Origin of the sequence: Spirosoma terrae (genome assembly GCF_010435915.1) — a bacterium.
GTDB classification, from domain to species: Bacteria; Bacteroidota; Bacteroidia; order Cytophagales; family Spirosomataceae; genus Spirosoma; species Spirosoma terrae.
Genome location: NZ_JAAFZH010000001.1, coordinates 922,745 through 979,802 on the forward strand (window position 1 = coordinate 922,745; position 57,058 = coordinate 979,802).

The 57,058-nt window shown below is 48.9% G+C and carries 58 protein-coding genes (2 of these 58 cut by a window edge); 35 read left to right on the forward strand and 23 right to left on the reverse strand.

What is annotated here, in order from left to right; all coding sequences use genetic code 11:
- The 7 genes from GK108_RS04055 to GK108_RS04085 all read left to right on the forward strand — a co-directional run.
- Window positions 1–97: the 3' portion of a glycoside hydrolase family 2 TIM barrel-domain containing protein gene (locus GK108_RS04055; RefSeq protein WP_163943122.1), read on the forward strand. 3,197 nt of this gene lie to the left of the window's left edge; 97 of the gene's 3,294 nt are visible here — the last part of the coding sequence; its start codon lies beyond the left edge, outside the window; its stop codon occupies window positions 95–97.
- A gap of 149 nt (window positions 98–246) precedes the next feature.
- Complete coding sequence (locus GK108_RS04060) at window positions 247–1,269, forward strand: SDR family NAD(P)-dependent oxidoreductase (RefSeq protein ID WP_163943125.1); 1,023 nt, start codon at window positions 247–249, stop codon at window positions 1,267–1,269.
- 51 nt (window positions 1,270–1,320) lie between these two features.
- Window positions 1,321–2,142, forward strand: coding sequence for a helix-turn-helix domain-containing protein (locus GK108_RS04065; RefSeq protein ID WP_163943130.1), 822 nt, complete (start codon window positions 1,321–1,323; stop codon window positions 2,140–2,142).
- Window positions 2,143–2,260: 118 nt separating this feature from the next.
- Window positions 2,261–2,884: a DUF2652 domain-containing protein gene (locus tag GK108_RS04070; protein WP_163943134.1), complete on the forward strand. Its 624-nt coding sequence runs from the start codon at window positions 2,261–2,263 to the stop codon at window positions 2,882–2,884.
- A gap of 91 nt (window positions 2,885–2,975) precedes the next feature.
- Window positions 2,976–3,713, forward strand: a complete 738-nt coding sequence (locus tag GK108_RS04075; protein WP_163943137.1) for an SDR family oxidoreductase — start codon at window positions 2,976–2,978, stop codon at window positions 3,711–3,713.
- Between the two features lie 251 nt (window positions 3,714–3,964).
- A complete protein-coding gene (locus tag GK108_RS04080) occupies window positions 3,965–4,783 on the forward strand; it encodes a helix-turn-helix domain-containing protein (RefSeq protein WP_163943140.1) in 819 nt (272 codons plus the stop codon).
- A 370-nt stretch (window positions 4,784–5,153) separates the two neighbouring features.
- Entirely contained in the window at window positions 5,154–6,311 is a 1,158-nt protein-coding gene (locus GK108_RS04085; RefSeq protein ID WP_163943143.1) for a sigma-54-dependent transcriptional regulator, read from the forward strand.
- Window positions 6,312–6,415: 104 nt separating this feature from the next.
- Here GK108_RS04085 and GK108_RS04090 read toward each other — a convergent pair whose 3' ends face one another.
- Complete coding sequence (locus GK108_RS04090) at window positions 6,416–7,486, reverse strand: acyl transferase (RefSeq protein WP_163943145.1); 1,071 nt, start codon at window positions 7,484–7,486, stop codon at window positions 6,416–6,418.
- Between the two features lie 51 nt (window positions 7,487–7,537).
- On the opposite strand from GK108_RS04090, the gene GK108_RS04095 reads away from it, so the two are divergent.
- Window positions 7,538–8,086: a hypothetical protein gene (locus GK108_RS04095; RefSeq protein WP_163943148.1), complete on the forward strand. Its 549-nt coding sequence runs from the start codon at window positions 7,538–7,540 to the stop codon at window positions 8,084–8,086.
- A 10-nt stretch (window positions 8,087–8,096) separates the two neighbouring features.
- Here GK108_RS04095 and GK108_RS04100 read toward each other — a convergent pair whose 3' ends face one another.
- Entirely contained in the window at window positions 8,097–9,341 is a 1,245-nt protein-coding gene (locus GK108_RS04100; RefSeq protein WP_163943151.1) for a sensor histidine kinase, read from the reverse strand.
- Between the two features lie 344 nt (window positions 9,342–9,685).
- On the opposite strand from GK108_RS04100, the gene hemA reads away from it, so the two are divergent.
- The 14 genes from hemA to GK108_RS04170 all read left to right on the forward strand — a co-directional run bounded on the left by hemA (window position 9,686) and on the right by GK108_RS04170 (window position 23,334).
- A complete protein-coding gene (gene hemA / locus GK108_RS04105; protein ID WP_163943154.1) occupies window positions 9,686–10,969 on the forward strand; it encodes a glutamyl-tRNA reductase in 1,284 nt (427 codons plus the stop codon).
- A 79-nt stretch (window positions 10,970–11,048) separates the two neighbouring features.
- Window positions 11,049–11,642 carry a DUF4230 domain-containing protein gene (locus GK108_RS04110; protein WP_163943157.1) on the forward strand — a complete coding sequence of 198 codons (594 nt, stop codon included), beginning with the start codon at window positions 11,049–11,051 and terminating at the stop codon, window positions 11,640–11,642.
- A 139-nt stretch (window positions 11,643–11,781) separates the two neighbouring features.
- Window positions 11,782–12,342 carry a YqgE/AlgH family protein gene (locus tag GK108_RS04115; protein WP_212592708.1) on the forward strand — a complete coding sequence of 187 codons (561 nt, stop codon included), beginning with the start codon at window positions 11,782–11,784 and terminating at the stop codon, window positions 12,340–12,342.
- A 101-nt stretch (window positions 12,343–12,443) separates the two neighbouring features.
- A complete protein-coding gene (locus GK108_RS04120) occupies window positions 12,444–13,058 on the forward strand; it encodes a porin family protein (RefSeq protein ID WP_163943165.1) in 615 nt (204 codons plus the stop codon).
- Window positions 13,059–13,078: 20 nt separating this feature from the next.
- On the forward strand, window positions 13,079–13,546 hold the full coding sequence (locus tag GK108_RS04125; protein WP_163943168.1) for an NADH-quinone oxidoreductase subunit A: 468 nt from the start codon (window positions 13,079–13,081) through the stop codon (window positions 13,544–13,546).
- A gap of 34 nt (window positions 13,547–13,580) precedes the next feature.
- Window positions 13,581–14,129 (forward strand): NADH-quinone oxidoreductase subunit B, encoded by a 549-nt coding sequence (locus tag GK108_RS04130; protein WP_163943171.1) that lies wholly within the window; start codon window positions 13,581–13,583, stop codon window positions 14,127–14,129.
- Window positions 14,129–15,070 carry a hypothetical protein gene (locus GK108_RS04135; protein WP_163943175.1) on the forward strand — a complete coding sequence of 314 codons (942 nt, stop codon included), beginning with the start codon at window positions 14,129–14,131 and terminating at the stop codon, window positions 15,068–15,070. Before GK108_RS04130 ends, GK108_RS04135 begins: the two co-directional genes overlap by 1 nt.
- Before the next feature lie 113 nt (window positions 15,071–15,183).
- Window positions 15,184–16,452, forward strand: a complete 1,269-nt coding sequence (locus tag GK108_RS04140; RefSeq protein ID WP_163943177.1) for an MFS transporter — start codon at window positions 15,184–15,186, stop codon at window positions 16,450–16,452.
- Between the two features lie 127 nt (window positions 16,453–16,579).
- A complete protein-coding gene (locus tag GK108_RS04145; protein WP_163943180.1) occupies window positions 16,580–17,821 on the forward strand; it encodes an MFS transporter in 1,242 nt (413 codons plus the stop codon).
- A gap of 225 nt (window positions 17,822–18,046) precedes the next feature.
- On the forward strand, window positions 18,047–18,460 hold the full coding sequence (locus tag GK108_RS04150; protein WP_163943182.1) for a T9SS type A sorting domain-containing protein: 414 nt from the start codon (window positions 18,047–18,049) through the stop codon (window positions 18,458–18,460).
- 168 nt (window positions 18,461–18,628) lie between these two features.
- Complete coding sequence (locus GK108_RS04155; protein WP_163943185.1) at window positions 18,629–19,876, forward strand: MFS transporter; 1,248 nt, start codon at window positions 18,629–18,631, stop codon at window positions 19,874–19,876.
- A gap of 60 nt (window positions 19,877–19,936) precedes the next feature.
- Window positions 19,937–21,592, forward strand: coding sequence for a glycerol-3-phosphate dehydrogenase/oxidase (locus GK108_RS04160; RefSeq protein WP_163943189.1), 1,656 nt, complete (start codon window positions 19,937–19,939; stop codon window positions 21,590–21,592).
- A gap of 105 nt (window positions 21,593–21,697) precedes the next feature.
- Window positions 21,698–22,519, forward strand: coding sequence for a universal stress protein (locus GK108_RS04165; RefSeq protein WP_163943193.1), 822 nt, complete (start codon window positions 21,698–21,700; stop codon window positions 22,517–22,519).
- A gap of 59 nt (window positions 22,520–22,578) precedes the next feature.
- Window positions 22,579–23,334, forward strand: coding sequence for an SDR family NAD(P)-dependent oxidoreductase (locus tag GK108_RS04170; RefSeq protein ID WP_163943196.1), 756 nt, complete (start codon window positions 22,579–22,581; stop codon window positions 23,332–23,334).
- A 182-nt stretch (window positions 23,335–23,516) separates the two neighbouring features.
- Here the strand turns inward: GK108_RS04170 and GK108_RS04175 are convergent, their stop codons facing one another.
- Window positions 23,517–24,260 (reverse strand): SDR family NAD(P)-dependent oxidoreductase, encoded by a 744-nt coding sequence (locus tag GK108_RS04175; RefSeq protein WP_163943199.1) that lies wholly within the window; start codon window positions 24,258–24,260, stop codon window positions 23,517–23,519.
- Between the two features lie 105 nt (window positions 24,261–24,365).
- On the opposite strand from GK108_RS04175, the gene GK108_RS04180 reads away from it, so the two are divergent.
- Entirely contained in the window at window positions 24,366–24,710 is a 345-nt protein-coding gene (locus GK108_RS04180) for a winged helix-turn-helix transcriptional regulator (RefSeq protein ID WP_163943201.1), read from the forward strand.
- Between the two features lie 129 nt (window positions 24,711–24,839).
- On the opposite strand, the gene GK108_RS04185 is transcribed toward GK108_RS04180, so the two are convergent.
- Entirely contained in the window at window positions 24,840–25,085 is a 246-nt protein-coding gene (locus tag GK108_RS04185) for a hypothetical protein (protein ID WP_163943204.1), read from the reverse strand.
- Window positions 25,086–25,279: 194 nt separating this feature from the next.
- Between GK108_RS04185 and GK108_RS04190 the strand changes: the two genes are divergently transcribed.
- The 4 genes from GK108_RS04190 to GK108_RS04205 all read left to right on the forward strand — a co-directional run bounded on the left by GK108_RS04190 (window position 25,280) and on the right by GK108_RS04205 (window position 31,595).
- The gene (locus tag GK108_RS04190; protein ID WP_163943208.1) at window positions 25,280–26,398 is read left to right on the forward strand and encodes a L,D-transpeptidase family protein; all 1,119 of its coding nucleotides are present in this window, start codon (window positions 25,280–25,282) and stop codon (window positions 26,396–26,398) included.
- 23 nt (window positions 26,399–26,421) lie between these two features.
- The gene (locus GK108_RS04195) at window positions 26,422–29,043 is read left to right on the forward strand and encodes a cation-translocating P-type ATPase (protein ID WP_163943209.1); all 2,622 of its coding nucleotides are present in this window, start codon (window positions 26,422–26,424) and stop codon (window positions 29,041–29,043) included.
- A gap of 118 nt (window positions 29,044–29,161) precedes the next feature.
- Entirely contained in the window at window positions 29,162–30,319 is a 1,158-nt protein-coding gene (locus GK108_RS04200; RefSeq protein ID WP_163943212.1) for a DmpA family aminopeptidase, read from the forward strand.
- 259 nt (window positions 30,320–30,578) lie between these two features.
- The gene (locus tag GK108_RS04205; RefSeq protein WP_163943215.1) at window positions 30,579–31,595 is read left to right on the forward strand and encodes an IS110 family RNA-guided transposase; all 1,017 of its coding nucleotides are present in this window, start codon (window positions 30,579–30,581) and stop codon (window positions 31,593–31,595) included.
- Window positions 31,596–31,791: 196 nt separating this feature from the next.
- On the opposite strand, the gene GK108_RS04210 is transcribed toward GK108_RS04205, so the two are convergent.
- The 4 genes from GK108_RS04210 to GK108_RS04225 all read right to left on the reverse strand — a co-directional run bounded on the left by GK108_RS04210 (window position 31,792) and on the right by GK108_RS04225 (window position 35,949).
- On the reverse strand, window positions 31,792–32,787 hold the full coding sequence (locus GK108_RS04210) for a 2-hydroxyacid dehydrogenase (protein WP_163943218.1): 996 nt from the start codon (window positions 32,785–32,787) through the stop codon (window positions 31,792–31,794).
- 5 nt (window positions 32,788–32,792) lie between these two features.
- Window positions 32,793–33,191 carry a hypothetical protein gene (locus GK108_RS04215; protein ID WP_163943221.1) on the reverse strand — a complete coding sequence of 133 codons (399 nt, stop codon included), beginning with the start codon at window positions 33,189–33,191 and terminating at the stop codon, window positions 32,793–32,795.
- Between the two features lie 93 nt (window positions 33,192–33,284).
- A complete protein-coding gene (locus tag GK108_RS04220; protein ID WP_163943225.1) occupies window positions 33,285–34,355 on the reverse strand; it encodes a response regulator in 1,071 nt (356 codons plus the stop codon).
- On the reverse strand, window positions 34,333–35,949 hold the full coding sequence (locus tag GK108_RS04225; RefSeq protein WP_163943228.1) for a sensor histidine kinase: 1,617 nt from the start codon (window positions 35,947–35,949) through the stop codon (window positions 34,333–34,335). Before GK108_RS04225 ends, GK108_RS04220 begins: the two co-directional genes overlap by 23 nt.
- 181 nt (window positions 35,950–36,130) lie before the next feature.
- Between GK108_RS04225 and GK108_RS04230 the strand changes: the two genes are divergently transcribed.
- Window positions 36,131–36,469 carry a thioredoxin family protein gene (locus GK108_RS04230; protein ID WP_163943231.1) on the forward strand — a complete coding sequence of 113 codons (339 nt, stop codon included), beginning with the start codon at window positions 36,131–36,133 and terminating at the stop codon, window positions 36,467–36,469.
- Window positions 36,470–36,472: 3 nt separating this feature from the next.
- Here the strand turns inward: GK108_RS04230 and GK108_RS04235 are convergent, their stop codons facing one another.
- The 7 genes from GK108_RS04235 to ccoS all read right to left on the reverse strand — a co-directional run bounded on the left by GK108_RS04235 (window position 36,473) and on the right by ccoS (window position 42,834).
- Complete coding sequence (locus GK108_RS04235) at window positions 36,473–37,186, reverse strand: sulfite exporter TauE/SafE family protein (protein WP_163943234.1); 714 nt, start codon at window positions 37,184–37,186, stop codon at window positions 36,473–36,475.
- A gap of 99 nt (window positions 37,187–37,285) precedes the next feature.
- Window positions 37,286–37,711, reverse strand: coding sequence for a FixH family protein (locus GK108_RS04240; protein WP_163943237.1), 426 nt, complete (start codon window positions 37,709–37,711; stop codon window positions 37,286–37,288).
- An 18-nt stretch (window positions 37,712–37,729) separates the two neighbouring features.
- Window positions 37,730–39,193: a cytochrome c oxidase accessory protein CcoG gene (gene ccoG / locus GK108_RS04245; RefSeq protein ID WP_163943240.1), complete on the reverse strand. Its 1,464-nt coding sequence runs from the start codon at window positions 39,191–39,193 to the stop codon at window positions 37,730–37,732.
- A 41-nt stretch (window positions 39,194–39,234) separates the two neighbouring features.
- On the reverse strand, window positions 39,235–40,071 hold the full coding sequence (locus GK108_RS04250; protein WP_163943242.1) for a cbb3-type cytochrome c oxidase N-terminal domain-containing protein: 837 nt from the start codon (window positions 40,069–40,071) through the stop codon (window positions 39,235–39,237).
- A 14-nt stretch (window positions 40,072–40,085) separates the two neighbouring features.
- Window positions 40,086–40,256 (reverse strand): hypothetical protein, encoded by a 171-nt coding sequence (locus GK108_RS31065; RefSeq protein ID WP_170305373.1) that lies wholly within the window; start codon window positions 40,254–40,256, stop codon window positions 40,086–40,088.
- A gap of 88 nt (window positions 40,257–40,344) precedes the next feature.
- Complete coding sequence (gene ccoN / locus GK108_RS04255; RefSeq protein ID WP_163943245.1) at window positions 40,345–42,534, reverse strand: cytochrome-c oxidase, cbb3-type subunit I; 2,190 nt, start codon at window positions 42,532–42,534, stop codon at window positions 40,345–40,347.
- A 15-nt stretch (window positions 42,535–42,549) separates the two neighbouring features.
- On the reverse strand, window positions 42,550–42,834 hold the full coding sequence (gene ccoS / locus GK108_RS31520; protein WP_394366268.1) for a cbb3-type cytochrome oxidase assembly protein CcoS: 285 nt from the start codon (window positions 42,832–42,834) through the stop codon (window positions 42,550–42,552).
- An 81-nt stretch (window positions 42,835–42,915) separates the two neighbouring features.
- Here ccoS and GK108_RS04265 point away from each other — a divergent pair, with 81 nt between their 5' ends.
- From GK108_RS04265 to GK108_RS04275, 3 genes are all read left to right on the forward strand, one after another.
- Window positions 42,916–43,335 (forward strand): hypothetical protein, encoded by a 420-nt coding sequence (locus GK108_RS04265; RefSeq protein ID WP_163943248.1) that lies wholly within the window; start codon window positions 42,916–42,918, stop codon window positions 43,333–43,335.
- Between the two features lie 40 nt (window positions 43,336–43,375).
- Window positions 43,376–44,125, forward strand: coding sequence for an acyl-CoA desaturase (locus GK108_RS04270; protein WP_163943250.1), 750 nt, complete (start codon window positions 43,376–43,378; stop codon window positions 44,123–44,125).
- 178 nt (window positions 44,126–44,303) lie between these two features.
- Entirely contained in the window at window positions 44,304–44,933 is a 630-nt protein-coding gene (locus GK108_RS04275) for an HAD-IA family hydrolase (RefSeq protein WP_163943253.1), read from the forward strand.
- A gap of 168 nt (window positions 44,934–45,101) precedes the next feature.
- Here GK108_RS04275 and GK108_RS04280 read toward each other — a convergent pair whose 3' ends face one another.
- Window positions 45,102–45,923, reverse strand: a complete 822-nt coding sequence (locus GK108_RS04280; RefSeq protein ID WP_163943257.1) for a hypothetical protein — start codon at window positions 45,921–45,923, stop codon at window positions 45,102–45,104.
- Between the two features lie 39 nt (window positions 45,924–45,962).
- Window positions 45,963–48,482: a heavy metal translocating P-type ATPase gene (locus GK108_RS04285; protein ID WP_163943260.1), complete on the reverse strand. Its 2,520-nt coding sequence runs from the start codon at window positions 48,480–48,482 to the stop codon at window positions 45,963–45,965.
- Window positions 48,483–48,531: 49 nt separating this feature from the next.
- Between GK108_RS04285 and GK108_RS04290 the strand changes: the two genes are divergently transcribed.
- The 3 genes from GK108_RS04290 to GK108_RS04300 are packed head-to-tail and all read left to right on the forward strand — an operon-like array spanning window position 48,532 to window position 50,521.
- Window positions 48,532–48,702 carry a hypothetical protein gene (locus tag GK108_RS04290; protein WP_163943263.1) on the forward strand — a complete coding sequence of 57 codons (171 nt, stop codon included), beginning with the start codon at window positions 48,532–48,534 and terminating at the stop codon, window positions 48,700–48,702.
- A 5-nt stretch (window positions 48,703–48,707) separates the two neighbouring features.
- A complete protein-coding gene (hemN, locus tag GK108_RS04295; protein WP_163943266.1) occupies window positions 48,708–50,072 on the forward strand; it encodes an oxygen-independent coproporphyrinogen III oxidase in 1,365 nt (454 codons plus the stop codon).
- A gap of 11 nt (window positions 50,073–50,083) precedes the next feature.
- Window positions 50,084–50,521, forward strand: coding sequence for a pyridoxamine 5'-phosphate oxidase family protein (locus GK108_RS04300; RefSeq protein ID WP_163943269.1), 438 nt, complete (start codon window positions 50,084–50,086; stop codon window positions 50,519–50,521).
- A gap of 23 nt (window positions 50,522–50,544) precedes the next feature.
- Here the strand turns inward: GK108_RS04300 and GK108_RS04305 are convergent, their stop codons facing one another.
- From GK108_RS04305 to GK108_RS04330, 6 genes are all read right to left on the reverse strand, one after another.
- Window positions 50,545–51,738 (reverse strand): MFS transporter, encoded by a 1,194-nt coding sequence (locus GK108_RS04305; protein WP_163943272.1) that lies wholly within the window; start codon window positions 51,736–51,738, stop codon window positions 50,545–50,547.
- A gap of 224 nt (window positions 51,739–51,962) precedes the next feature.
- Window positions 51,963–52,781: a universal stress protein gene (locus GK108_RS04310; protein ID WP_163943274.1), complete on the reverse strand. Its 819-nt coding sequence runs from the start codon at window positions 52,779–52,781 to the stop codon at window positions 51,963–51,965.
- 97 nt (window positions 52,782–52,878) lie between these two features.
- Window positions 52,879–53,214: a hypothetical protein gene (locus GK108_RS04315; protein ID WP_163943278.1), complete on the reverse strand. Its 336-nt coding sequence runs from the start codon at window positions 53,212–53,214 to the stop codon at window positions 52,879–52,881.
- A 328-nt stretch (window positions 53,215–53,542) separates the two neighbouring features.
- Complete coding sequence (locus tag GK108_RS04320; protein WP_163943281.1) at window positions 53,543–54,520, reverse strand: T9SS type A sorting domain-containing protein; 978 nt, start codon at window positions 54,518–54,520, stop codon at window positions 53,543–53,545.
- A 394-nt stretch (window positions 54,521–54,914) separates the two neighbouring features.
- Window positions 54,915–55,325 (reverse strand): thiol-disulfide oxidoreductase DCC family protein, encoded by a 411-nt coding sequence (locus GK108_RS04325; RefSeq protein ID WP_163943284.1) that lies wholly within the window; start codon window positions 55,323–55,325, stop codon window positions 54,915–54,917.
- 39 nt (window positions 55,326–55,364) lie between these two features.
- Entirely contained in the window at window positions 55,365–56,366 is a 1,002-nt protein-coding gene (locus GK108_RS04330) for a nucleoside hydrolase (protein ID WP_163943289.1), read from the reverse strand.
- 54 nt (window positions 56,367–56,420) lie between these two features.
- Here GK108_RS04330 and GK108_RS04335 point away from each other — a divergent pair, with 54 nt between their 5' ends.
- On the forward strand, window positions 56,421–57,058 hold the 5' portion of the coding sequence (locus GK108_RS04335) for a glutathionylspermidine synthase family protein (protein ID WP_163943292.1). The gene runs 535 nt beyond the window's last position; 638 of the gene's 1,173 nt are visible here — the first part of the coding sequence; the start codon lies at window positions 56,421–56,423; its stop codon lies beyond the right edge, outside the window.

Here is a 57,058-nt window from a genome sequence, read left to right on the forward strand (position 1 = left end):
CCCGGCCAATAAATCATACACCTATACATTTCGGTTACGTCCAATTGATACCCGCACTAACGTAGCGGACGTGGTTGGCCTTCTTTTGCCGCGTTAAGCCCGTGGTTGATAGGCAATAATTATGCTCAGCTGTATAAAATCAGACATTTTAGCTATGGTCCTATAAACAAAGCAAATTCGGTCTTTTGAACAAAGTCGCCCGGAAAACGGCACCCTAGTTTTGTATCAACAAAAACAAAAAAGAAAATGATACAGAACAACAACCAGGGCGCACTACAACGTCCACTCGGCACAGGTTTCAACGCTCAATCGACAACCAGCGATGTGATTGCAGGGATCGACCTCACCGGCAAGGTCGCTATTGTAACGGGGGGTAATGCGGGTATTGGCGTAGAAACGACCCGCACACTGGCAGCCGCTGGCGCAACCGTGATCGTGCCAGCAAGGGATGTAGAAAAAGCCCGGAAAAATCTGGAGGGAATTGCCAATGTTGAGATCGAAGCCATGGATATGATGAATCCAGCTTCCATAGATGCATTTGCCGAAAAATTTCTGGCATCAGGCAGGCCGCTACATATCCTGATCAATAACGCCGGGATCATGTGGGTGCCGCTGCAACGCGATGAACGTGGTATTGAATCGCAGCTGGCTACCAACTATATCGGTCAGTTTCACCTTACGGCAAAGTTGTGGCCTGCTCTGAAACGCGCCAATGGAGCCCGTGTTGTGAATGTTTCGTCATTGGGCCACCACATGGCTCCGTTCAACTTTGACGATCTTAATTTCAACCATCGCGACTATGAAACCCTACAGGCCTATGGTCAGTCAAAAACAGCCAGCAATCTATTCGCGCTGGAGCTTGACAATCGGGCGAAAGGTGTCAATGTGCGAGCCTTTTCGGTGCACCCAGGTTCAATTGCAGGAACGGAGTTGGGACGGAACGCATCGATGGATCTTTGGAAGCAAATGGGGTTCCTGGACGATGATGGTAATATGCGCGCCGACGTACTGGCAAACCTAAAAACAATTCCGCAGGGTGCCGCTACGTCGGTATGGGCCGCAACCAGTCCACTCCTGAATAATCTGGGCGGTGTATACTGCGAAGATGGTGACATCGCCGAATTACTACCGGCCGATCCTGCCATACCTACCAATGCCAAACTACATCAACGGGGTGTACAGCAGTATTCACTGGACGATGCCAGCGCCAAACGTCTGTGGACGCTGACCGAAGAAATGATCGGAATTAACTTCAATGTAAACGAATAGCTGGAAAATCACCGGCAGAGAGAGGTTGTAAAAGACGATTTAGAAAAGGGTATGGACTATCAGTCGACATACGTAACGCCGGAGATCAAACTATCCAGCTACGAAGACAAGCTATTTAAAACAGAGATTGTCTTCGACCATCATATGCTGATCTGGTTCATTGAGGGAGAAACGAAGATTATTCAGGCAGAAACAAGCTATACCTTCGCATCAGGCGATATTTTCCTGATCCCCCGGAACCAGTTAGCTACGATTATCAACTATCCGAAAGGCAATCAGCCCCATAAGACGGTTGTGATGCATTTGTCTACAAGTCGACTGAGGGATTTTTATCAGGGAGTAACCATCAAATCGTCAGCGGGCAGCTCTTTTAAGATCAGACGTTTTGGTGATCACCCCTTGTTGAAAAGCTGTTTTGCTTCGCTAGCTCCCTATTTCGACCTGACCGAACCGCTACCGGAGCATCTCGCAGCTATTAAAATCAAGGAAGCCATCAGCCTGCTTCGGCTAATCGACCCCAATATTGATACTTTGCTGACCAATTTTGACAGTCCCGCAAAGCTGGACCTGGTCGATTTTATGGAGCGAAACTATATGTTCAATATGCCGCTGGAACGATTTGGCTACCTGACAGGAAGAAGTCTCACTACGTTTAAACGCGACTTTAAAAAGCTGTTCGACACCACACCTCAGAAATGGCTGACCCAAAAACGACTGGAACTGGCCCATTACCAGTGTAGTCAAAAGAGTAGCAGGCCGGTTGATGTCTGTTATGAGGTTGGCTTCGAGAATTTCTCCCATTTCTCTTTCGCGTTCAAAAGACATTTTGGCTATCCGCCCACCAAATTAGTCGCTCTCGGGGCTATGCGTTAGTCCGCTATCAGGAATGTTGCCTAGTTGTATGAATCGTTGCTGTCAGGAACGATAGAGGAAACTATTGCCAATCCATCGGCGTGAGATGCATCCGTTCATCCACTAAAATCTAGCTATCATGACCATTTTCCCAGTCAATACCCAGAGATGTACCAACAAAAGGACGAAAAAAGGTCTGGTGTTCATTCCAGATATCAGTGGATTTACGCAGTTGGTACGTAGCACGGACCTGGTAACCGGACAGCTGATTACGTATGAATTGTTATCGACCATTATTCGGAAAAATGGACTGAATATGCAGATCGCAGAAATTGAAGGAGATGCGGTGTTCTTCTACAAATGGAAAGCGACGCCTTCCGTCAATGATTTGTATGCCCAGTTTGAACAACTCAAGATTGCCTTCGATCGTAAAATTGCGGAGCTGGAGAATAAGTACGCTATGAAGCTGGACCTGCACCTTAAAGCGATCGCACATTATGGAGAAATGGCGGAGTTCTCCGTGGGCGGTTTCCGCAAGCTATACGGCGAGGTAGTTGTCGAATCTCATCGATTGTTAAAGAATAACATTCCCGGAAAGTCGTACCTGCTTATCACCGATGAACTGATTGCGGCTGCTGAACAACAACTTGTCCATAACCTTTCTCCGGCCATACGTTCCAATAAACTCTGTGAAATCTATGGTGGCTTAAGAAACCTGTGTTTTACCTACATTCTGTTTGAATCTTGTCAATGTACTGCCTGAAAAGTACTAACGGACAGACATAAAATCGAGACTGTAGATAAGCTTACCACATGGTTGTATTCAGCGCATAATTCAAATCAAAAAAACGAACATGACAACTCTAACTGGTAAAATTGCCGTAGTAACTGGTGGCAATAGTGGACTCGGTTTTGCCACCGCAAAAGAACTAATCGCTAATGGTGCCACTGTGATCATCACTGGACGCCGAAAAGAAGCCATCGACAAAGCGGCTACGGAACTAGGTGCCGTTGGTATGCTTGCCAACCACGCCAACCTGACCGATATCGTTGCCCTAACAGAACAGGTTGGACGGGCATTCGGAAAGATAGATATTCTGATGGTGAATGCCGGTACTACAAAACTGACTACCATTGAGGAGGCCACCGAAGACCTGTTCGATGAGGTCATGAATCTGAACCTGAAAGGGGCCTATTTTACGTTGAGCCGGTTTATTCCGATACTGAACGATGGCGCATCGGTTATTATCACATCGTCTTCATCGGCCTCAACTACCAAACCGCATACCTCCATTTATACGGCCAGCAAAACCGCAATTAATGCCGTCGTAAAGATTGCAGCCATTGAACTGGCCCCTCGTCGTATACGGGTCAACGCGGTGAGCCCCGGCCCGTTTGCTACAGAAATTATGGAGAAAGGGGGGATCGGCGATCCAAAAATGCAGGAGTTTATTATTGCAGGGGTGCCACTAGGCAGACTGGGAATAGCTGCTGAAGTTGGCAAGCTGGTCAGTTTCCTGTCCAGTGATGATGCGGCCTTCATCACGGGGGCAGAGTACCTGATCGATGGTGGCCAGTCTCTGAACAAATAAGGACCTTATTGAGGAGTTACCAGGTTCTTCGGCCATCAACAGATGGTTGCTACGCTAACGTAGCGTCGTATTGCCTCAGGAATACGCCGGAGATTACGGTAATTGATCTGATTTAGCATTGAAACCTGGTAAATGGTCCGCTTAACAAAGCCCGCTTGATCCTCAAAACAAAATAAAAGGATGGGAGGTATGCTACCTTTGCGTTAACCACTTTCCGATTAAAGGCATATCGTAAAACCTATTTTTAGTCGATGGATTACGTAGCAAAGTACATCACGGAGGATATTAAGTTATCCTGTTACGAGGACAAATTCTTTAGGTCAGAAATTACGTTCGACCAACATATGCTGGTCTGGTTTATCTCAGGAGAAACGAAGATCGTACAGGCCGAAGGAACGTATCGGTTTCAGAAGGGCGATATCTTTTTGATTCCAAGGAATCAGCTGGCCACCATTATTAACTATCCCAAAGATGGTCTTCCGCACAAAACCGTTGTCATGCACTTAACAAAAGGGTGGTTACAGAACTACTACGCGAAACTCGATAGTAAGGTTAACCCCGAAAAAATACCAAGAATAAGGCATTACAACAATCATCCGCTGCTGGAAAGCTGTATGGCTTCTCTTATTCCTTATTTCGATATGCAGGATCTGCCGGAGAATATCGCTAACCTGAAAATCACAGAAGCCGTTACAATCCTACGATCGATCGATAAGAGTATTGACAATATGCTCGCCAACTTCGAAGATCCGGGTAAGATTGATCTGGCTGAGTATATGGAGCATAATTTTATGTTCAATATGCCAATTGAGAAGTTTGGGTATCTGACTGGCCGAAGTCTGACGACTTTCAAACGTGATTTTAAGAAGACCTTCAACGAAACCCCACAAAAATGGCTGACCCAAAAACGGCTGGAACTGGCTCATTACCAGTTTGTGGAAAAGAAAATGAAACCGATTGATGTATGCTATGAGGTTGGTTTTGAAAACCTTTCACACTTTTCGTTTGCCTTTAAAAAACACTTTGGTTACACACCGACGGAGTTGCTGGGGGCTCCTCATACGAGATAATTTCGCCCTGGAATGGTTTGCTACCGGGCGTTAGAGAGTCATGCTATGATCTAATATAGTATAGTGGTATAGGAGTAACAATGCGTAGCCCTTTGGTATAAGCTCTAATGACGCCAAGTCTGATCAAGGATACCTTCTTTGTCATATAAATAGGGTTTTAGTTGATTAAAGTAACTGAAGCGTTGCGTTGGTAGAGGCTACCATTAAGTAGGATTTAAAGCTGCTTTCTGGGTAAATAACAAGTTATATCTTGTTGCTGCCATTATGTCTATATCATGAATAGTCTTTATTACTTACGTTTGCACTTGTGGACGTAAAAGCACTATTTTCGTCCTTGTGCTGAGGCACACGAAAACCCATACCCACGCGCATGGCCAAATTAATTATCGTAGATGACGAAAAAAGCATTCGGGAAGCTTTACGGGATATTTTAGAGTATGAGGGCTACGAAGTAGACGAGGCTAAAGACGGAGAAGAAGGATTAGAAATGATTTCACGTACGACCTACGACGTAGCGTTGTGCGACATACGCATGCCTAAGATTGAAGGCCTGGAGTTGCTACAGAAGGCGCAGGAAGTTAGTAAGAGCACGCAGTTTATTATGATTTCGGCCTACGGGAATGTGGAAAACGCCGTTGAAGCCACAAAACGGGGCGCCTTCGATTTCATTACAAAACCACCCGATCTGAACCGATTACTCATTACTGTCCGTAACGCCATCGAACGGGCGAAACTGGTTCAGGAAACGAAGACGTTGAAAAAACGGATTTATAAAATCAACGAAATTGTTGGCGAGTCAGAACCAATTCGACGGGTAAAAGAAACCATAAACCGGGTGGCTGCCACGGAAGCGCGGGTGCTTATAACCGGAGCCAATGGTTCTGGTAAGGAAATGGTTGCCAAGCAAATACACGACAAAGGAAACCGTTCGAATCAGGTTCTGGTAGAGGTTAACTGTGCGGCTATTCCTGGCGAACTTATCGAAAGCGAGTTGTTTGGGCATGAAAAAGGCGCTTTCACTGGTGCTGCGGCCCGTCGTGTCGGTAAGTTTGAACAGGCCGATGGGGGAACGCTATTTCTCGACGAGATTGGTGATATGAGCTTGTCGGCACAGGCTAAAGTGCTGCGGGCATTGCAGGAAAGCAAAATTACCCGGGTTGGGGGCGATAAAGAAATCAAAGTCAACGTACGGGTGATTGCAGCTACCAACAAGGATCTGCGACAGGAAATTGCCAATGGTAACTTCCGGGAAGACTTATTTCACCGGCTAAGTGTAATTGTTATTCACGTTCCGCCATTAGCCGAACGCCGGTCCGATATTCCGTTGCTGGTCGATAAGTTCTTGCAGGACATTGCGGCCGATTATGGTGCTGTCGCCAAAGAAATAACGCCCGATGCGATGGCCTATCTACAATCGCTTCCGTGGACAGGCAATGTTCGGGAGCTACGTAACATTGTTGAGCGTCTGGTCATTATGGGCGGAGAGGAAATCTCGCTCGAAGATGTGAAAGCATACGCCTATTTCTAACGAACGTCTGAACCAGGATTTTTAAAGATTTCTAAGACTAGCGAACTATTTAGCATAGGTATCATGAAAATCCTATAAATCTTGTGAAAATCCCGGTTCAGACCTCAGAGCACCAGCAAATTACACCCCCTTACATCCGAGTTGTCAAAACGGCCGATAACGCGGAAATCGCCCTTATCGCCAACATACTGGCCTAGATCCTGCGTTTCTATGAACGAACAGGAATCCAGATTAGCCAGGTCAATCACATTGATACCGCCAGTACGTGTATAATCGGCGGGATATAGCGAAAAAGGATCGTTGATATCCCGTAGCACGATACGTAGCGTTGAACTTGGCCTGAAAATACCGTCGCCAGCGGAGTAGGCTTGCGATAGTAACTCCGTCATGCCATATTCGGAGTGAACCGACGATACACCCAAATGATTACGTAGTAGCTGGTGGACTTCTTCCCGTAGCAATTCCTGACGGCGCCCTTTCATGCCGCCTGTTTCCATCACAATCAGGTTTTCGTTTGTACTGAGAAACGACAAATCCGCTGTAGACTCGGCCCAATCGAGCAAACCGAACGTAACGCCAATCAGCAGAATTTTTTTCTCATCGGGTTGTTGCGTAAGTTTCCGAAGCTGTTCGGTTAATTCATGGTGATTATGTAAGTAAAAACCCGATTTGTCGGAGCCAGTTTGCGCTATAAATTGGCGAACCATATACACCAGCGATGAGTTATTTCGTTCAAGATAAGACGGCAGCAAAGCCAGAATGTGGAAGTTGCTGAGCGGTCCATACATCTGTTCGAAAATGTCGGTACAGATGGCGTCATAAAGTGCTGGATCAGATACGAAATGGCGACTGGTACGTTCGCCAGTTGTGCCACTACTGGCAAAGGTCAGCGTATCCGGGTCGGGTTGCCAATTAGGTTGCCGACCTGTCTGGATAACGTGGTTCCTGAAAAAGCCAATTGGCATAAACGGGATCTGACGTAACGTAGTGACCTGATTGGCCTGGACGCCGAGATAGTGCAGATAAGTGCGATATAACGGATTGAAGGTTGCCTGATACTGAAAAACAGCCAGCGCCAGCGATTCGAAAGACGGAAAAGTGGGTCGTTGAGCGCTTATCGTTAAAACCTGCTCACGTAGTGATTGACGAAGTGTGATTGCTTCGGGCAAACGCATTGTTAGAAAATAAAATAGTAAAAACTTTACCTGCAATACGAGTACAACAGTATGCAACGACAACTAATTCAACGATACCTGCTGGTCGTAGTAGTGGCCCTGACATTATCGTCTTGTTTTACTGAACCCGATTACCCCGACACACCATCCATTGAGTTTAGAGGTATCTTCAAATATACCCTACCGGCAGGACAAGGTATCGGGAAGTCGAAGCGGGATTCAGTGGTGATCACCATTGGCTTTAAAGATGGTGATGGTAATCTGGGTACCACTGTCAACTCGCCAACCTATAAAGCCGACTCGGCCCGCTATGCTCAGAATGGCAACTGGGGGAATTACCAGATTCGTACGTTTCGCTTCATCAATAACCGCTACGTCGAATATACGGATCAGGTAAACGCAAACTTGCTGTTCCCGGATCTTACTGCCGGGAAACCCAAAGGAGCTATTGAGGGTTCGCTCGATTTTAATCAGCTTTTCCCTTACGGTACCGTTATTCAGATGTACCCGACAAAGTTTCAGATCAAAATTCGGGATCGTAGTCTGAACGAAAGCAACGTAGTAGAAACCGATACAATCAGCCTGCCGTTTGCCAGGTAGGCCTTTCGTTCTACGCTTCTTTTTCGGAAGGCTGTGCTTGCACGGCCTTTTTTTGTTGGCCGGTGTCCGCGTTTAGAATAATTCGGAAGGTAGTACCTTTGCCAAGCTCCGAACTTTTTACGAACAATTTTCCACTGTGGTATTCTTCGACAATACGTTTGGCCAGCGTCAAACCAAGCCCCCAACCTCGTTTTTTGGTGCTAAAACCGGGTGTAAACACTTTTTGCATGCTGGCTTTGGGAATCCCTTTACCCGTATCGGTAATGTCGATAGCGATTTCCTGGTTAGACAGCGCCTGCATAGTAAGTCGTAATTCGCCAACGCCTTTCATGGCATCAACCGCATTTTTGCAGATGTTTTCAATAACCCACTCAAAAAGTAACTTGTTGATCTTGACAGTCTGGTCGGCTGGAATCTGACTGGCCAGGCTCATTTTTACTTTCGTAGAAATTCGCTTCGACAGATAGTCTGTAAATTGCTCAACCACGGTAGTGATATTCTCCTCTTTTAGCGTTGGAATGGAGCCAATACTGGAGAAACGGGCCGTAATGGTTTCCAGACGGCTGACATCCTTGGCAATTTCGTCGGTAATGGATTCGTCGTATTGTGCCGGGTCTGAACGCATGAATTCGACCCAGGCCATCAGCGACGACATGGGCGTGCCAAGCTGGTGAGCTGTTTCTTTCGCCAGTCCAACCCAAACCCGGTTTTGTTCAGCTCTTCGCGACGAACTGAACGCCAGATACGCCAATACGCCTAAAGCCCCCAAAATAGCCAGGAGCACCCAGGGGAAATACGTTAGTTGTCGGAGCAGCGTTGAATTATCGTAATAGACCAGTCCGCGTTCGCCATTTCCAATTTCAACCACTATGGGCGGATGCCGCTTTTTCATTTCCTGTGTCTTATCCCGAAGAAATTGCTGCTTACCTTCGTCGGTCAGGTTTTCGGGGAAATCGATGTTGAGGGGCTTGGATATCTGCCCATTAGGATCAACATAGATGGCGGGTACAGTTCGGTTGGCTTCCAGAATCTCACTCGTCACGAACGTAAGATCACCCGAATCGAAGTGGCTTGGGTCAACCAGATAAGCTATGGTTTTGGCGTACAGAATAACGTAGTGTGCTTCGCGTTCTTCCAGTTTATTGATCAGTCGATTGGTGTAGAGTAGCGATGCCGTTCCAACCAGCAAAAGGTTGAGCGCGACAATTATTTTCAGCGAATTATTCTGGTTATAAATATCAAATGATTTCAGCATGTTTTCGCACGGCTTCCCAGATCAAGCAGAAAATAACTGACCCTGAGAGTGACTTCTATTGTATAAAAATAGGCCAATAAACAATTAATTCGCTACTTTACCCCTACTGATTGATGAGGATAGACGGCCATTTAGTTCATAAACGAGAAAAGCACATTAATTGTGCTAACCGGAACGACTACAGCGACTCAACTGTTACTAATCTGAATAGGATTCAATAAAGAAAATGCCATGCTATTTGGATTATTTCTAAATAGATATACCGATTATACACTCTGTTTCCATCTCCGATAATTGTGCTGTAATTTTGTGCTGGCTAAGGCCGTCTAGTGTGATTCGTAACGATGTTAGATACTTTTAAATCAATTAGTTTATCCCATAAAACGGCACCTCTCAAAGTGCGGGAGCTAATTGCACTTAACGAAGACGAAGCAAAACAACTGATGCTCCGCTTGCGGGACTTTTTTGGTCTGTCAGATTTGCTCGTTGTCTCTACTTGCAACCGTACGGAGGTCTATTACGCATTTGAACAGGATTTGAATGCCGAAATTGCCCGCTTACTGCTTATTGAGAAAGGTCTGACCGATACCGATCAGTATTTGCCTTATTTCCAGTTTTACGGTGCGCATAACGATGCGGTTCAGCATCTGTTTGAAGTTTGTGTTGGCTTGCATTCGCAGGTAGTTGGTGATATGCAGATCCCGAATCAGGTGAAGCATGCGTACCAGTGGTCAGCCGATCTGGATATGGCCGGGCCGTTCCTCCACCGGTTGATGCATACCATTTTCTTTACCAACAAGCGCGTTACCCAGGAAACCCCGTTCCGGGATGGAGCCGCTTCGGTTTCTTACGCTGCTGTCGAATTAATTGATGAACTTGTTGGTCATAATCAGAACCCGAACGTACTGGTTATTGGTCTTGGCGAAATTGGGGCCGACGTTTGCCTGAATCTGGAAGCGCGGAACCTGAAAAATATTACACTCTGCAACCGTACGCAGGCAAAAGCCGAAGCATTGGCCAGCCAGTACGGGTTCCGCACCGCCGACTTTACAAACCTTACCGAAGAAATCCGGAAAGCCGACGTCATTATTTCGTCCGTAATGCGCGATGAGCCACTGATTACGCCATCGTTGTTGCAGAATCTGAACGTACTGACCTACAAATATTTCATTGACCTGTCTGTACCACGTAGCGTGGACGCTGCGGTTGAGCAGATTCCGGGAGTTTTGGTCTATAACATCGATCATATCCGTAATCGGGCCGACGAAGCGTTAAATCAGCGCCTGGCGGCTATTCCACAGGTTGAAGCGATTATCGCTCAGGCTGTCGCTGAGTTTGGCGACTGGTCGAAAGAAATGGTGGTCTCGCCCACGATCAACAAGCTTAAAAATGCGCTGGAGCAAATTCGTAAAGACGAAATTGCCCGCCATCTGAAACATTTGAGCCCCGATGAGTCGGAGAAAGTGGATAAGATTACGCGAGGCATCATGCAAAAAATTATCAAACTGCCGGTGCTTCAGCTGAAAGCTGCCTGTAAGCGGGGTGAAGCCGAAACGCTGATCGACGTACTGAACGATCTGTTCGATCTGGAAAAACAGTCGGCTGTCGATTATAAACAGGAACATTGATTCTCGGACTTATACTGTTAAAAACTCCCAAATCGTTACTGATTTGGGAGTTTTGCTTTTATAGACTTCCACGCTACGTATGTCCCGTTTCTTAAATACGCTTCTTCGGTTGATGTTTATTGCTGTTCTGGTGGCCGGGCTCATTGCCATTTGGGAGCAGATTCGTGGGAGCGACGTGATGAGTCGGTTCCGGCGGGGCGATAAAACCACGCAGAGCATTGTTCTAAAAGAGGTAAAAGCGCTAGGGAAGCTGGAATTAGTGAGCTACACGTTCAAGGATATTATTGAACATGAGCACGTCAACACCTTTTTGCCGAATGCGAACGCCGTATTGATCGTAGAAGGCCAGGCCACGGGCTGTATCGATCTGACCAAAATAAAACCAGCGGATATTCAGGCCGACGGCGATTCTATACTAGTGATACTGCCTAAACCAGAACTGTGTAGCTGGAAAATAAATCACGATAAATCCAGGGTTTACGACACCCGCTTTTCGTTTTTAGATGAGTCACAGCTGGTCAGTGATGCGTATCGGCAAGCCGAAAAACAGATTCGGCAGGCGGCCCTGACTGGAGGCATATTAGAGCAGACTCGCCAGAATGCAAACCAGGTGCTGAAACCATTGCTCGAACAAGTGTCGGGGCGAGGAGTGCGACTTTCTTTTCAGGAGTAACCTCCCCGAACGATTTTGTAGCTGGAAATGGGCCGTAAAGAAAAACTTCGGGGCCAAAAGAATGATTTTCGGCATCATTTTGGTAACATCGTCTATAGTATGTCGTTTTTAACGTAACAGGTTTAGATTATCAATGCCCATGAACGCAAAATCACTACCGGTCACTAATGGCAGCTTGCTGATTGCTGAACCCTATATGGGCGATACGAACTTTGATCGCAGTGTTGTTCTGGTTTGCGAACATAGCCCCGCAGGAACGTTTGGATTAGTGCTTAATCAAACCACTGATTTGCAACTAGGCGATGTTATAGAAGATGTATATGCGTCGCAGCCTTTATTTGTGGGTGGCCCCGTACAACAAAATACGCTTCACTTTATTCATCGTCGCCCCGATCTGATCGATGGATCAATACGTGTCACCAATGGCCTCTACTGGAGTGGTGATTTCGACCAGGTGAAGCAGGCTGTCAACATAGGTACGCTTTCGGAGCAGGATATTCGCTTTTTTATTGGCTACTCAGGCTGGGATGCCGGGCAACTCGCCGGAGAACTGGATCAGAAAGCATGGATCGTGAGCCGGGCCGACGCTACGTTCCTTTTCGAAACACCAGCTGACCAATTCTGGCGTGGTGTCTTAAAAAAGATGGGGGGCGAATTCAAGTCTATTGCCCATTATCCGGTCGATCCACGGCTGAATTAAGTTCAATCCTGATGTTGACGGCAATATCTTAACTTTTTTTAACCAATTTTGTCGGATAATTAGCCGTTATTGGAGGGTTAACGTCCTTCCATAAGTTTTGTATGCAGGTTTCCCGACTACTACTTTTAGCATTTTTAGTGAGTTCGCCCTTATTGGTACGGGCGCAAAGCAATAAGCCCGTTGGCGGTCATTTTGGTATAAAAATAGGCGGCTCATTAACGCGAGTAGCCATTTCCGGTACCAGCGCCAATATTCCGAAACAGAACCTCGATCCTAATCTTGGTATCATGTATCGGTACCGGCTTCACCGGCTGGTGCTGCAACCAGAAGCGTTGCTGAATATAAAAGGAGGTTCATTTCAGACGTTGCCAACTCAGGTTGGTGCTGAACGGCAAACCATTAATAATACGTATTCGTATCTGAGTGTGCCTGTTCTGCTGGGTTACATTCCTACCGAAGGACTGACGATACAGGCGGGCCCCGAATTTAGTTATGCGCTTAATTCGGGTTCAACGAACGGACCCGCCACCAAAACGGATCTGGGCGTAGTGGTTGGTGCTCATTACGATTTTCTGGATATGGCCGATAAGTTTAGCCTCCACGTTCGCTACATCTATGGGCTAGCCAATGTATCGCCTGAGGCAACGGCAACGTATCAGAACCGCGTTTTTCAGGCGTCGATTGTTTACAATCTATACCCCAAGAAGAAGAAATAGTTGCCGACCCGCAGACTTCTATGCTTTCCGACTTTGGTATCATCTTACTGTTTATTCTGGCGGCCTTCGCGTTCATTGGGCTGGTGCTGTTTATTGCGCGCCTGCTACGTCCGAATCGCCCGAATGTAGAAAAAAACAGTACGTATGAGTCGGGGGAAGAGCCGGTTGGTAACGCGAATATTCAGTTCAACATTCGTTTCTACGTAGTGGCGCTGGTATTCGTGCTGTTCGATGTTGAGCTGGTTTTTCTGTTTCCCTGGGCTACGGTCTTTGGGCAAGAATCGCTCATTCAGGCAACGGATGGTTTGTGGGGCTGGTTTGCGCTGGGCGAAGTAGTTCTGTTTGTTGTCATTCTGGCGATTGGTCTGGCCTATGTATGGGCCAAAGGCTATCTGGATTGGGTAAAACCACAGCCTAAAATTCCAACAATGGAAACGAAAGTGCCAGTCGATTTGTATCAAAAAGTAAACGAACGCTACAAACGATAGCCTTCCTGTTTGCTTACCGAACTCCGACGTAATTATGGCCTCACCTTCTGATAAATCTGGCGAAGCAAGTGTCATCCTGATGCACTCCGAAGACCTGCTCAACTGGTCGCGCGAGAAATCGCTCTGGCCAATGAGTTTTGGGCTGGCCTGCTGTGCTATTGAGATGATGCAGACATTTGCGGCTAACTACGATCTGGAACGATTCGGGATATTTCCGCGCCCTTCTCCCCGGCAGTCGGATATTATGATCGTTTCCGGCACGGTAACGTATAAGATGGCTGATCGGATTCGGCGACTGTACGAACAAATGCCGGAACCACGCTACGTTATTTCGATGGGCTCGTGCTCCAACTGCGGAGGGCCTTACTGGCAACATGGTTATCACGTAGTGAAAGGGGTTGATCGCATTATTCCGGTCGATGTGTATGTGCCTGGTTGCCCACCCCGCCCCGAAGCACTGATTGATGGATTTCTGAAATTGCAGGAAAAAATCAGAACGGAGCATCCGTTGCTGGGAAATAAAGAAGTCGTATTTTCGGGTGCTGAACCTACCCAGTCCGACGATCTTTCGACCCGTTCCTAATGAACATTTTCCGTGCTACGTTACGCCAGACTCTAGGCTCATTACGGCTTATATGGTTGCTCTATGCCATTACGTTGGTCATGGCTCTGGTAGCGGCATTACCGTTCTACAATACGCTTAAGGCTGAAGCCCAGAATTCGCTGGCATTTTTGAACCTATTGGATGGGGTCGACTACACGATCTATTCGGATTTTATGCACCGTAGTAGCCGTGCCATTATGCCTTTACTGAGTGTCGGGCGTTGGTTAGGGCTGGTCCATCTATTTGTCAGTGTATTTGTAGCGGGAGGTATTCTTCTTCGTTTTGCCCAGCCCAGAGTACCATTTAGCGTTGGCTTGTTTTTTCAGGGTTGTGTGCAGTATGTTGGTCGTTTCCTGCGGTTGTTTGCAGTTTCATTCCTGTTTGTGGTAGTCGGGGGTGGCATCTGGCTCGTTATGGGTACGTTGGTCAATGTTCTTCTGGAAGATGTATTGACGGAGCGCGGCCTATTCTGGATTGGAGCCGGTTTTTTCGCTTTGTTTATGCTGACGGTAACGCTGGTTCTCTGTATTGGCGATTATGCCAAAGTTCTCATGTTTCGGGAGGATGAGCACCGCGCTTTACGGGCTTTTGGGCAGGCCGGTAGGTTAGTACTACGTCATTTGGGCAGAACATACGGTATATACTGGCTATTGATAGTAGTCGGAACCGGCTTGTTTGGTATTTATTTCCTGATTGATGGTTGGGTTATGATGAGCGGCTGGGCAACTATTATCGCTATGCTGCTGGTGCAGCAGGCCCTCATTTTTGCGCGGGTTTTGCTGAAAGTATGGTCGTTGGGAATTGCTTACACTACGTATGAGACGTTGCCCAAACCGGTAATTACGGTTTCTCCAGTCAATTCCTCTTTTTCGCCAATAACTATAGAGAATACTGGTGATAGGGAGACGGCAATCGATTAATCGTTAGCTTTTAAGTCATTTATAGTCAATAAAGGGGCTGTGGTTCCCTAATCTTCTTCGGTCATTTCGTAATATTGCAGAATTGTTGTGATTTAATTTACTCATTCTGCCGTATGGCTGTTCCTACTCTCCCTCAAAAAACCGAATCTACTGAAGCCGGTTTGTTCAGTTTACCTGTTATCGTTGCCGCTCTTGGCTATTTCGTTGACATTTATGACCTGTTGTTGTTCGGCATTGTCCGGGTGCCCAGCTTACAGGATCTCGGCCTGACTCCCGACCAAATCTCGACCGTTGGGGCCAGTATTCTGAACTGGCAAATGGGTGGTCTACTACTCGGAGGTATCCTATGGGGTGTTCTGGGCGATAAACGTGGCCGCTTATCGGTGTTGTTTGGCAGTATCGTTACGTACTCCATTGCCAACATTGCCTGTGGATTCATTAAGAACGTTACGTTCATGGACCCTACCGTTTATTACGCGCTTATGCGATTTGTGGCGGGCATTGGTCTTGCCGGTGAATTAGGAGCAGGCATTACGCTTGTCAGTGAAATATTACCTAAAGAAAAACGGGCTGTTGGTACGTCGCTGGTGGCGGGTATTGGGCTTTCGGGTGCCGTAGTGGCTTATTTCACGGTAAAATATTTTGACTGGCAGATGGCCTTTTTCGTAGGTGGTGGACTTGGCATTGGCCTGTTGCTGCTGCGGGTAGGCGTGGTAGAGTCCGGGATGTTTAAGAACGTAACGGAGCAGGACCATGTCAGTCGGGGCGATTTCTTATCGTTCTTTACCAATGCCAATCGCCTGGGTCGTTATCTACGCTGTATTGGTATTGGCCTGCCGACCTGGTTTGTTATTGGGATTCTCGCTACGTTCAGTAACGAATTTGGAAAGGCGCTGGGCATTACGGAAGAAGTGCAGCCCGGTTTGGCCATCATGTGGTGTTATGTTGGCCTTGCCGTGGGCGATCTGGCCAGCGGTTTCATCAGTCAGGCGATGGCTTCGCGCCGGAAAGCGGTTATGTTGCTGATGGGCGTTGCTCTTGTGTTTAGTCTGGTTTATCTGTTTGTCGGGATTCAGAGCGCGACTGCTCTGTATGGATTGTGTTTGGCAATGGGTTTCGGCATTGGCTACTGGGCTATGTTTGTGACCATCGGAGCGGAGCAGTTTGGGACAAATCTCCGCGCTACTGCTGCCACAACGGTACCCAACATGGTGCGTGGTCTGGTTATTCCGATGACGTTGACGTATCAGGCGCTGAAGCCCTCCTTAGATACAATTAACTCAGGTGCCGTAGTCGGCCTGATCAGCTTTATACTCGGTTTTTACGCTATCCTGACTATTCCCGAAACCCACGGAAAAGATCTGGATTATCTGGAGGAATAATCAGAACCGGGATTTATGTGATTTTATTGACCGACTTTGATTTTTTTTCGCTTCAAAGAAGCGCTTGAATCAACTAACTCAAAGTCAGTCAGTAAAATCACATAAACCCCGGTTCTGACAAAATTATATGGAAACAGCTACTTCGTCTCGCGTCTCGTTACGTTCGTTATTTGCGTTGCCGGTTATTGTATCGGCGCTGGGCTATTTTGTGGATATCTACGACATGGTCATTTTTACCATTGTCCGGGTGCCGAGTCTGGAAGCGTTGCAATTGACGAAAGCCGATATTTCGACGGCTGGTACGTTCATTCTGAATTGTCAGCAGGCGGGTTTGCTGGTGGGCGGTTTGCTATGGGGCATTCTGGGCGACAAGCGCGGTCGTATGTCGGTGCTGTTTGGTAGTATCATTACGTATTCGTTGACCAATATTGCCTGTGGTTTTGTACAGGACATAAACACCTATGCTTTTCTTCGATTTGTGGCTGGTGTTGGCTTATCGGGCGAAATTGGGGCCGCTATGGTGCTGGTATCCGAAATTCTACCGAAAGAGATTCGGAGTTATGGTACATCATTGATTGCGGGTATTGGCTATCTGGGTGCAGGCGTTGCTTACCTGACTGCCGAGTATTTCAGCTGGCGAATGGCGTTCTGGGTAGGCGGTAGCATGGGCCTTTTGCTGTTGCTGCTACGTGTCAGTGTGTTTGAGTCGGGCTTGTTCAGCAGCCTGAAAACGCAGCATAAGGGCGTTAGTCGCGGAAACTTTCTTTACTTTTTTAGTAGTCGGAAGCAGGCCATCAAATACCTACGGTGCGTAACAGTAGGTATTCCAACCTGGTTTGTCGTGGCTATTCTGGCTACGTTCGCTAACGAACTCGGCGAAGCGTTGGCTATTCCCGGCGGTTTGACGCCCGGCCGATGCGTGATGTTTATTTACGTCGGTTTTGCCATTGGCGACTTTTTTTGCGGTCCGCTAAGTCAATGGCTCCAGTCGCGACTGAAAGCAATTATTGGTATGCTGGTCGTGAGTGCGCTACTGAGTGTTGCCTATCTGTCGGGGGGGATCAGGACCGCCGACGGTATTTATATCATCTGCCTATTAGCTGGTATCGCGACGGGCTATATTGCCATGTTCTTAACGATGGTCGCCGAGTTATACGGCACCAATCTACGTAACACTGCCACTACGTCGGTACCCAGTGTCGTGCGTGGTACGGTCATTTTTATAACGCTATCCTATCAGGCGCTAAAACCATCGGTGGGCGTGCTGACAGCGGCCAGTATTTTAGGTGTCGTAATATATGGACTGGCGTTCTGGTCGCTGAGTCGAATGGAAGAAACATTCGGCAAAGACCTCGATTTTGTCGAATAGTGTTTTTCAGAAAGACCTCATAGCTTCTATTTCTTCTGTATTAACCGGCTCTTTCTAAGATAATATTCTGTTAATAGTACAGGAATATCTTTCTTTCACTACAATTTTGGGCCTTAAACCGCTCATCACTTTCTTTGACCGTTGCTCACTAAGTCGAGCGGTTAGCTTCCGTATTTGCATCATTGGGTTGACAGCTAAAGGTTTTAAACTTAACTATTCAACTCAATGAAAACCTCCATCAAAGTTCTCGCCAGCGCATTCGCTTTTTTCGTTAGTGTATCGGTTTCGTCGTTTGGTTTTGCACAGGGCGACCAGCCCGAGCAGAAAGGATTTGCTCTTGCTATGTTTCCGTCGAGCCAGCCCTCTAAAGTGTGGCTATGTCTGGAAAAATATAAAGCTGATAATAAAATCAGTGTTCAGTTGGTCGATGAAAATGGTCAGGTAATGTTTCAGGAGGCTTTGCCAACAAAAGGTGGCAAGCGTAACGGCTATCGTCAGCAATTTGATTTGAGCGATATTAAAGACGGCAAATACACTTTCCGTATTACGGATGGTAATCAGATTGAAGAACGTACATTCAAATTGTCGACGCCCAACATAGAGCAGCAATTGCCAGCGCGACATATCTCGATGAATTAAGAACATCAGCTTGGCTGATACGCAGGATCAGCAAGCCATAAACACCAAAAATGGGGCATTAACAGTAGAAGTTAGAATCCAGAAAGGCACGAAGCATTGCTCCGTGCCTTTTTTCATTACGATCTAGCCAGTTCTTTTATAACTTGCCAGTGGCTAGCCTTAACCAACATGCAATCGTCCGCAACATCTGCTTCTAGCGCCGTTTCACTACGGCCTCTTTTTTCTATTCCCGTTATTGTGGCCGCTCTTGGCTATTTCGTTGATGTGTACGACTTGTTGCTCTTCAATATTGTTCGGGTGCCGAGTCTTAAAGATATGGGTTTGTCGGAGTCCGATATTTCGCTTATTGGCGGCAAAATCCTGAATTACCAGCAGGCAGGTTTGCTGCTTGGTGGCATTTTATGGGGCATTCTGGGCGATAAGCGCGGCCGATTGTCGGTGTTGTTCGGCAGTATCATTACGTACTCGCTGGCTAATCTGGCCTGTGGCGTTGTGGAGGACCCGCAAGTGTACGCCTGGCTGCGGTTTGTGGCTGGGTTAGGGCTAGCTGGCGAGCTGGGGGCTGGCATTACGTTAGTCAGCGAGATTTTGCCGAAAGAACTCCGTGGCTATGGCTCGTCGCTGGTAGCCAGCGTGGGTTTGCTGGGGGCTGTCGTTGCCTATTTTACAGTAGCTCTTTTCAACTGGCGTACTACGTACTTTGTCGGTGGAGGATTAGGACTGGGTTTACTGGTGCTACGGGTGAGTGTGTTTGAATCGGGCATGTTTAAAAAAGTGCAGAAAGCCAACGTATCGCGCGGTAATTTCTGGGCACTGTTTCATGGTGGTAATCGACTGATTCGTTACGTCCGTTGTATGGGTATTGCCTTACCGACGTATCTGGTGATTGGGATTCTCGCTACGTTCAGCAATGAATTTGGGAAAGCGCTTGGTCTTGACGAAGCTGTTCAGCCGGGTCGGTGTGTGATGTTTACGTATGTTGGCACCGTTCTGGGCGATCTGACGAGCGGGATTCTGAGTCAGCAATTACGATCCCGGAAAAAAGCCATTGGGCTGATGATGGGTTTGACGGCCATTTTTGTTGTAATCTATTTGTTTGGCGGTATTTCTTCGGCCGATACGTTCTATATCCTTGCTGCGCTGATGGGTTTTGGGATTGGTTATATTGCTATGTTCCTGACCATTACGGCCGAAAGTTTTGGTACGAACCTTCGGGCAACAGCCACCACATCCGTTGCCAATAACGTTCGGGCCACTACGTTGCTGACCATTCCGGCTTTTCAGGCGCTAAAACCATCGTTAGGCGTATTGAACGCGGCAGCTATTGTTGCTAGTGTTTGTTTTGGATTGGGATTCTGGGCACTGATAACTATGGAAGAAACATTTGGTAAGGAACTGGACTATACAGAGGAATAACAGCAACGATCTTAATGTACTCTTAGTCAGTAGACAATATAAATCACGTACCTTTGGTTTATGAACCGGGAACACAATCGGAAGCGGCTGAGGGAAGAGACATTCGACATCTGTATTATTGGGGCTGGTGCCAGTGGAGCAGGCGCTGCTCTGGACGCTGCCTTGCGTGGCTATCGTGTAGCCTTACTAGATCGGGGCGATTTCGCCAGTGAAACCTCGTCGCGGTCGACCAAGCTGATTCATGGTGGTGTGCGCTATCTGGAGCAGGCTATCAAGAAGCTCGATCTCGCTCAGCTCCGTCAGGTTCGACATGGTTTAGCTGAACGCCGGACCGTGATCCGTAACGCGCCACATCTGGCCTATCCCTTGCCGTTACTAACTCCCGTTTTTAGCTGGTTCGAAGGCATGTATATGTCGGTCGGTTTGGCGATGTATGCTTTTTTTGCCGGTCACGATAACTTTCCTCAGGGACGTTGGCTGACTAAGCCGGAAGCATTGACGGAAATGCCCACGCTTACCGACCGGATGCACAGTGCTGTGCTGTACTACGACGGGCAGTTCAACGATGCGCGTTACGCGCTGGCGCTGGCCCATTCGGCCGATGAGGCTGGCGTTGCCGTTGTTAACTACCTTAACGTAACAGGATTTGAGCGCGATAATGGGCGGTTAACGGCAGCGATTGTAAATGATCTACTAAGCGACGATACGTTCCCCGTTCGGGCAAAACTCTTTCTGAATTGTACGGGCCCTTATTCTGATGCCGTTCGGTTGATGGCGAACCCGGAAGCGGAACAGCGGATACGACCCAGCAAAGGGGTGCATATTGTGTTGCCACGCGAAACGCTTCAGAGCGATTGCGCGATGTTGATCCCGAAAACGGCTGATGGTCGGGTCGTGTTTGCGATTCCGTTTGGCGACAAAGTGTTTGTTGGTACTACCGACGACGATTACCAGCAGTTGGATCAGGAGCCTGTTCTGGAACCGGCCGAAGTTGATTATCTGCTGGAAACGCTACGTCCTTATCTGGCCAAAAACCCCGATAAGTCGGACGTAGAAGCAGGCTTTGGCGGTATTCGCCCGCTGATAGTCAGTAGTCGGGCTACCACCAAAACGCTCCTGCGCGATCATGAAGTGGAATATGACTCCGCGTCGGGATTGCTGAGCTTGCTGGGCGGAAAATGGACAACATATCGGTTGATGGCGCAGGATGCTATCGACAAGGCGGGCGAGTTGTTGAACAACTCAACGCCTGGCAAAACAGAAAACCATTATCTAGTCGGTGGCGAAAACTATCGGTTTGACGACTGGCAATGTATCCAGCAACAGACGAATCTGCCAACTGATGTCTGTCAACATCTGATGCGAACGTATGGCAATCGTGCTCAACGAATCGCTGATCTGGCATCGTCAAGGCCGGAGTTAAGCGAAAAAATAAGCCAGCAGCAGCCTTTTATCAAAGCTGAAGTTGTCTATCAGGTTCGGGAAGAGATGGCCGTTACGTTGCGCGATGTGCTGGCTCGTCGCTGGCGCCTTGAATTATCGGACTGGCAGCTTACCATTCGGGTTTTGCCAATAGTAGCTGAACTGATGGCTCGCGAATTGGACTGGAGTGATCAACATCGTCAGCAACAGATCAATTCGTATCAATCGCTACTCAATACATTCCTGAAAAGAGCAGGGCTGACTACACAACCAGCGAACGTTACGCATTTATAAACAACGTACAAGACTGACGTTTATCAAGGTAAAGCCTGCCTTTACTCATATCGGATAACGAGATAAGTCGCTTGTTTTGAGCCATCAAACAAGCCGATTGTATCTATGAAAACGATACTGGTTCCCACCGATTTAAGTCCCGTTGCTACGTATGCACTCGATGTTGCGGTTGAGTTGGCTCGTGCCAATCGGGCCGAGATTATTCTGCTGCATACAGTTCTGAATGAATTTATTCCGGCTCTTGATCCCAATACTGGTCTGGCATACGATAGTACGCCGTTCTATCAGGATGCGCTGCAGGAGGCCGAAGAGACATTGCTGAAAATTAGTGCCAATCCAGACTATGCTGATGTTACGATCAGGCCTACGCTGGGTAGTTCTATGAATGGATTGCTCAGTAATATCGCTGAACAGCACGCTGACCTGATTGTGCTCGGGTCAAAAGGCGCATCTGGCATTCTTGAATGGCTGGAAGGTTCTAATGCCGAACTAATTGTCCGATACGCAACCTGTCCGGTTTTAGTCATTAAAGAGCCTGTTACGCATTTCAATCCTCAGAATATTGTTGTTGGAATCGATGTAGACGATAAACTGAAACGACAACATACCTATCCATTTCAACTTAAGGATGATGTTATCCAGCAGTTTGTTTACGTATTAACGCCTACTGATAATCGGGAGCCTGACGGTATTCGGGACTGGTTCAATGAATTTGCTAAATCGACCGGGAATCAGTCATATAGCCTCAGTATGTTGCACGATAAAACGGTACCAGAAGGCATTCTCCAGTATGCGGAGTCTGTGCAGGCCGATTTGATTGTCCTCTATACCCACGGCTATACCGGGCTCCAGCATTTTCTGCAAGGTAGTGTCGCCGAAGACGTATTAAATCATTCGAAAGTTCCGGTGCTGATTATGAGGGTATAATCCTGTGATGCCAGTCGTCAATTAATAAATCTTTAGTTAATCGAAAATTTACCTTCTTCATGGATAAGGACTTAACTGGAAAAACGGCCCTGATAACGGGTGCTGCTTCAGGAATTGGTAAGGCAACCGCTATCTTATATGCTCAGTATGGAGCCAACGTAGTGCTTTCGGATCTTGACGAGATGCAGGGGCAGGCCGTTGCCGATCAAATCAAGGCTACGGGCGCCAACGCTCGATTTGTCAAAGCCGATGTGAGCGATCCGGCCCAATGTCAGAAACTGGTTGAGGAGACTGTTGCTACGTTTGGTCAACTCGATATTGCCTTTAATAATGCAGGCATCGGTGGCGAATCGAACGCTACCGCTGATTACTCGCTGGAGGGCTGGCACAAAATCATTAACGTTAATCTGAATAGCGTTTTCTATTGCATGAAGTACGAGCTGGAAGCCATGCTGAAGCAAAACTCGGGTGGTGCCATCGTCAATATGGCTTCTATTCTGGGGCAGGTGGGTACAGCGCATGCGCCCGGCTACGTAGCGGCCAAGCACGCGGTGGTTGGATTAACAAAAACGACGGCTATCGAGTATGCTACGAAAGGTATACGTATCAATTCGGTTGGCCCGGCCTATATCGATACGCCTTTGCTGAATGCCATTCCAGATGAAGCGAAAAAGCTGCTGGTTGGCCTACATCCCATCGGGCGATTGGGAAAATCAGAAGAAGTGGCCGAGTTGGTGGTCTGGTTATCGTCCGATAAGGCCTCGTTCGTTACCGGGGCTTACTATCCTGTAGACGGCGGTTATCTGGCCCAGTAAATGGGTTTAAATCCCCACGGAGAGACAGAGGAATGGTTTCTCTGCTCGTCCGTAATATAAATAGCTGACGAGCGCAAAGGATTGGTGTATGGGTAGTTAGACAGAATGGCCGGAAGAGTTGTTTGTCCTCCGGCCATTTCGAGGCAGTTTAACGGGCATTCATTGACAATAGCAGCAGCGGTTTACTGTAGCATGTACTGCAAAGAGCCGCCGTCGACGGCGATATCAGCCCCATTGATGTAACTGGCCGCTTCAGAAGCTAGAAACAATACCGTGCTGGCAACTTCGTCAGCAGTTCCCAATCGCTGAAGTGCATTTTTCGACGCTAAGTAGGTCAGTGCTTCGGGCGAAGCTACCGATTCCAGACCGGGTGTTTTTATCGGCCCTGGGCTTACGATATTGACACGGATTTTTCGCTCGGCCAATTCATTGACGGCAATATCGGCTATTTTATTGATGGCGGCCTTCGTAGCGGAGTATACGCTGTTTCCTGCGAATGCAGCTGAGGCTACCCCCGACGAGATGAATGTGACTGACGAACCATCCGCCAAGTGTGGGAGCAGCTTTTGAAGCGTAAACAAGTGTCCTTTGACGTTCGTATTGAACTGGGCATCGAAATCAGCTTCAGTGATCTGTTCGATCGGCGCCACTATGGCCGTAGCGGCATTAAGCAGCAGTACATCCAGTTTTTGTTTGCTTTCTGCCACCGCCTTTTCCAGCACAGCGATACCCTCTAGGTTTGATGTATCAGATACTACCGTCTTTAAATTCGGGCTATTGATTTCTTTCGCAGCTTGTTGCAGGTTGACCGCGTTTCTGCCCGTGATCCAAACGGTAGCTCCTTCATTAATAAATGCCTTAGCGGTTGCCAACCCGATTCCCTGGCTTCCGCCGGCTATAACTACGTTTTTGTTTGCGAACTTCATTTTATTCAGGTTTCATTATCTACTCTGCAAACATAGTTTATTGAAGTTTATTTTAGTTACTTTGTTACTAGATGTAACAGTATATTCTCGGTAACTAAGTAACTCATGATAGAAAACGTGTGTCATAAAAAGGAGATTATGGCGATCCACGACTCGATGGACGTGCTGAGTGGAAAATGGAAGATTTCTATTCTTTCATCAATGTGTTATTACAAGGAGCGACGGTTTTCGGATATCCTGAACGATCTTAAAGGGATTTCGAATAAGCAGTTGAGCAAGGAGCTGAAGGAACTGGAGCAGAACAAACTGGTCGAACGGACCGTCCTGAATACCCAGCCTGTTGCTGTAAACTATAAGTTAACCGAATACGGCTGGACCTTACAGGACATTATTTATAATCTTGCCAACTGGGGCGAAAAACACCGGCAGGTGATTTTTGGTGATAGGTAGGTGATTGAATGACTTACGGGCAATTGATTGATCTGAGCTCTTAAGTGAGGCTATCATTATCGAAACAGCTACCTGATTTGGGAGGATTGTAAGGAATCAGAAACTGTACGACGAAAAGCGTAGCTAGTATTACCCAATCCGGATTTCTTTCTCGTCGTGGTATTGCTGACGGCCATCGGACCAGTTCAGATAAACGCGCCATAGTCCCTTAGACAAATGTGCCGTTGAGAAAACCTGTCGTGGTTTAGCCGTGGGTTTAACCGGAAATCGGATGGAATCGTAAAGGTTATTTGCCCGACAGAATGTAAGATCACCTTTCTGAAAGGACAAGGGTAGCACAAAGGCCAATAGCTGAGATGAAGGCTCGAATGTCATCGGAGGAAGGAGGTTAAACGAGGAGTGTATCGCTTCAACAAAGTTGTCGATTGATTAGTTGACTGATAATGAGATTTATCAACAAATAGATTGATTAGTTTCAACGATTGCGTTGACGGCCATTAGGGACGGAGAAGGCTATAAGCTGGAATTTTGCAGGATAATGCTGCTTTTCGGCTAATCCTCTTCTTACCATGCTACGTCTCTTCCTGCTTATTCCCCTTATCATACCTACGTTTGTTTTCGCACAAACTACCGACGACTGGAACCGCTTACGGCGTTATGCCGATGAAATAGGTATCGACAGTCTTTGCGATCAGCCCGATGCGGTTTGCCTGACGGCTTATTTCACCCAGATTGTCTACGGCAAACCCAGCCCGAGACTTAGCTACCAGGGTTTACCTGAACACATCGATACGCTACGTATCAATCGTCTTACCCAGCAGTTTTTGTCGGGGGCGGATTGGTGTCCCCTGCTGGATTCCCTCGAATCGCACGATCGCGCGTATCGGCAGTTGAAAGCCTACTGTATGCGTTGTCTGGTTGATGACTATATGGCTGATTCATTGACGATTGAACAGGTCAAATCGAGCCTGAACGTTTATCGGTGGCTGAACCGGTTTCCGGCCGATAAACGAGTTGTTGTCAATATTCCATCCGCAACGCTACGTGTCATTGATCGGGAGGGCACTACGTTGCTTAGTAGCCGGGTCATTGTTGGAAAACCTAAAACACCGACTCCTCTTTTTACGGCCCAGATTACCAATATCGTTACGTATCCGTACTGGAATGTTCCGCGCTCCATTACCATCAACGAGCTATTGCCTAAAATCCGGAAAGCACCAGCAACCGCGCTGGCCGATATGAACTTGCAGATAATCAATGCCAAAGGCGCTATTGTTCATCCGGATTCTGTAAATTGGTCTGTTCGTAACGCACAATTTCCCTATCGGTTGCGGCAGTCGACGGGCTGCGATAACGCATTGGGGCTGATGAAGTTTACGATAAACAGCCCATACGATATCTATCTCCACGATACAAATCAGCGGGGACTGTTTGCCAGTGCGAACCGAGCGCTTAGTCATGGCTGTATTCGGGTAGAAAAACCGGTTGAACTGGCTAATTTGCTGTTAGGTGCCCGACGTTTTGATCCGTCCTTTTTACAAAGCCGGGAAAAACAGATAAGTCCGAAAACGATCCAGCTGCCGAAGGCGGTTCCTGTTATCATAACCTACATGTTGCTCGATATGGATGAGGCAGGAGCCATAACTGTATACCGGGATGTCTATAACTGGTGGCGGCTGGCGTTGTAGCTCTTTTCTGAACCTCTTTGCCCATGCTCAATCAACCCTCTTCTACGTCCAAAAGAACAGCACTTTCACAAGGCCTGACGTCGGCCGAAGTGGAACAGCGCCAGCAGCGATACGGTCTTAATGTGCTGGATACGGTGCAGGCCGATAGCTGGCTTACCGTATTGATCCGGCAATTTAAAAGCATCATCGTTTGGGTGCTGGCCGCAGCCGCTATTGTCTCCTTTGTGCTGGGTGATTCGGCTGAAGGGTTGGCCATTTTGGCGGTGCTGGCGATTAATACCATCATGGGCTTTGTGCTCGAATGGAACGCCAGCCAGTCGATGCAGGCGTTACGTCAGCTGGACGTAACGGTCGCCCGTGTGATCCGAGACGGAAAAACGCAGGAAATTTCATCGGAGCAAATAACAATCGGCGATCTGCTATTGATCGAAGCGGGCGATGTGATTGTGGCCGATGCTGAACTGGTAGAGGTTCACCAGCTTGATGTAGATGAGTCGACTTTAACCGGCGAATCGCTGCCCGTTGCCAAAACAACCGAACCGGTGGCTGATGACGCGCCTTTGGGAGACCAGTATAATCGGTTATTCAAAGGAACCGCTGTTACGGCCGGGACAGGCCGGGCGCTGGTGACCGCCATTGGCAGCAAAACTGAATTGGGAAAGATCGCTCAGCTGGTGACGGAATCGGAACAGACGGCCACACCACTGGAGAAAAAGCTTGATTCGCTGTCGAGGGTACTGATCTGGGTTACGTTCGGCCTGACCGGATTGTTTGCCGTGGCCGGATTCCTACGGGGCGAAGCGCTGAAACCATTGATCGAAACCTCGGTCGCACTGGCCATTGCTGCTATTCCTGAAGGACTTTCGGTAGTGGCTACCATTACGCTGGCCTATGGTATGCTACGGTTAGCTCGAAAAAAAGTATTGGTGAAGCGATTGTCGGCCGTTGAAACGCTCGGTGGGACAAGTGTTATTCTTACCGATAAAACCGGAACGCTCACCGAAAATCGTATCGAGGTATTTAGTTTACAGCTGCCCGGCCTGCAGGAAGATCTCTACGCGGAGCTGAAGAGTAACACCGTTGATCAGAACCTTCCTGAAGGAGACGCGCTTGATCGACTCATGCTGGTTGGAACACTCTGCAATAATGCAGAGGTTGATTTCGAGGCTGAACAGCCGCGCGAATTGGGTGATCCCGTAGAAGTCGCTCTGCTGAAATTCGCGCATCGGGCCGGTCAGCCAATCGATGCCATTCGGCAGGATTATCCTCGTTTGGCTGAGCAGGCGTTCAGTTCCGATACGCGTATAATGGCAACCCTGCATGAACATAAGCTGCGCTACGTAGTGGCGGTGAAAGGCGCTATTGAGGAGGTAATGGCGCGTTGTCCGGGGTTATCGGGAGAGCAGCGCAGTCGCCATCTACAGCGTTCTGAACGAATGGCGTCTGATGGTTTGAGAACCCTCGCGTTTGCGTATCGGGAAACGACAGAAAAGCCTGATGATGATACGTTTGCGCAAAGCAATCTGACTTTTGTGGGACTGATTGGGTTTCTCGATCCGCCACGACTGGCGGTTACGCCTGCCTTGCAAGCCTGCCGGGAAGCGGGCATTCGGGTCGTGATGGCAACCGGCGATCATCCCAGTACAGCACTGACCATTGCCCGACAGGTAGGGCTTGTTGATGCCGAGACAAAACTGGCGCTGACGGGTCGGGATTTGAAACCGTTCGATACGTTAACGGCAGAAGATCGGGAGCAACTACTACGTTGTCAGGTGTTTGCGCGGGTTAGTCCGGCTCAGAAGCAGTCATTAATCGACTTTTATCAGCAGCAGGGTAATGTGGTGGGCATGACTGGCGATGGGGTTAATGATGCGCCTGCGCTGAAGAAAGCCGATATTGGTATTGCTATGGGGCTTCGCGGTACACAGGTGGCAGCCGAAGCGGCCGACCTGATTCTTAAAGATGATTCGTTTACGTCGATTGTTCGGGCGATAGGGCAGGGGCGGGTCATTTTCGAAAATATCCGCAAGTTTGTCCTGTTCCTGTTGTCGTGTAATCTCAGCGAAATTTTTGTAGTGGCGCTGGCTGGGCTGGTTGGCCTGGGCAATCCACTCTTACCCTTACAAATTCTGTTCGTAAACATCGTTACCGACGTATTTCCGGCGTTGGCGCTTGGGGTTGGTCGTGAAAATGGTACGTTGATGAAGCGCCCTCCCCGGCAACCCAACCGACCACTACTCGACCGGGCCGACTGGCGACTGGTAGTGCTCTATGCATTCATCATTACGGCGGCTGTGCTGGGAGCGTATCTGTATGCGCTGAACGAATGGAACTACACAGCCGAGCAGGGCAGTACCATCGCTTTCTATGCCCTCTCCTGGGTGCAATTGCTGCATGTTTTCAACCTGTATTCGGGCAGACGGGCCTCGTTGATCAACAACGAAATAACCCGAAACCGTTACGTGTGGCTTGCCTTACTGGTTTGTGTGGGAATACTATTGCTGACATACTACGTACCTGTACTAATTCAGATTCTCGCTATTCAGGCCCTTGACAGGAAAGCGCTTTTATTGATCGTTGGCGCGGGTTTATTTCCGGTACTGGTGATTTGGGTGGGACGTCAGATTCACGCACGTGTACGGTAATCGCTGCCGTTTCTGAGTGGTGTTCAGCATGCCTTATAAGATGATTGTTAATTGATTATAAGCGAACTTGGGGTTGTGCGGTTTATTCACGATGTTTATTGGAAACCCACTACGCCTTATGCATTATTTCGCTACGTTACTAGTCATTTTGACCATTCATGGTTCGGTATTCGCGCAAAAACCAAGGGCGCGTGACATCGGTATTCCCTTTACGGGTACGCCCGGAAAATATAATGCCATCACGGACGTAAAAGGGCTGGAAGTAGGCTACAGCACCATTGTATCGGGGCAGGGGAAAAATGTGCGTGGCAAAGGTCCGGTACGAACTGGTGTAACGGCTATCCTGCCCAGGGGTAAGACCAACAATCCCGTGTATGCGAATTGGTATACGCTGAACGGAAATGGCGAAATGACCGGCACTACGTGGATAACCGAGTCGGGGTTTCTGGAAGGGCCTGTTATGATTACCAATACGAACAGCGTCGGTACAGTACGCGATGCCGTCCTGAAATGGTACGTAAAAACGGGTTGGTACAAAGAAGATTTCTGGTATACGTATCCGGTCGTAGCTGAAACGTATGATGGATTTCTGAACGACATCTATGGTTTCCATGTCAAAGAAAGCAACGTTTTTGAGGCATTGGATCAGGCGAAATCGGGAGCCATACAGGAAGGTAACGTAGGAGGAGGTACCGGCATGATGTGTCTGGGTTTCAAAGGCGGCACCGGCACCGCTTCTCGGCTGGTGAAAGTAAAGGATTCAACCTATACCGTTGGGGTATTGGTACAGGCCAATTTTGGTCGGAAAAGTAACCTGACTATTGCGGGCATGCCAGTTGGCATGGAATTGAAGGATACACTGAATTATGAGTTCAAGGCACCGCCTTCTTACCAGCCGGGCGATGGTTCTATTATTGTTGTTGTGGCTACCGATGCGCCTTTACTACCGCATCAGTTAAAACGTATTGCGGCCAGAGTGCCGTTGGGGGTCGGTATTGTTGGTGGACGTGGAGAAAATGGGTCTGGCGATATTTTTCTGGCTTTTTCTACGGCGAACCCTGGTGCTTTTCAGCGGGATAAGTTTACGACACTCGTGGAATTGCCGAACGATCAGATTAATCCGCTTTTCGAAGGCACGGTGCAGGCGGTCGAAGAAGCCATTATCAATGCGATGGTTGCTGCTGAAACCCTGGAAGGTATCAATGGCAACAAGGCGTATGCACTGCCGCACAAGTCGGTTATTAATCTGCTGAGAAAGTATAACCGGATTAAGTAATCCCTGACATTACCGAGAAGCTGTTCATACCTTTCGCCCCTTAAGAAAGAATAGGCTTAGTACCAAACTATCTTTGGTGGTCACCCAAACAAAGTGGTGAGGGTGGATTAAAAACAGGAAGCTGTTAGGTGCCTGACACCGTGTTTAATGCGTGTTCCCACCCTCCGCTTTGACTTACATCGAACAGTTTGGTAGGCCTTGAGCCTGTGTGCATGATGAGGATGAAGGCAAAGCCCACTGAGTACTAAAAGTAAGCACAATGATAACTAATTACATCGGTATCGACATAGCCGCCTACTCGTTTGTATCGGCTCAAGCCAAGCTCACCACGGGCTACCGCCTACAAACCTGGGCCTACAAAACACCGGCTCAGATCAGTCAGTTTGTCGCTAGTCTACAACCCCAAACCGACCATTGCGTGCTGGAGGCAACGGGCAAATATCATCTCCGACTGGTCAATGCCCTGATTCAGGCTGGCATCCGCGTTTCCGTAGTCAATCCCTTGTCTGTCAAACGCTTCGGTCAGATGCTGACGAGCATCACCAAGACCGATGCCCGGGATGCAGTTCTGTTAGCCCGATATGGGCAGCAACAACAGCCTCCCGCTTACCAGTTGCCCTCGGAGCAACACCAGCAATTGAGCCAACAACGCATGGTACTCAATCAGTTGGAGCAGCAGATGCAAGCCCTTCGCAATCAGCAGCATGCCCTGAACTTGGAGCCAAACCCAGACTCGTTTAGCCAGCAGATGCTAACCGACCAACTCGACCATCTGGCCGATGGGATTGCCCGCCTTAAAGAGCGAATGAGCCAACTTGTTGGTGAACAGCATCCACAGAATCATCGGTTGCTAAGCAGTATTCCTGGCTTTGGCTCGGTGACGATTGGGGCCTTTCTGGAGGTACTCTCAGGCTTTGCAGACTGGCAGCAAGTCGACAGCCGTAAAGCATTCGTGAAGTATATAGGCTTGGCCCCCACGATCCACGAGTCGGGCTCATCGGTGCGCAAAGCTAGTCACATCAACCAATCGGGGGTTCCCTGGCTACGCCAAAAACTATGGCTTCCTGTCTGCACCGTCGCGATTCGCTTGAAGGGCGATTCGGTTTTTAAAGAGTTGTATACCCGCTTGCGTCAAGGGGGTAAGTCCTTTAAAGCAGCCATTATCGCCGTAATGCATAAGTTAGTTCGGGTGGCCTTGGCCGTACTTCGCTCGGGGAAGGAGTTTGATGCCTTACTCAACCTGCCTCCAAAAGAAAATTTGGCTTTGGCCTTGTAAAATTTGACAGTTCATTAAACTTTTTTGTCATTCCGACGAAGGAGGAACCTTCGGGTGAAGATTATTTTACTGGATAATCCGAAGGTTCCTCCTTCGTCGGAATGACAAAAAAATAAAATCAACAGCTTAAACAGGTTCCATAAAAATAACCAGCCCGGAAGCCCAGACTGGTTATCAACACTCACACTAGGTTCATTTATCCAACCACGACACAATCGTCCGGCAACCGTTGGTGTTCCAGATAGGTAAGATTGTTGAGGGTTGTGTTCGCGATTTGCTGCATAGCCTCCCGAGTCAAAAAGCCCTGGTGCGAGGTGACCAGTACGTTTGGCTGATGCGTTAAATTATTCAGGTCGGCATCGGGTAACTCTTTATCAGACCAGTCGCTGAAAAAGAACTCATCTTCCAGTTCGTAGACGTCCATGCCCAGCGCTCCCAGGCGGCCCGTTTGAAGGGCTTTCAATACCGCAGGCGTATCGAGCAGGCCGCCCCGACTGGTATTGATGAGATACGCGCCCGGTTTCATGCGGGCCAGTGCTGCTGTATTGATGAGATGATACGTATCTGATTTCAATGGACAGTGAAGCGAGATCACGTCTGATTCGGCCAGTAGTTCATCCAGCGGCAGGTACTCTACGCCAAGCTGTTGCAGTACCGCAGAACGAACTTTATCGTAGGCTAGAACGTGGCATCCAAAGCCGAGCATAATCCGGGCAAACGCTACACCAATCTTGCCAGTACCGATGATACCGATCCGCTTTCCGTACAGATCAAATCCCATCAAACCGTCGAGCGTGAAGTTGTTACGTTTCGTGCGCTGATAAGCTTTATGGATTTTCCGGTTCAGGGCCATCAGTAACGTAACGGCATGTTCGGCAACCGAATGGGGCGAGTAAGTCGGTACGCGCAGCACGCGGATTCCCAACTGCTGAGCCACCTGAACATCGACCTGGTTGTAGCCTGTGCAACGTAACGTTACCAGCCGGATGCCGACATCGGCGAGTGCTTTCAGGGTGAGTTGGTCGAGTTGATCGTTCACGAAAACGCAGATCGCCTGATGACCAGCGGCCAGGTAGGCCGTTTGAGGTGTTAGAGCCTGGTGCAGAAACGTGAGCTGATGTCGGCCGTTTGCATTGGCCGCTTCCAGAAACGGCTGCTCGTAGGAATGGCAACTATAGAAAGCGATTTTCATGGCGATTAGGCAGGTTGGAGCGAGTAGCTGTGGTCGTTCAGTCGGTAAAGTGTCGATGTTTTGTGCGTTGCCAGAAAATCAGCAGGAAGGTCGGCCAGCTGGTCATCCACGAGTACGTAGTCGTAGTAACGTAACAGCAGATACATTTTCAGGGCAAGCTCTGGCGACGAAAAAAGCGTTTCGGGTTTCGCGTTACGTAGCATGGCCAGCCAATGGTCAAGGCGGGCTGTTGCCTGTTGCTTGGCCGTACGGCACGTTTCCTTATTCAGGGTGATTCCTGCGTCGACACCGTATGGATGGACAACGGTTATGCGAATTGTTTCATCGCTATGAGTGTCTACCCAACGACGTAGTGTGAGGGCGGAATCGACGGAGCAGTTGGTAATGAAACAGGCCGTTTTCATAGAGGGGCTGGGCTTACGTAACGATACAAAAATAGCCTGCCCGTTCGCCGTGGCGAATGAGCAGGCTTAGCTCGTAACCTGATTATTATCAGGCTACCAGTTGGCCCGACGTAGCCGGTCGGGTTGCAGAACACGGATGCCTGAACCTACCAGTTCAATCAATCCGTCCTGTTTAAATTCGCTCAACGTTCGAATCAGCGATTCGGTAGCCGTGCCAACAATCGACGCCAGATCATCGCGCGACAGCTGAATCAGCCCCTGTGGGTGATTCATTGCCTGTTGCTCGTGTAAACGGAGCAGCGTATCGGCCACCCGCCGACGTAACGAACTGTAGGCCATCGTGACCAGTTGTGTTTCGCGCTCACTGATCCGTCCGGCCAGTAGCTTTATAAATTGCTGACCGACTTCATTATTAGCCAGCAGCAGTTGTTTAAAATCGTCGTTGGGGATATAGACCAGCTCCGAGTCCTCCAGCGTAACGGCCGAGTCGGTGTATTCGGTGTTCTCAAGCAGAGCGAGGTAGCCGAAAAAGTCGCCTGCATTGTAGAGCCCCGTGATTAATTCCTTACCATCAGCGTTGGTACGTACCGTTTTAACCTTTCCCGCTTTCAGGAAATACAGCCGGGTTGGTTCGTCGCCTGCGGTATAGACGTATTGTTTTTTATGAATCTGGTGAACTTTGCGGTCGGCCGATAAACTGTCCAGATTGCCTACTTTCTGCGCGTCGTCCAGGAACTGATTGAGGCCTTCCTGCTGAAGATTATAATCGGGTTTCAGCTCGACTGGTTTCATGGTCTGGAAACGGTTCAGACGACCTTCAATGGCGCTGAGCAGCTCCGACTCATCGAACGGTTTGGTCAGGTAATCGTCGGCTCCCAGCTCCATACCTTTCCGGAAATCAGTACGTTCGGTTTTGGCCGTCAGGAAAATAAACGGAATACCAGCCAGCTGGGGGTTTTTATTGAAAATATGGAGAACGCCGTATCCGTCCAGCACCGGCATCATGATGTCGCAGATAACCAGATCGGGACGGGTTGCCAGTGCTTTCTCGACGCCGATTTTACCGTTTTCGGCAGTCAGAACGGTGTAGCCGGTCAGTTCCAGAATTTCGGCGGTGTTTTCACGAATGGCATCATTGTCTTCAATTAAGAGGATGGTTTTCATACGGTAACGTTAAGGTGACGGTTGTTCCCTGATTTAATTCACTGTTGAGTGTGACGGTTCCGCCCATCAAATCAATATATCGGGCTACAATGTGCAGGCCAAGTCCGGTTCCAGGCGTATTGGATACGTTTTTGGCCCGAAAAAATCGCTCAAACAAATGCTCCTGATCTTCCTTCGAAATGCCAACGCCCTGATCAATAACCGAGAGCGTCAGCAACTGATCGGCGCAGCTACCCTGAACCACAACGGTGGAGTGATCGCCGGAATATTTGATGGCATTCGACAGCAGGTTGACCAGAATTTTACGTAACAGCGAAGGATCGAGCCATACCTGATCAGAACAGGCCAGATCGATCTGAATCGTTTGGCCGGTTTTAAGCATGCCCTGCATATCGCTCACGACCTCCTGAATAAGTCCGGATAGGCCGACAGCTACTGAGTTGGCGGTGATTTTTCCCTCTTCCAGCCGCCCGACGGACAAAAACTCTTCCAGAATATCGTTGAGGTGATTGACCGACGACCGAATACGTTGCAGATGCTTCTGCCGCTTATCCTGCTGGTCGCTGTTTGGGTATTTCTCGATCAGCGTGGCTGACGTCAGGATGGTGGTCAGTGGCGTACGAAATTCGTGAGAGGCCATCGACACAAAGCGCGATTTCAGCTCGCCCAATTCCCGTTCGGCGGTGAGTGCTTTGGCCAGCTCGTCTTTCGACAGTTCCAGCTGTTCGAGCGTATTCATCAGCGCATGCGTACGATCGGCTACTTTTTGTTCCAGGTCGGCATTCAGTCGTTCGATCCGGTCGCGGTGGGCGAGTAGTTCACGTTCAGCTTCTTTTTTGAACGTAATATCGATCAGGTAGGCAACTGCGTAGAGTTCGTCGTCCATCCGAAAATAGCTCAGGCTGACTTCTACCGGAAATATGGACCCATCTTTACGGCGGGCGTGCAGATCGCGGTTATGGCCCATAGACCGAACCTGCGGATTTTCGTTGAAGGATTGCCGAAGTCTCGCGTGGTAATGGCTCACTTCGGTCGGTACTAGCCTATCAATCGATTTTCCCAGCAGCTCGTCGCCCGGATAGCCCAGCAGTTGTCGGGCCAGCTGGTTGACCGACACAATTTGTCCACTTCGGTCGGATACGATAATGCCAATCGTGGCATTGGTGAAGACCGCTTCGTAGCGCTGAACGCTCTGTTCGAGTTCTCGCTCGGCCTGATGCAATCGGCCCTGATTGATCAGACGTACCAGAAAATGAGAAGAGTTTGAGTCATTGATAGGAATAATGACCAGCAGGCCCCAGAAATGGGACCCATCCTGACTGCGAAGTTCAATTTCCTGTTCGTACCGTTCCGAATGCTGGATCGTTTCTATCAGTTCGGCACGCTGCTGGTCGGTTTTTGGAAAGATCAACAGCGACCTGGCCCAGGCAGCATCACGTAAGAAATCCTGCTCTGAAGCAAAGCCAGCCATGTGTGCTCCCGCCTGGTTGACCCGGACAAATTGAGCCAGTTGCACATCGTACAGACCAATGAAATCGTCGCTCTGTTCAAACAGTAACTCAGTCAGATTAACGGAAGGAAGGTTCGAATACATGGAAAATAACGCTGAAATGGTAGCCTACTGTGTAGAGTAGGCTGGTTAGCGAAACTAATGCAGATTCCAGCAAATCTGTCAAAAGTCAGTTGATTTTTTGACAGCCATCATACAAACTGGCTTGCGGGTATGGCAATTTTACGGACAATTCTCTTGTTCCGGCTATCCGGATAGTTGACTTATGGAACTTAGCACCCCGCATCCGATTATTGTGCCCGCCAAAACGGCCGTACTGCTGGTTTTTATGCCACCAGTAGTAAGTCGTGAACATAGTGGTCAACGAGCATCATTGCTACGGCTTATGGAACTGCTTCAACAGCAGGTAGGGAACAGGGTGCGTGTGCTGAAAATCGATGAATCAGCGCACCCCGATGTTGTCCGGAGTTTCGACGTACAGGAGCTGCCTGCCTTTGTGCTGGTGCAGCAAGGCGTGGAATTATGGCGTCAGGAAGGCGTTGTGTCGAAGGGCGATGAAATGACGTACCTGCCTCAGCTAATCGAAATGATCAGTATGTATTGACATTTACCGAGTAGCTTCCACTGTAGCCCCGTGGCATACTGGGATTTCTTGCCCGGTTTTATCAGTTATCGTGGTGGGCATATACACACCACGAATCAATAAAAAGAGGGCAACCGCAATCGTAAATAGCGGAGTAAACAAAGCGAATTTCTGCCGTAGCGCCGTTGGAAACAGATTCGGAAGGGAGCGGACAGTCAGTAAGGCGGGAACCGTTCCCAAGCCAAATAAGCCCATATACATAGCTCCCGTGTCGGCCTGGCCCGTGGCAATAGCGCCTGTCAATGCTACGTATATAAATCCGCAGGGCAACAATCCATTCAAAAAGCCCAGTCCTGCAAAAGCCGATAAGGTCGGACGTTGTAAAAACCGGGCCATCGGCTGAGTTATCCACCGACTGGCCCGATTAATTGTGGATAACCCGCTCAGTCTGCCACGCTTAAGCACCATCCAGAGTAACAGGAAAATACCCGCTCCAATAGATACGGGACGTTGCAAGCCTGCCAGCAGAAGCCCCTGACCGATGGTGCCGACAAACAGCCCCAGTCCGGAGTAGGCTATTATACGAGCCATGTGATAAAGCCCGATGGCCAGCTTCCGCTGCGAATGAGGTAACCGGCCAATAGGGAGGGCCATCGCCAACGGGCCACACATGCCAACGCAGTGCAGGCTACCAACCAGGCCGGTTGTGAGGGCCGCTGTCCACCAAAGCTCTTGCATGGGTTATAGTTTATAGTTTTCAGTTTTTGAGTTTATAGTGGCTGACGCAAGAGAACTGCTGACGCGTCAGCCACTATAAACTCAGAAACTGAAAACTCTTTACAAGTAAAGATCCTGTTCGGAGTAGTAGTCGCGCTGCCCATCAGACCAGGTAAATTGTATGCGCCAGAAGCCACGGGCCAGTTTAGCGGTTGAAACGGTTTGCTGGTTGGTGTGGATCGCTGGAATTGCTACGTTGAAATCCTGATGACGATCCGATGGACGATAGAAATGAATCTGGCCCCGACGTAGCGTTTCGGGCAGCGAAAGCGTAACTTTTTGGGCAGCTTCCTGGTAATCAATGGCTACTGGTTTACTTTTATGCGCATTAGCTACCTTGTCGATGTGTTGCTGATAGGCAATTTCGGTCTGGTAATAATCGTCGCGAACCAGATCGACATTTTGTCGGCACATCCGGTAAATCATGACGCAAATGAATCCTGCAAACAGGACGAACGATACGACAATGGCTTGTCCCCAGTTCATAGTTTTATGTATTTAGTGTCAGTTATTGACAGGTCCTAAAAATTTTGTTTCGATCTGATCGATTGTTTTTCCGTTCGACACTACGTCGATCTGAAGAACGGTGCTGTTTTCGTGAATGGCTTTTTCGGGTAAGCTGATAAAGAAGGTGCCTTTGGTCAGCTCGCCCGCTGAAATCGTTGACAGCGGCTGAACGAAACGAATCGTGGCGTCGGCCCGATTCAAGCGAAACTGAACCGGCATGGGCTGGTACGTCTTGTTCACAATCTCGATCAGGTACAGATTCGATACGTAACCGCCCGATTCGCGCTGAAATAATTGGCCGGGTGCTCGCAATACCGTTACGTCGACCGGCGAGCGGTAAATCAGCATAAAGCCCAATATGCCCAGTAAAATGGCCAAGGCCGCGCTGTAGGCCATGATCCGACCCGTGAATCGGAACGGTTTCCCTTCTTCGATACCCCGTTGCGAGTCCATTCGGATCAGACCCGTTGGCCGACTGACCTTAGTCATTACGTCGTCGCAGGCGTCCATACACAGAGTGCAGTTGATGCATTCCAGTTGGGTGCCATTCCGAATATCGATTCCCATTGGGCAAACATGCACGCACAGTTTGCAGTCGATGCAATCGCCTTTTGGTGTGGCTGGGGCAGAAATAGGCTGGCTGCTACGTAACGGTTCTGCTACGTGGTCGCCCTGGTGCGTTGCGCTACGTTCCTTTTTGCCACGGGGTTCACCACGAACGAAATCATAGGCAACTACCAGCGAGTTTTTATCAAGTAATACACCCTGAAGTCGGCCGTAAGGGCAGATAGTGGTGCAGACAATCTCGCGAAGCCGGGCAAAAACCAGGTAAAAAACACCCGTAAACACCAGCATGGATGTCAGTCCGGCTATGTGTTTCGTGGGGTCGTCGGTGATTAACAGCAACCATTGATCCCGCCCGATGATGTAAGCCAGAAACGTATTGCTGATGAGGAACGAAATCAAAAAGAAAACGCCATGTTTTAGACTTTTTTTGACGGCTTTCTCAGTTGTCCAGGGGCTGGCATCGAGACGTTTGCGGGCATTGGTGTCGCCTTCGATCCAGGTTTCGATTTTTCGGAAAATAATTTCCATGAAAATCGTTTGCGGACATGCCCAGCCGCACCATACCCGGCCGTATACCACCGTAAATAGCGAAATAAAAACGATGAACGTAACGAGTCCGAAGGCAACCAGATAAAAATCCTGGGGCCAGAAGGGCACGCCAAAAAACACAAACCGGCGCTCGAGTACGTTGAACAGAAACAACGGATGCCCATCGACCCAAACAAACGGACCGGCAAACAGAGCCACCAGCAGGACAATGGCTACCAGCGTCCGCCAGCGGGTGAATTTACCCGTAACACTACGTGGATACAGCCATCGCCGACCGCCCGATGCATCAGCGGTTGGTAATACGTTCCGAAAGTTAGACGATGAGGAAGCGATGTCTGTATGCATAGTCTTTAGTTGAATGGAGTTGTCTCAGACAACCTAATCATTTAATTAGCCATAGCGACGGGGGCGCCAGCTGTCTCTTTTTCGCCCTGAGGCTCTTTGGCACCGGCTGGTTTAGTACCCTGCAACGACAGGATGTAGCTGGCTACCTGCTGAACCTGAAGCGGATTGAGTTGCTTTTTCCAGGAAATCATCCCTTTGTCGGGTACGCCTTCCGTAATGGTGTGGAATACGGCTTTCATGTTGCCGCCGTGCAGCCAGTATTCGTCGGTCAGGTTGGGTCCGACTACGCCTTCGCCGTTGGCACCGTGACAGGCAGTACAATATTGCGTGTAGAGCGCTTTGCCCGATTCAATTCCTTTGGTGTCCTTCAACTGCGTAACCGTACTTTCATTGATCGAACCGGCCACTTTTTTGATGTATTCTTCGCGCTGTTGCTCGGCTACGGCTACTTCCTGCGTGTACTCTTTGATCATGATATCGCCGGAGCCAATAACATGGTAAACAAGCAGGTAGATCACCGCAATCGCGATGGTTCCGTAGAACAAACCCATAAACCAGGGCGGAGTGGGGTTGTCGAGTTCGGTAATGCCATCATACGCGTGCTCCATCATCAGATCTTTTTCCTGACTAATCGGACGCAGGCCCGACACTCGTTGCCAGAACGAGCGCGTATCGGCTGGTTTGGCAGGAGCGGGGTTGAGTGTTTTTTGAAGGATAACCAGTAAATACAGGGCTACGGCTCCGACCAGCACAATCCCAACCAGCAGGAAGATGGCCAGCATCACCAGCGCCAAATCTTCTCCTGAGGTCAGCGACCAACCGGATAGGCTGGGGTCCAGGAGAAGTAATTGTTTATGGAGTGAAATGAATAGATGCATAAAAGGGAGTGCGGTTAATCAGTTGACGAATCATCGAGTGGCATCCGACCCATTTGCTGGATGTATGTCTTGTCGACCAGCAATAGGTAGAGGCCAACCAGAACAAAAAAGGCCAGGAAGGTGAGGAACGAACCGACCATATAGATGTCCGCACCGGGAATCTGGGATATGAATTGCTTGAACATGAGTCTTGGGGAAGATGGCGTATAAATGATGAATGATGCTGGATTGAAACGAGGTCCGTTATCATCATTCATCATTTATACGTCATGATTATTTTTCCATTTTTTTGATGTCCGTGCCGAGTCGTTGCAGGTAGGCAATCAGGGCAACGATTTCGCGGTCTGGTTTAACCTTGATGCCGTCTTTAGCCAGTTGATCGCTGATTTGTTTGGCCTGGATGTTCAGGTCTTCGTTGGCATAGCTGATCGATTGATCGTCGTACGGAACGCCAACTTTTTGCAGCGCTTTCATCTTGTCCGACGTGTTGGATACATCCAACGGTTGATCCAGCAGCCACGGATAAGGTGGCATAATCGATCCCGGCGACATGGATGTTGGGTCACGCATGTGGTGGTAGTGCCAGGAGTCCGGGTATTTGCCGCCCTCGCGGTGGAGGTCTGGACCGGTTCGTTTACTGCCCCACAGAAATGGGTGATCGTACACAAACTCACCGGCCTTGGAGTATTCGCCGTATCGTTCGGTTTCGCTACGGAACGGACGTACCATCTGACTATGGCAGTTTACGCAGCCTTCGCGGATGTATAAATCACGTCCCTGCACTTCCAGAGCGGTGTAGGGCTGAACCGCTGCAATGGTCGGTACGTTGGAACGTACCATGAAGGTCGGTACCAGCTCGACGAGCGAACCAATCAGAATCACAACGAGCGAGCCGATGAGCAGCGGAATGGGTTTACGTTCAAACCAGCGGTGCCAGTACGTATCGCTACCCGTTGGTACGTAAGCTTTGGTCAGCGACATGGCTTCGGCATTCTCGTTTGCCACCAGTTTGCCAGCGGCCATCGTTTTGAAGAGATTATACGCCATCAGAATGGCTCCCAACAGGTAGAACGTACCGCCCACGGCCCGCATACGGTGCATGGGCAGGAGTTGTAGCGTCGTTTCCAGGAAGTTAGGGTATTTCAATACGCCTTCGGGGGTAAATTCCTTCCACATCATACCCTGGGTGAAACCGGAGACATACATCGGAACGGCGTATAACAGAATTCCTAGTGTGCCCAGCCAGAAGTGGGTATTGAGCAATTTTTTCGAATAGAGTGGAGTGTGGTACAGGCGAGGAATAAGCCAGTACAGAATGGCGAAGGCCAGGAAGCCGTTCCAGCCCAAGGCCCCAACGTGTACGTGGGCCACAATCCAGTCGGTGAAGTGGCCAATGGCATTAACGTTCTTGAGCGACAGCATGGGGCCTTCGAAGGTGGCCATACCGTAGGCGGTTATACCCACGACCATAAATTTCAGGATGGTATCTTCCCGCACTTTATCCCAGGCACCACGTAGCGTGAGCAACCCATTGATCATACCACCCCACGACGGGGCAATGAGCATAACCGAGAAAACAGTTCCCAGCGACTGTGCCCAGTCGGGTAGCGATGTGTAGAGCAAATGGTGTGGACCGGCCCAGATGTAGATAAAGATTAGTGCCCAGAAGTGAAGAATCGATAGTTTGTAGGAATAAACCGGACGGTTTGCCATTTTGGGGAGGTAGTAGTACATCAGCCCCAGAAATGGCGTCGTCAGGAAGAAAGCCACCGCATTGTGGCCGTACCACCATTGAACCAGTGCATCCTGTACACCCGCGTAGACGTAGTAACTTTTGAACAGGCTAACGGGCATTTCGTAGGAGTTGACGATATGCAGCACGGCTACCGTAACGAACGTAGCGATGTAAAACCAGATAGCTACATACAGATGGCGCTCCCGACGATTAATGATCGTGCCAAACATATTGATACCAAACACCACCCAGATCAACGTAATGGCTATATCAATGGGCCATTCGAGTTCGGCATATTCGTGGGAGGTGGTCAGTCCCAGCGGCAACGTAATGGCGGCCGCTACAATAATGGCCTGCCAGCCCCAGAAATGAATCTTACTCAGCAAATCGCTGAACATCCGGGTTTTGCAAAGCCGTTGTATGGAATAATACACACCCATAAAAATGGCATTACCCACAAAGGCAAAAATTACGGCATTCGTGTGCAGGGGACGAATCCGGCCAAACGTCGTGTATTGAGTGCCAAGGTTAGCGGCTGGCGCAAACAGCTGGGTTGCTGCAATAACACCGACCAGCATACCCACCAGCCCCCAGATAATGGTAGCGATGGCGAAGTCACGAACGATGCGGTTGTCGTAGCTGAAATACTCCAGATGCGGACCGTCTTTCTGCCCTAGTGTCGTTCGGTCAGAGGAGATAATTGTGGGCGGTTTTTGTGAGACATTCATAGTTTTAACAGGCGGTTATGCAGTAGCGTCGGTGGAAGGAGTTGGTTCATTATCGTCAAGGAGAATGCGTATGGAAGGTGTATACAAATCATCCTGCTGACCCGTACGCATGGACCACCAGAAAGCGCCGAGGAAACCAAGAGCCAGCATCAGACTGACGCCGATCATGAAGAATATAATGTGCATACTCATACGGGTTTGATGCCCCAAAAGTGCGGCTAATTCGATGGGGAGCGTATGAGTTTTGTCAGGCTTGTAGCTGATAGAATTCAGGTGAGAAGAGTGGCTGATAAAAGTCATTCGGGAGGCTGACGTGCATCAGCCTCGGGCCCAACCGGCAGAATTACTTTTACCACCGAAAGTTATTTTACCTCTCTTATCATGACCGACAAACTGATCAGTTCACCACTGGGTGAAGAACCGTCGCTCGTTCAGAACTGTCACCACCAGAACCAGGTTTGGGCGACAGCTATTGCCCACTACGAACAGGAGATCGATCAGCTGCTGACGCTTTTATCGGATCTGCTCGATACCCATTCTTATCAAAATTTACGTCACCGTGCCTTTGCGTATCATGGGTCGATGAATCATTTGAAAAGCCGCTTTCAGCGGCTTCGCCTTGATATGGTCTGCGAAAGTCTGGTTTGTATGCCTACCGGATCACAGACTTGTCGGGAGCCACGATTTGGTCTGTACAAAACGATTGAGTCTCATTTTCAGCTGTTAACGGACGAATTTAATCGCGTTAAAGCGGGCTGTTATCAATTCCTGTCTGTGGTCGTAACGCTGAATATCCTCTAAATTATCTTATTGGTGCCGATACGGTCGGCGCGTTTCTTACATGATTATTCTAGCTTTTTTTCTGGCTCACTGGTATCTGTCGGTACTGATGCAGACCATCTTTCTCCACCGTTACGCTGCCCATCAGATGTTCACCATGAGCAAAGGCTGGGAGAAGTTCTTCTACGTACTGACCTTCATTGGACAAGGGTCGTCCTTTTTGAGTCCGCGCGCCTACGGAATCATGCACCGGTTACACCACGCGCATGCGGATACCGACCAGGACCCGCATTCGCCGGAGTTTTCCAAAAATCTGTTCGATATGATGTGGAAAACCAGGATCTATTACAACGATATCCTGAACAACCGGGATTCGATTCCGGCGAAGTTCAAAAAGGGGGTACCCAACTGGGAATGGATGGAGCGATTCGGTGATCGTTGGCTGGTGCGACTGGCCTGGGGCACGATCTACACGCTAGTTTACATTCAGTTTGCGGTATCTCCCTGGTTATTTCTGTTGTTGCCGATTCATTTTCTGATGGGCCCAGTTCATGGGGCTATTATCAACTGGTACGCACATCGGTATGGCTATACCAACTTTAAAGTAAATGATACGGCTAAAAACCTGCTCCCGTTCGATTTCCTGATGATGGGTGAATCCTATCACAACAATCACCATAAATACGGTGGAAGAGCCAACTTCGGGGGCTTTCGCTGGCATGAGTTCGACCCGGCCTATCCATTACTGAAAATTCTGCACGAATTGAAAGTGATCAGACTCCGCTTTGGCCGCGACGAAGCGTATATGTAAATTCCGCACACTGATATGATAATGCACAGTAGTAACCAAAGAGGATCTCAATTCTGTTGACAGAGAGAAACGGTATCGCCCAACGATAAGGATTCTGACCGGGTAATTCCAGTTCTGGTTAAATTGGGGCCAGTTGTATGACGCTCAATTCGTCAGATACTTCTGATCCGGCTTACTAATGAACTACAAACTTGTAATTTTTGACTTTGACGGTACGTTAGCCGACTCCTTTCCGTATTTCTTACGGACCGTTAATAAGCTGGCCGTTACGTATAATTTTCCAACGATCAATACGGACGATGTGGATCAGCTCCGGGGGCTCGATGCCCGGCAAATGATGAAACGGGCTAAGTTGCCCGCCTGGAAAATACCGCTCATCGCCCGCTCATTTATTCGGATGATGGCTGACGATATTGATCAGATTCAATTATTTGACGGGGTGCCTGCATTATTAAAGCAACTGGCCGACGCTGGCGTCCGACTGGCGATTGTTAGCTCAAACAGTGAAGCCAATATTCGTCGGGTGCTTGGCCCAGACCTGGCCGCACTGATTACGTATTATGGCTGCGGTACGTCGTTGTTCGGAAAACAGCAAAAGTTCAGAAAGGCGATGAGCAAAAGCAGCGTTCTGTCGTCAGAAACACTGTGCGTTGGCGATGAGGTTCGGGATATGGAGGCTGCCCGCGAGGCCAGCACTACGTTTGGTGGCGTGGCCTGGGGATACACCCGAGCCGACGTATTGCAGAGCTATACCACCTGGCCTCTTTTTCAGACACCCACTGCTATTTTACAGGTAGTTCTTGGATAGGAGATTCAACGAAACGTTTTGCCATTTCGACGCAGGAGCAATCTTCAGGTACTAATAAAGATTGCTTAACGCGAAGATGCTCCTGCGTCGCAAGGACAAAAAATAGTTTGAGCGGCCCAGATACGCCATGTCTCAAAGACATGGCGTATCTAATTTATCTAATTAATGCTATACCGCTTCTGGCTGTAAATCAGCGGTGGCGATCTGGGTTTTCCAGCCCTGCGGTTCTTCACTGGGGGCCGGTATTCCCCACGGGTTATAGAACGGAATAATGGCTACCCAACGACCTTTAGGGTCGTCCCAGCTAAAACGGTCGGCAAAGCTGGATGGGCTGACCCAGTGTGGCAGATCGTACCGGAATAGAATCATATCCCCCGCATTCTGGTGCCCTTCAGTTTCAATAATGGTGTCGTTGATGACGTAACCCGTACCGCCGGAGTGATAATCTTTCCCGTACTGGTTTAAGGCTAGAATCAAGCCAACCTGTTGAGGGTTCAGCGGATGCCAGTGACGTCCGAAAAACGAACCACCCAGCGGGTAATGCGTAATCTGCGGGTGGAAATAGGGTTCGCCTTCGGCCCGGCGACCTAGTGGTACGTCGTTGTTGGTCAGCCGGTTCCAGAATCGATTCATGGGGCCAAAAACCGACAGAAGTGTTTGCTGCAAGTCGGGTTGGAGCGCCGGTATGTTTTCAAATGTATGGTCGTGGAAGAGTTGCGGAGCTTGCTGGATATTGCTGATATGCAGCCGGTGTTTATGCGCATTCGACATAAAATCATCGGGCTCCTGACGTAGTGGTTCCTGTTTCGACCAGGCCAGCGTTGCATCGATAACCTGCTGTAAGGCATCGGCCGGGAATATGTTTTTGACAATAACTACATTGGGTTCGTTGACCAGCTGCATCACATCATCGTAAGGCAATTCGGTGACGATTCCGCCATTTTCCAGGCGACCTTCCAGCGTAATGAAGTAATCGGCTATTTTTTTCATGCTTATGTACGTAATGAATGTATGGAAAGATGAGAGAGATTAGTTTCTGCTAGGTCGCCAGCTACGCATACCGATGGTAGCAATGGCCAGCATAGTGGCGGAGCTAACAGGCATCAGAATGGCCGCTACTACGGGCGAAAGATGGCCGGTCAATGCATACGATAGACCAATTAAATTGTAGAGTACCGACACCCCGAAGCTGAACCGAATCAGGCGCATACCAAACCGCGTATACCGTAGCATATCCGGCAGGTTTTTTAGCGAAGACGCTTCCAGAATGGCATCGCTGGCAGGTGTGAACTGGATTGTATCGTCGGTAACGGCAATGCCCACATCGGCCTGTTTCAGCGCTCCGGCATCATTCAGTCCATCGCCGACCATGAGCACTTTCCGGCCTTTCTGTTGCAGATGATTGATGAAGGCCAGTTTTTCTTCCGGGCGGCAGTTGAAGTGCATCTGGCCAGGTCTTGGAAACCATTGTTTCAACTGGGCCTGAGTCGAATCGTTATCGCCCGACAGCAGATAAAGCTGATGTGAGACCCGTAAGTTGGTGAGCATCGCATCCAGGCCGGTACGATACTGGGCCGAAAACTGAAAGTATCCTCTGTATTGCTGCTCGATAGACACATGAATCGTTGTGCCAGCCATCGCCGACTCCGCTGTCGTTACGTACTCGGTATTGACAAAGGATCGGGATCCAACTTTCACTACCCAGCCGTCTACAATTCCCAGAATGCCATTACCGGGTAATTCGGTAAATCCTTCCACCGGCACCGATTGGCTATCAGCTAGATAGGTAGCCAGTTTTCGGCTAAGCGGGTGGGCTGACTGACGTACCAGCGAGGCTACCAATGAGCGTTCGTAGGACGTTAAGGACTGCACAAACGATTCGATGATGGTCGTGTTTTGCTGGGCATTTTTAACCTCGGTCAGTGTTCCGGTTTTATCAAAAACGATGGTGTCGCAGGCCGCCATCTGCTCAATAACTTCCGCATTTTTGAGGTAAAGCTTCTGCCTGCTCAGCTTTCGAAGGCCATTGCCCAGCGCAAACGGATACGACAGCGAGAGCGCACACGGACAGGCAATGATGAGAATAGCCGTAAAAGCGTTGATCGCTCGCGAAGGGTCGTGTTGCATATACCAGTATAGCCCAACCAGAGTTGCCAACGTAACGACTGTCAGGGTAAAGTACTTTCCAACCGCGTCGGCAAAGGTCAGAATTCGGGATGGCGCTTCTTTTTTAAAGGCATCGTTGTTCCAGAGCTGTGTCAGATAACTCTGTGATACGTCACGCACGACTTCCAGTTCAATAGCTTCCCCGATTTGTTTACCCCCGGCATACAGCAGTGCGCCCGGCTCTTTAGCTTCCGGCTCCGATTCGCCCGTCACGAAGCTGTAGTCGATCATGGCCTTCCCTTTGTACAGAATGCCATCGGCTGGAATCAGCTCCTGATTTCGTATCTGAATCCGGTCGCCTTTTCGGAGCTGTGCCACAGGAATCACTTGCGGCTGTGAACGAGCGGTAGTAACTGGCGCGGCTGGTGATTGATACGTAGCGTTTTGGGTCGTTTCGGATTCGGCGCTACGTCCCAGCACCGTAACGGCCATTGGAAAATAGGATTTATAATCGCGCTCGAACGATAAAAAATCATGCGTGCGCTGCTGGAACCACTTGCCGCATAACAGGAAAAAAATCAGACCAGTCAGCGAATCGAAATAACCAGCGCCGTCGAGAAATAGCACTTCATAGGAACCCCGAAAAAAAGCGACTAGAATACCCAGCAAAATAGGGAAGTCGATGTTGATAACGCCCTTTTTTAAACTCTTCCAGACCGATTCGAAATAACCCGAAGCGGAATAGAATACGGCCGGTAAGGCCAGTGCCAGGTTCAGAATGCCGAACGTGTTTTTGAGCGAAGGATCATCCAGTCCCAGGTATTCCGGGAAGCTGAACAGCATGATGTTACCGGCGCAAAAACCCGCTACCGCCAGTCGATACAACAGCGGACGATAGGTCGGTTTCTGCTGTTCCTTCACCACATCGTTGAGACTGATCAGTGGTTCGTAGCCAATGGAACTGAGCAATTCTACTACCTGACGTAGCGTCAGTTTATCGGGCTGATACGTAATATGAACCTGCTTTTTCAGAAACTCTACCCGCGACTGCTGAATGCCGGGGTCAATACGATACAGGTGTTCGAGCAGCCACAGACATGAACTACAGTGAATAGTAGGAATATAAAACGTTACCTTGGCCACCGACGCGCTGGAAAATTCCAATAGCTGGGCCGCAATATCGGGGTGGTCCAGAAAGTCGAGTCGGCTGGAGGCTGTGCTGGCCTGGCGTGAGCCGTTGGGATTGAGCGTATTGCCGGGCCGATTTGTTTCATCGCCCGACACTATGGCGTAATACTGACAAAGCTGATGCTGGCTCAGGATGCTGTAGACGGTCTGGCAGCCGTCGCAGCAGAAATGCTTCTCATCGAACAGAATATCATGGTCGGTGCAGTCATTCCCGCAGTGGTAGCATTGGGTTGATGAAATCGTTGCCGTGTTCATACCTCAGAAATTTGCGGCAAGTTGGCAACCTCTTATCTGGTAAACCCTGATGAGCATCAGTTTTCGACCTGATACGACTCAGGGTTTCTCGATGCTGATCTGCCCATTTTTGCTATCGAACAGCAAAGGCGGTAGGGTTGGGGAGAAGTCATGGTGTACGCGAGGAAATCTGACTATTGTGCTCTTCTCTCTGCTCTCTCGTTTATCGGCTCTTCTCTGATTTTTATGAAATCGCTCATTCAGAAATATAATGTTCCCGGCCCACGCTACACCAGCTATCCGACGGTGCCGTTCTGGGACGACGCTACGTTCAGTGAAACGGCCTGGGTCGCCAATCTGCAACAGGCTTTTTCGGTAAGCAATAAAACCGCCGGAATCAGTGTATACATTCACCTGCCGTATTGCGAAAGCCTATGTACGTTTTGCGGTTGCAACAAACGGATCACTCGTAATCACGGCGTCGAGTCGCCCTACATCGATGCGTTACTGAACGAATGGGCGATGTACTGTAAACTACTGCCCGAGCCTCCCCGAATTGCTGAACTTCATCTGGGTGGCGGTACACCAAGCTTTTTTTCGCCCGAACAACTGAACCGGCTGTTGAGTGGTATTTTCAGCCGGGCCTTACCGACCGAATCGCCTGACTACGGCTGGGAGGGGCATCCGAACAATACAACCCGCGATCATTTGCAGGTTCTTTATGAGTTCGGCTTTCGGCGGGTGAGTTTTGGTGTGCAGGATTATGATCCGGTGGTGCAGAAAGCCATCCATCGAATCCAGCCATTCGGGAACGTACAGAACGTAACGGATTGGGCGCGGCAGATCGGCTATACGTCCATTAGTCAAGATCTGGTATTTGGTTTGCCGTTTCAGACAACAGACTCGATTGTCGATACTATCCATAAAACCCTGACGCTACGTCCCGACCGTATTGCTTTTTATTCGTACGCCCACGTTCCCTGGATTGAGGGGGTAAACGGTCAGCGGGGGTTCAAGGACAGCGATCTGCCAACTGCTGATCAGAAACGACAGCTGTATGAAACTGGTCGCGATCTGCTGGAACTGGCTGGCTACGTAGAGATCGGCATGGATCATTTTGCTTTGCCGCACGACTCGCTGTATAAGGCGCTGGAAGCTGGTACGTTGCATCGGAATTTTATGGGCTATACAACCACCCGAACGCGTGTTTTAGTGGGTCTTGGCGCTTCCTCAATTGGCGATGTTTGGTCGGCATTTGCGCAGAACGAAAAGAATCTCGATACGTATATGAGTCGGATAGCTGCGGGCGAACTGCCGCTACTACGGGGCCATGTGCTCGATGATCAGGATCAGTTCTTACGGCGCCAGATTCTGGCTATTATGTGTACGGGCGAAACGCACTGGCACCTCGGTAGCTGGTCGAAGCAGGAGTGGGCGACGTTACGTGATCGTCTACATGCGTTCTGGCTCGATGGTCTGCTGGAATACGATGCAGAAGGGTTGCGGGTAACACCAGCAGGACGTCCCTTTCTACGTAACATCTGTATGGCGTTTGATGAGCGACTTAATTATGCTCAGCCCCAGACTCGTTTGTTTTCGCAAACCGTTTAACCATCCAGACTATGCTGGCGTATCTGAGCGAAGAGGTGATTGACCATATGCTTACAAACCAGTGGTTTGGTCGGTTGGGATGCGCGGCTGGTCATGAAGTTCTGGTTGTACCGGTTACGTATTTCTACGACGGACAAAACATTTATGGCCATACGCGCGAAGGCTCCAAAACACGATTGATGCGGCAAAATCCCAATGTATGCCTGGAAATAGATGAGATTGTTTCACCAACGTTCTGGCGTAGCGTCGTCGTGCTCGGCACCTTTGAAGAACTGGCCGGCGACGAACGTTCCGGTGTTTTGCAGCGATTAGGACAGCGACTACCGCCCTTGTTTGTTGATGAAATAGCCGCCATCCAATCAGATCAGGCCGATAACGTAGCGACGCCAACCGTTGTCTATCGAATACGGATCACCCAAAAAACAGGTCGTTCGCTGCAGCGATCCTGATAGGTTGATGTAGAGCCTGGCTGTTAATTGGTTTTTCCCTGGAAGCCATAGCTCAGCGCAACCAGCAGCAACAGGAGCGCTAAAAAACCTAGGGCTATCGATAACGAAAATTGTTGGGCTATAAAGCCCAGCAAAGCGGGTCCGGCCAGCATACCCGTATAACCGATTGTGGTAATGGCCGACAAACTGACCGTTGGCGAAATGCCGGGTAGTTTTCCGGCCGCGCTGAAAAATATGGGGACAATATTCGCTGCGCCCAGACCGACCAGCACAAACCCAGCTAAGGCTGCGTAGGCCCAGGGGCTCAGGATGGCGATTAGCAACCCAACGGCCGCCAGCAGACTCCCACCTACAACGACTGTTTTACCGTTTAAACGCGCCACTATTTTGTCGCCTATCAATCGCATGGTAGCCATAGCAACAGAAAAAGCGGCATAGCCTGCGCCAGCCAGCTCAGGGTCCATTCCTTTGCTATCGCGTAGAAAAATGGCACTCCAGTCGAGAATAGCGCCTTCTGCCAGAAAAATAGCAAAGCACATCAGGCCTAAAAATAGAACACTGCCGTGTAACCAACTGAAACGCTGGCTGCTCCCTGATGGCGCGTCTGACGTAGTAGAGAATCGGGCAATAACCTGCCGTTCGATTTCAGCAGAAAACAGATTTTTGTACTGGGTTATGGTAATGATGAGCATCAGAGCCGAAATACTAACAATGGCATAGACTGGGTTGAGCCCCATCTTCATCAAAAAGCCTAATCCTAAGGAGCCCGCCAGCCCGCCTACGCTAAAGAGACCATGCAGGGACGACATGATAGGAGTTGCATAGAGATTCTGGACTTGTACGCCGTGAGCGTTCATCGCTACGTCAATGGCTCCAACGCCTGCTCCGAAGATAAACAGCGTTACAGCCATAGCCCCAGTGGACGACAGCGTGAGTAGTAATGGTAGGGCAAGTGCCAGAACCAGTGCCGCGCAGGTTATAACAATCCGGCTTCCGAAACGGGTTACCAGCCAGCCCGAGGTAGGCATCATAACCATGGCTCCAGCGCCCAACAGTAGTAGTAGCAAGCCCAAATTAGCATCGTTGAGTGCCAACCGATCTTTGGCGTAAGGGACCATTGGGGCCCAACTGGCCATTCCAAGGCCGCAGACCAGGAAAATCAGTTGAGTAGCTACACGGGCCTTCGGTACGTCTACTGAGGATAGGGCTGTGTTCATACTAGTGTGGTAAATCGTTTCGATGATCAGTCGTTTCGGTTTGGTAATGGCATCAAATGTATAAAATTGAACGGTCTTGATTGCGTTATACCTACCTTATGAACCGATTGATTACGGAGCTTAGGCGATTTTGGTCCTGATTATATAACAACCAGCGTCGACGTGTTCGATTGAAACACGTCGACGCTGGCTCTTGAAATGGTATAGTAAACGAATGATATTGATCAGACCACGGCCAGTAGAGGCACATCTGTCAGCCGGGCCATTCGCTGCGTGTCGCCTTCAGCGAATAATTCTTCGAACCAATAATGTTCCTGAGGAAACATAATGATCAGGTCGGCTTTGTTGGCGTGAACAAACGTCAGCATGGTATCATAAATAGTGCGGCCGTATTCAATAGTCATCGTGTGGGGCAGATCGCTAACGATACGACGTAGCTGTTCGGCCCGGCTTAAGATGATCGGATCTTTGGGCTTGTCGTTGATACAGAGAATATTAACGACACTGTTGAAGCCTCTGGCAAATTGCAGGGCCGTGTCCAGCGCAAGGGCGTTAGGCGGTACTTCCAGGTTTATGCCTAAAACCAGATTACTGATTGTGGCGTCTTTGATGGTAGGGGGGACCAGCAGTAACGGTACGTTCGTTTCCGTAACCATGTCGGTGGCGGTACTTCCCATCAGCTGAGCACTTTGTGGTGCCGTACCCACGGTCGACATAATCAGCAGATCGGCCTGCTCTGCCTTCGTGACAGCGTTAATAGCCTCTTTTGTATGGCCTTCTTTGGCAATTGACCGGATCGGTACATTGCCAAAGCCTTCTTTAGCCAGACTGGATGCCAACTGGTTAAGTGCCTTCTGGCTATTATCGCGCATGGCCTCCTGGCTTAGCGGAAAATTGCCTGTCTTGGCCGGATTATCGGGCCATAGATGATAGGCATTGAGGAGCACTAGTTCTGTCTCCCAACTGTTGGCCAACTGTGCCGCAAACCTGGCTGCCTGATTGGCGTTTGCTGAAAAATCGGTGGCAAAAACGATCGTTTTCATAGAGATTGGTAGAGGTGGTTGGCGTATGATACGTAGCAGGCTTTCACTAGTCGGGCCGATGCTGATTGACTGGTTCGGCCCGACTAGTGAAATACGTTTAGAGAATATTAATCAGGATAATAGCCAGGTGCAGAACCAGACTCACCGCAAAGGATCTGAAGATGTAGTTGACAGGCATGGCCGCCAGTACAGGAACCAGCACTGCCAGGAAGGCAAGCATACTGACTAAAAACTGCCAGTCGCCACCATTAAAATAAGACATCGTTAGTAGGAGTACCGGCGAAAGAATACAGCCCTGAATAGCCAGTGCCGTTGCCGCCCATCCTATTCGGTTGAAGTCGGCTTTCGCCACAAAGTTTTTATAAATCGTTAACCAGCTGGTTGAATTAGTCGTGGTATATGACGTTGTATTTTGTTGTGTGAGCGTTGCCATGATTGCCGTGTGATTGATTTCTGATGACACAAAACAACAGCCCAAAAGGGGCATACCACATGACGGTTGTTAGGCAAATACCTGATTGTTGTTACGTAAAAAAAGGACCTGGCTCAATTGGGCCAGGTCCTTTTTGGTAAATGATGTAGCTGATTGGGCTAGCTGGTGAACGTTCCGAAGCCGTCTCCGCCTGAACCTATTTTTAAGGTTAACTTTTTTACGTTCCCCAACACTTTGAGTGAAGGGGTTCTATATTGCTTTTTAGTAGACTTATTGAGTTTTGTACGAGTTTTCATAATCTTATGTAAAAGTGGTGAGTTCTGCTAAACTATTGTTGTACAAGTACTTTCAGTGAATTTGCCTCATAGCCGTTGATGTCAACGATTTTTAAGAAATACAGGCCAGCGGGGACCTGAGTTTTTACGGAAATGGATACTTGGCTACTGTCGTCTGTTTTATGGATGTTTATAGGAATTTCGCTACCTAACTCATTATAGAATGTAAGCAAAGCGGTATCGGCGTTGGGAATAGACAGCGTAAATTTTCCACCCACGTTAGCATTTGGGAAAACGCTGGCGGCCATATCCTGACCAGGTACGTAGCGAACCGAAATGATTTTAGAGTTTTGTTCAGTGCCCGTTACATCGTTCTGCTTCAATCGATAATAATAAAGCTGCCCGGCCACAACATCTGTATCAACAAACTCATAACCAGAAACTTTAGTGGTGTTTAGCTGCCCTCCTACAGTTCCGATACGTTCAAATGACGTAGCATTCCGGCTTTTTTGAATCGAAAACCCTTGATTGTCTTTTTCCCATTCGGTAGCCCAGTTCAAAAGAATACCGTTGGGTTTAGATGTGCCATAGAAAGATACCATACTTACGGGCAGACCACCTGAAAAAATAGTCTGCGTAGCACAATCGCTTTGACCTTGCGTTGACGTACTGCCTCGCAGAGTTAAGCTACCTGTACTGCAAGGCAGCGTAACAGTAGCGGTGGGAAAGACCTGGTTTGCTCCGCCAGGTAAGTTGTTGAATGCACTGCTACAGGGAACAATAGCAACAGGATTTCCCGAGTAGCAAACCTGCACATTCGTTGACCCAACTGTAAACGTGTACTGAGCCAGCTTGACGGATGAACCAGATTGGTTGACTGTAACGGTAGGAGTGAATGAAAACGTGCAGTTTCCTGCGCCATTATTAGACACGTACGCAAGTGAGTAGCTGGTAGTGACTACGCAGGGGGTTTGTTGAGCTGTTGCATAGAAGCTCAAGGCTGTAAAAACATAAAGTAGAAAATACTTCATGGCTTTGATTGTTTAGGATCAATAAATGGGTTAGTAACTGTTTAGTGGGGTTTGGTTGTAAAATGGGCTCTGTTTGATGTGAATAGTAGAGTAATTAAACATGCAGTTATTAGTAAACTACTTTTGTTTATAGGTGTATTTTACCGGTTCAAATCTACCAAATTAAACATTTTATCCGTTGTAAATAAATTTAAATGTACTCTATGGTTATTAGTAAAGTTATCAAGAGGTTGATGTTGTTTACAAATAGATATGTTGATTTGTTTGTGTAAAATCTAGTGATCATACATAGTAGCACCTTCTTGACTCGGGCAGCTTATAAGGCAAGAATCAGAATAGAGAATGTAGAAAGCTAAGCGGACAGTATACGTACAGGAGCTTTCGAAGAAGGGTACTAAGTAAGGAATCGGCTTTTTAGCTCAGGAGTGGGGAGCATGCAGGCATCGCGCTGGCCAAACCACTGGTAGCGATGGCGGGCAATGAATGTATAAATAGTATCGCGGAAGCCTTTAGGAAGAAGTATAAAACTGTAGAACAGGGGCCAGCTACCCGACAGTTGGCGTGCCACGCGCAGCGCTGCCGTTGATTGATCATAGAAACGGCCGTTCTCCCACAAAACAAAGGAGTCGAATTGATCGGTCGAACGACCTAGCTGACGTAGTATGGCTTGTCCTGTCTCTGACTGAAGCGATGCAAACTGGAAATGTTTGTTCTTATCGCGTTCAATAATAAACGTAACGGCGGCATTGCAGAGATTACATACACCGTCGAAAAGAATGAGCGATTGACTGGAAGTGGCCGCCATAGTTACTACGTAACAGTAAATCGCTCACCTGCGTTCTGATTAGCGCTTTGTGGGCTGGTGTTGCATCAGGTCATTAATGATGTTCTCGACCTGTTCGACGGGCATTTTCTCGACCAGATACTGATGTCCTTTGCCTGAATTGTCCCAGCCATTTGAGCCATCGGCGTTCATTGTTAGGCGACCCGCTTTAACGGTATAATAAGGGGCATACCCTTTTACGCCAACCAATACAGCTGTCTGATCCCAGCTCATTCGCCCGTTCTGATCTTCCTTGGCCTTCGGGATGGAAATTCGGAATACATCCTTGATCGGGCTGTTTTTGATGGCTACATTTTGAATCAATGGGATGCCGCTGTGGATCTGCTCGCCAATCTCGAAGCCACTAAGAAGCATAGGCGTTGGCCACTGTTCGAAAACAACTTTGGACGATGGTGTGTCTCTGTACACATTGTATTCTTTGCCACTCGGGAATTTGCCCGCCATGCTGACCACCTGTTTCACTTTCTGGGCTACCAGATCCTTTCCCGAAAGCTTCGAATACTGATCGGGTTGAGAATTGAGCAGGTTCGCCAGGTTAGTAAGAAAACCAACCGTTACGATCGTTACGCTCTTATTAGGTTGCCCGGCCAGAATCCGGCGGTACAGGGCCACCGCATCAGGAACGTCGTTGTTTGAACGGACACTGTGGGGGTAGCGGGCTACTAACGTATCAGACCAATGCTGGGTGTCTTTGTCCGAAACCGCCTTGTCTTTCGGAACGCCAATGGGAATAGATGGCCGATTGAAATACGTATTCAGAACGCTCAGCACCTGAGATACTTTGGGGTAGTTGGTGCTGGCGATAGTTGCCAGAATGGTGGCCTGTTTCTGATCGGCTAAGGCATGCAGGATGGTTATTGCACCAACATCATCATAGTCGGGACCCATATCGGTATCAAAAATAATAGCCTTAGGCGACGATTTTGGCACTGATTGTGCTCGAACATAACCGGTCGTCAGCGTAAACAACAGTCCAACAAAAATAACGTGTAGGCGGGCCATAGCGTATTGTTCTTTTGCGTAAAAGCTTCTCTTCCTCTTAAATTACTTTGTGTCATGATTCCTCTTAAAGTCCTTTCTACTTCACCGAACGCCCAGCTCCGAAATCTCGGCTGGGATTGGATGCTTGGTCAGGATACGCTACCGTATCTGGCTAATGAAGTACTGCGGGTGAAACCAGAAGAAGTTGATGCCTATTATGAGGCTGCCAATGAGTTATTCGAGATGTTTGTCGCGGCTGGTCAGCACGTTATTGATACCAACCGATTTGACGAACTGGGCATACCAGCCAATCTGATTGAACTCATTAAGCTATCCTGGGAGGACGATCGGCAGATTCATCTGTATGGCCGATTTGATCTGGTTGGTGGTATTGATGGACAGCCGATCAAGCTGATTGAATTCAATGCCGACACCGCTACGTGTTTACCCGAAACGGCTGTTGTTCAGTACGCACATCTTCGGGCCAATGGGCTCGACGAGAGTCAGCAGTTTAATACAGTATTTGAAACCTTAACCGGGCAGTTTGAAGAGTTACTCGCGCTAAATCCTGATTTACAGCCAACGATACTCTTATCAGCCATTCGCGATTTTCCGGAAGATGACGCGAACGTAGCGCTGATTGGTGAAGCCGCTCGTGAAGCTGGTTTTGACGTAGAGTTTGATTTTATCGATAGCGTCGAATTTTCGCCGGA

Coding starts and splice junctions, on each gene's coding strand:
- GK108_RS04060 (WP_163943125.1), top strand. CDS start 247: ATGATACAGAACAACAACCAGGGCGCACTACAACGTCCACTCGGCACA.
- GK108_RS04065 (WP_163943130.1), top strand. CDS start 1,321: ATGGACTATCAGTCGACATACGTAACGCCGGAGATCAAACTATCCAGC.
- GK108_RS04070 (WP_163943134.1), top strand. CDS start 2,261: ATGACCATTTTCCCAGTCAATACCCAGAGATGTACCAACAAAAGGACG.
- GK108_RS04075 (WP_163943137.1), top strand. CDS start 2,976: ATGACAACTCTAACTGGTAAAATTGCCGTAGTAACTGGTGGCAATAGT.
- GK108_RS04080 (WP_163943140.1), top strand. CDS start 3,965: ATGGATTACGTAGCAAAGTACATCACGGAGGATATTAAGTTATCCTGT.
- GK108_RS04085 (WP_163943143.1), top strand. CDS start 5,154: ATGGCCAAATTAATTATCGTAGATGACGAAAAAAGCATTCGGGAAGCT.
- GK108_RS04090 (WP_163943145.1), bottom strand. CDS start 7,486: ATGCGTTTGCCCGAAGCAATCACACTTCGTCAATCACTACGTGAGCAG.
- GK108_RS04095 (WP_163943148.1), top strand. CDS start 7,538: ATGCAACGACAACTAATTCAACGATACCTGCTGGTCGTAGTAGTGGCC.
- GK108_RS04100 (WP_163943151.1), bottom strand. CDS start 9,341: ATGCTGAAATCATTTGATATTTATAACCAGAATAATTCGCTGAAAATA.
- hemA (WP_163943154.1), top strand. CDS start 9,686: ATGTTAGATACTTTTAAATCAATTAGTTTATCCCATAAAACGGCACCT.
- GK108_RS04110 (WP_163943157.1), top strand. CDS start 11,049: ATGTCCCGTTTCTTAAATACGCTTCTTCGGTTGATGTTTATTGCTGTT.
- GK108_RS04115 (WP_212592708.1), top strand. CDS start 11,782: ATGAACGCAAAATCACTACCGGTCACTAATGGCAGCTTGCTGATTGCT.
- GK108_RS04120 (WP_163943165.1), top strand. CDS start 12,444: ATGCAGGTTTCCCGACTACTACTTTTAGCATTTTTAGTGAGTTCGCCC.
- GK108_RS04125 (WP_163943168.1), top strand. CDS start 13,079: ATGCTTTCCGACTTTGGTATCATCTTACTGTTTATTCTGGCGGCCTTC.
- GK108_RS04130 (WP_163943171.1), top strand. CDS start 13,581: ATGGCCTCACCTTCTGATAAATCTGGCGAAGCAAGTGTCATCCTGATG.
- GK108_RS04135 (WP_163943175.1), top strand. CDS start 14,129: ATGAACATTTTCCGTGCTACGTTACGCCAGACTCTAGGCTCATTACGG.
- GK108_RS04140 (WP_163943177.1), top strand. CDS start 15,184: ATGGCTGTTCCTACTCTCCCTCAAAAAACCGAATCTACTGAAGCCGGT.
- GK108_RS04145 (WP_163943180.1), top strand. CDS start 16,580: ATGGAAACAGCTACTTCGTCTCGCGTCTCGTTACGTTCGTTATTTGCG.
- GK108_RS04150 (WP_163943182.1), top strand. CDS start 18,047: ATGAAAACCTCCATCAAAGTTCTCGCCAGCGCATTCGCTTTTTTCGTT.
- GK108_RS04155 (WP_163943185.1), top strand. CDS start 18,629: ATGCAATCGTCCGCAACATCTGCTTCTAGCGCCGTTTCACTACGGCCT.
- GK108_RS04160 (WP_163943189.1), top strand. CDS start 19,937: ATGAACCGGGAACACAATCGGAAGCGGCTGAGGGAAGAGACATTCGAC.
- GK108_RS04165 (WP_163943193.1), top strand. CDS start 21,698: ATGAAAACGATACTGGTTCCCACCGATTTAAGTCCCGTTGCTACGTAT.
- GK108_RS04170 (WP_163943196.1), top strand. CDS start 22,579: ATGGATAAGGACTTAACTGGAAAAACGGCCCTGATAACGGGTGCTGCT.
- GK108_RS04175 (WP_163943199.1), bottom strand. CDS start 24,260: ATGAAGTTCGCAAACAAAAACGTAGTTATAGCCGGCGGAAGCCAGGGA.
- GK108_RS04180 (WP_163943201.1), top strand. CDS start 24,366: ATGATAGAAAACGTGTGTCATAAAAAGGAGATTATGGCGATCCACGAC.
- GK108_RS04185 (WP_163943204.1), bottom strand. CDS start 25,085: ATGACATTCGAGCCTTCATCTCAGCTATTGGCCTTTGTGCTACCCTTG.
- GK108_RS04190 (WP_163943208.1), top strand. CDS start 25,280: ATGCTACGTCTCTTCCTGCTTATTCCCCTTATCATACCTACGTTTGTT.
- GK108_RS04195 (WP_163943209.1), top strand. CDS start 26,422: ATGCTCAATCAACCCTCTTCTACGTCCAAAAGAACAGCACTTTCACAA.
- GK108_RS04200 (WP_163943212.1), top strand. CDS start 29,162: ATGCATTATTTCGCTACGTTACTAGTCATTTTGACCATTCATGGTTCG.
- GK108_RS04205 (WP_163943215.1), top strand. CDS start 30,579: ATGATAACTAATTACATCGGTATCGACATAGCCGCCTACTCGTTTGTA.
- GK108_RS04210 (WP_163943218.1), bottom strand. CDS start 32,787: ATGAAAATCGCTTTCTATAGTTGCCATTCCTACGAGCAGCCGTTTCTG.
- GK108_RS04215 (WP_163943221.1), bottom strand. CDS start 33,191: ATGAAAACGGCCTGTTTCATTACCAACTGCTCCGTCGATTCCGCCCTC.
- GK108_RS04220 (WP_163943225.1), bottom strand. CDS start 34,355: ATGAAAACCATCCTCTTAATTGAAGACAATGATGCCATTCGTGAAAAC.
- GK108_RS04225 (WP_163943228.1), bottom strand. CDS start 35,949: ATGTATTCGAACCTTCCTTCCGTTAATCTGACTGAGTTACTGTTTGAA.
- GK108_RS04230 (WP_163943231.1), top strand. CDS start 36,131: ATGGAACTTAGCACCCCGCATCCGATTATTGTGCCCGCCAAAACGGCC.
- GK108_RS04235 (WP_163943234.1), bottom strand. CDS start 37,186: ATGCAAGAGCTTTGGTGGACAGCGGCCCTCACAACCGGCCTGGTTGGT.
- GK108_RS04240 (WP_163943237.1), bottom strand. CDS start 37,711: ATGAACTGGGGACAAGCCATTGTCGTATCGTTCGTCCTGTTTGCAGGA.
- ccoG (WP_163943240.1), bottom strand. CDS start 39,193: ATGCATACAGACATCGCTTCCTCATCGTCTAACTTTCGGAACGTATTA.
- GK108_RS04250 (WP_163943242.1), bottom strand. CDS start 40,071: ATGCATCTATTCATTTCACTCCATAAACAATTACTTCTCCTGGACCCC.
- GK108_RS31065 (WP_170305373.1), bottom strand. CDS start 40,256: ATGTTCAAGCAATTCATATCCCAGATTCCCGGTGCGGACATCTATATG.
- ccoN (WP_163943245.1), bottom strand. CDS start 42,534: ATGAATGTCTCACAAAAACCGCCCACAATTATCTCCTCTGACCGAACG.
- ccoS (WP_394366268.1), bottom strand. CDS start 42,834: ATGACTTTTATCAGCCACTCTTCTCACCTGAATTCTATCAGCTACAAG.
- GK108_RS04265 (WP_163943248.1), top strand. CDS start 42,916: ATGACCGACAAACTGATCAGTTCACCACTGGGTGAAGAACCGTCGCTC.
- GK108_RS04270 (WP_163943250.1), top strand. CDS start 43,376: ATGATTATTCTAGCTTTTTTTCTGGCTCACTGGTATCTGTCGGTACTG.
- GK108_RS04275 (WP_163943253.1), top strand. CDS start 44,304: ATGAACTACAAACTTGTAATTTTTGACTTTGACGGTACGTTAGCCGAC.
- GK108_RS04280 (WP_163943257.1), bottom strand. CDS start 45,923: ATGAAAAAAATAGCCGATTACTTCATTACGCTGGAAGGTCGCCTGGAA.
- GK108_RS04285 (WP_163943260.1), bottom strand. CDS start 48,482: ATGAACACGGCAACGATTTCATCAACCCAATGCTACCACTGCGGGAAT.
- GK108_RS04290 (WP_163943263.1), top strand. CDS start 48,532: ATGAGCATCAGTTTTCGACCTGATACGACTCAGGGTTTCTCGATGCTG.
- hemN (WP_163943266.1), top strand. CDS start 48,708: ATGAAATCGCTCATTCAGAAATATAATGTTCCCGGCCCACGCTACACC.
- GK108_RS04300 (WP_163943269.1), top strand. CDS start 50,084: ATGCTGGCGTATCTGAGCGAAGAGGTGATTGACCATATGCTTACAAAC.
- GK108_RS04305 (WP_163943272.1), bottom strand. CDS start 51,738: ATGAACACAGCCCTATCCTCAGTAGACGTACCGAAGGCCCGTGTAGCT.
- GK108_RS04310 (WP_163943274.1), bottom strand. CDS start 52,781: ATGAAAACGATCGTTTTTGCCACCGATTTTTCAGCAAACGCCAATCAG.
- GK108_RS04315 (WP_163943278.1), bottom strand. CDS start 53,214: ATGGCAACGCTCACACAACAAAATACAACGTCATATACCACGACTAAT.
- GK108_RS04320 (WP_163943281.1), bottom strand. CDS start 54,520: ATGAAGTATTTTCTACTTTATGTTTTTACAGCCTTGAGCTTCTATGCA.
- GK108_RS04325 (WP_163943284.1), bottom strand. CDS start 55,325: ATGGCGGCCACTTCCAGTCAATCGCTCATTCTTTTCGACGGTGTATGT.
- GK108_RS04330 (WP_163943289.1), bottom strand. CDS start 56,366: ATGGCCCGCCTACACGTTATTTTTGTTGGACTGTTGTTTACGCTGACG.